The sequence below is a fragment of the Klebsiella sp. PCX genome (genome assembly GCF_021869705.1).
Taxonomy (GTDB): domain Bacteria; phylum Pseudomonadota; class Gammaproteobacteria; order Enterobacterales; family Enterobacteriaceae; genus Klebsiella; species Klebsiella quasipneumoniae.
The window spans coordinates 3,487,081-3,544,212 of record NZ_CP091527.1 but is presented as its reverse complement, the minus strand read 5'-3'; the positions used below and the strand labels follow the sequence as shown (position 1 = coordinate 3,544,212).

49 protein-coding genes and 1 riboswitch (2 of these 50 cut by a window edge) are annotated in these 57,132 nt (G+C 59.9%); of the genes, 32 read left to right on the top strand and 17 right to left on the bottom strand.

From position 1 onward, the window contains the following. The 4 genes from GQR96_RS16845 to ascB all read left to right on the top strand — a co-directional run. Positions 1 to 1,311: the 3' portion of a carbohydrate porin gene (locus GQR96_RS16845; RefSeq protein ID WP_064150962.1), read on the top strand. It extends 54 nt beyond the left edge of the window; 1,311 of the gene's 1,365 nt are visible here — the last part of the coding sequence; its start codon lies beyond the left edge, outside the window; the stop codon is at positions 1,309 to 1,311. 155 nt (positions 1,312 to 1,466) lie between these two features. Beyond that, entirely contained in the window at positions 1,467 to 2,300 is an 834-nt protein-coding gene (gene bglG, locus GQR96_RS16840; protein WP_069734079.1) for a transcriptional antiterminator BglG, read from the top strand. Between the two features lie 28 nt (positions 2,301 to 2,328). After that, complete coding sequence (gene bglF, locus GQR96_RS16835) at positions 2,329 to 4,299, top strand: PTS beta-glucoside transporter subunit IIABC (RefSeq protein ID WP_074384519.1); 1,971 nt, start codon at positions 2,329 to 2,331, stop codon at positions 4,297 to 4,299. Positions 4,300 to 4,314: 15 nt separating this feature from the next. After that, positions 4,315 to 5,709 (top strand): glycoside hydrolase family 1 protein, encoded by a 1,395-nt coding sequence (gene ascB, locus GQR96_RS16830; RefSeq protein ID WP_004201610.1) that lies wholly within the window; start codon positions 4,315 to 4,317, stop codon positions 5,707 to 5,709. A gap of 33 nt (positions 5,710 to 5,742) precedes the next feature. Here ascB and GQR96_RS16825 read toward each other — a convergent pair whose 3' ends face one another. Then, positions 5,743 to 6,477 carry a class I SAM-dependent methyltransferase gene (locus GQR96_RS16825; RefSeq protein ID WP_069734080.1) on the bottom strand — a complete coding sequence of 245 codons (735 nt, stop codon included), beginning with the start codon at positions 6,475 to 6,477 and terminating at the stop codon, positions 5,743 to 5,745. Positions 6,478 to 6,605: 128 nt separating this feature from the next. Between GQR96_RS16825 and mdtQ the strand changes: the two genes are divergently transcribed. Next, positions 6,606 to 8,045 (top strand): multidrug resistance outer membrane protein MdtQ, encoded by a 1,440-nt coding sequence (mdtQ, locus tag GQR96_RS16820; RefSeq protein ID WP_069734081.1) that lies wholly within the window; start codon positions 6,606 to 6,608, stop codon positions 8,043 to 8,045. Positions 8,046 to 8,078: 33 nt separating this feature from the next. Here the strand turns inward: mdtQ and GQR96_RS16815 are convergent, their stop codons facing one another. Beyond that, the gene (locus tag GQR96_RS16815; protein ID WP_023318737.1) at positions 8,079 to 8,648 is read right to left on the bottom strand and encodes a DedA family protein; all 570 of its coding nucleotides are present in this window, start codon (positions 8,646 to 8,648) and stop codon (positions 8,079 to 8,081) included. A gap of 153 nt (positions 8,649 to 8,801) precedes the next feature. Between GQR96_RS16815 and GQR96_RS16810 the strand changes: the two genes are divergently transcribed. Next, positions 8,802 to 9,389, top strand: a complete 588-nt coding sequence (locus GQR96_RS16810; RefSeq protein ID WP_004201605.1) for a Yip1 family protein — start codon at positions 8,802 to 8,804, stop codon at positions 9,387 to 9,389. Positions 9,390 to 9,577: 188 nt separating this feature from the next. Beyond that, positions 9,578 to 10,528, top strand: a complete 951-nt coding sequence (gene pbpG / locus GQR96_RS16805; protein ID WP_074194143.1) for a D-alanyl-D-alanine endopeptidase — start codon at positions 9,578 to 9,580, stop codon at positions 10,526 to 10,528. 230 nt (positions 10,529 to 10,758) lie between these two features. On the opposite strand, the gene GQR96_RS16800 is transcribed toward pbpG, so the two are convergent. Together GQR96_RS16800 and dld are read right to left on the bottom strand one after the other, a co-directional pair. Beyond that, on the bottom strand, positions 10,759 to 11,313 hold the full coding sequence (locus GQR96_RS16800; protein ID WP_002912829.1) for a GNAT family N-acetyltransferase: 555 nt from the start codon (positions 11,311 to 11,313) through the stop codon (positions 10,759 to 10,761). Positions 11,314 to 11,398: 85 nt separating this feature from the next. Next, a complete protein-coding gene (dld, locus tag GQR96_RS16795; RefSeq protein WP_069135498.1) occupies positions 11,399 to 13,144 on the bottom strand; it encodes a D-lactate dehydrogenase in 1,746 nt (581 codons plus the stop codon). A 194-nt stretch (positions 13,145 to 13,338) separates the two neighbouring features. Here dld and bglX point away from each other — a divergent pair, with 194 nt between their 5' ends. From bglX to GQR96_RS16770, 5 genes are all read left to right on the top strand, one after another. Beyond that, positions 13,339 to 15,636, top strand: a complete 2,298-nt coding sequence (gene bglX, locus GQR96_RS16790; protein ID WP_069734082.1) for a beta-glucosidase BglX — start codon at positions 13,339 to 13,341, stop codon at positions 15,634 to 15,636. A 136-nt stretch (positions 15,637 to 15,772) separates the two neighbouring features. Then, complete coding sequence (locus tag GQR96_RS16785) at positions 15,773 to 16,690, top strand: glycine betaine ABC transporter substrate-binding protein OsmF (RefSeq protein WP_049092377.1); 918 nt, start codon at positions 15,773 to 15,775, stop codon at positions 16,688 to 16,690. A gap of 7 nt (positions 16,691 to 16,697) precedes the next feature. Further along, the gene (locus tag GQR96_RS16780) at positions 16,698 to 17,855 is read left to right on the top strand and encodes an ABC transporter permease (RefSeq protein WP_069135500.1); all 1,158 of its coding nucleotides are present in this window, start codon (positions 16,698 to 16,700) and stop codon (positions 17,853 to 17,855) included. Then, the gene (locus tag GQR96_RS16775; RefSeq protein ID WP_069135501.1) at positions 17,848 to 18,795 is read left to right on the top strand and encodes an ABC transporter ATP-binding protein; all 948 of its coding nucleotides are present in this window, start codon (positions 17,848 to 17,850) and stop codon (positions 18,793 to 18,795) included. The genes GQR96_RS16780 and GQR96_RS16775 overlap by 8 nt, the downstream gene beginning before the upstream one ends. Further along, positions 18,779 to 19,516, top strand: a complete 738-nt coding sequence (locus GQR96_RS16770; protein ID WP_069135502.1) for an ABC transporter permease — start codon at positions 18,779 to 18,781, stop codon at positions 19,514 to 19,516. The genes GQR96_RS16775 and GQR96_RS16770 overlap by 17 nt, the downstream gene beginning before the upstream one ends. Here the strand turns inward: GQR96_RS16770 and GQR96_RS16765 are convergent. After that, positions 19,491 to 19,604: a protein YohO gene (locus GQR96_RS16765; protein ID WP_002912762.1), complete on the bottom strand. Its 114-nt coding sequence runs from the start codon at positions 19,602 to 19,604 to the stop codon at positions 19,491 to 19,493. The two genes, GQR96_RS16770 and GQR96_RS16765, sit on opposite strands and share 26 nt — an antisense overlap. Before the next feature lie 229 nt (positions 19,605 to 19,833). On the opposite strand from GQR96_RS16765, the gene GQR96_RS16760 reads away from it, so the two are divergent. Genes GQR96_RS16760 through GQR96_RS16750 form a run of 3 tightly spaced genes read left to right on the top strand, consistent with a single transcriptional unit; the run spans position 19,834 to position 22,753 of the window. After that, complete coding sequence (locus GQR96_RS16760; protein WP_004201596.1) at positions 19,834 to 21,522, top strand: sensor histidine kinase; 1,689 nt, start codon at positions 19,834 to 19,836, stop codon at positions 21,520 to 21,522. Next, complete coding sequence (btsR, locus tag GQR96_RS16755) at positions 21,516 to 22,235, top strand: two-component system response regulator BtsR (protein ID WP_004144215.1); 720 nt, start codon at positions 21,516 to 21,518, stop codon at positions 22,233 to 22,235. The genes GQR96_RS16760 and btsR overlap by 7 nt, the downstream gene beginning before the upstream one ends. 47 nt (positions 22,236 to 22,282) lie before the next feature. Next, on the top strand, positions 22,283 to 22,753 hold the full coding sequence (locus GQR96_RS16750; RefSeq protein WP_017899341.1) for a YehS family protein: 471 nt from the start codon (positions 22,283 to 22,285) through the stop codon (positions 22,751 to 22,753). Positions 22,754 to 22,862: 109 nt separating this feature from the next. Here GQR96_RS16750 and metG read toward each other — a convergent pair whose 3' ends face one another. Further along, entirely contained in the window at positions 22,863 to 24,896 is a 2,034-nt protein-coding gene (metG, locus tag GQR96_RS16745; protein ID WP_032431250.1) for a methionine--tRNA ligase, read from the bottom strand. A gap of 153 nt (positions 24,897 to 25,049) precedes the next feature. Here metG and apbC point away from each other — a divergent pair, with 153 nt between their 5' ends. Then, the gene (gene apbC / locus GQR96_RS16740) at positions 25,050 to 26,159 is read left to right on the top strand and encodes an iron-sulfur cluster carrier protein ApbC (RefSeq protein ID WP_062914156.1); all 1,110 of its coding nucleotides are present in this window, start codon (positions 25,050 to 25,052) and stop codon (positions 26,157 to 26,159) included. On the opposite strand, the gene GQR96_RS16735 is transcribed toward apbC, so the two are convergent. After that, complete coding sequence (locus GQR96_RS16735) at positions 26,156 to 26,617, bottom strand: GNAT family N-acetyltransferase (RefSeq protein WP_017899343.1); 462 nt, start codon at positions 26,615 to 26,617, stop codon at positions 26,156 to 26,158. The two genes, apbC and GQR96_RS16735, sit on opposite strands and share 4 nt — an antisense overlap. Then, positions 26,592 to 26,909: an RcnB family protein gene (locus GQR96_RS16730; RefSeq protein ID WP_017899344.1), complete on the bottom strand. Its 318-nt coding sequence runs from the start codon at positions 26,907 to 26,909 to the stop codon at positions 26,592 to 26,594. The genes GQR96_RS16735 and GQR96_RS16730 overlap by 26 nt, the downstream gene beginning before the upstream one ends. A gap of 183 nt (positions 26,910 to 27,092) precedes the next feature. On the opposite strand from GQR96_RS16730, the gene GQR96_RS16725 reads away from it, so the two are divergent. Next, positions 27,093 to 27,992: a LysR family transcriptional regulator gene (locus GQR96_RS16725; RefSeq protein WP_004201589.1), complete on the top strand. Its 900-nt coding sequence runs from the start codon at positions 27,093 to 27,095 to the stop codon at positions 27,990 to 27,992. Here GQR96_RS16725 and GQR96_RS16720 read toward each other — a convergent pair. Both GQR96_RS16720 and GQR96_RS16715 read right to left on the bottom strand, forming a co-directional pair. After that, complete coding sequence (locus GQR96_RS16720; RefSeq protein ID WP_023318729.1) at positions 27,982 to 29,325, bottom strand: NCS2 family permease; 1,344 nt, start codon at positions 29,323 to 29,325, stop codon at positions 27,982 to 27,984. The two genes, GQR96_RS16725 and GQR96_RS16720, sit on opposite strands and share 11 nt — an antisense overlap. Positions 29,326 to 29,327: 2 nt before the next feature. Continuing rightward, complete coding sequence (locus GQR96_RS16715; RefSeq protein WP_004201587.1) at positions 29,328 to 31,139, bottom strand: adenine deaminase; 1,812 nt, start codon at positions 31,137 to 31,139, stop codon at positions 29,328 to 29,330. A gap of 120 nt (positions 31,140 to 31,259) precedes the next feature. Here GQR96_RS16715 and GQR96_RS16710 point away from each other — a divergent pair, with 120 nt between their 5' ends. Beyond that, complete coding sequence (locus GQR96_RS16710; RefSeq protein ID WP_025999155.1) at positions 31,260 to 32,174, top strand: LysR family transcriptional regulator; 915 nt, start codon at positions 31,260 to 31,262, stop codon at positions 32,172 to 32,174. Here the strand turns inward: GQR96_RS16710 and GQR96_RS16705 are convergent. Both GQR96_RS16705 and GQR96_RS16700 read right to left on the bottom strand, forming a co-directional pair. Next, positions 32,171 to 32,593, bottom strand: coding sequence for a universal stress protein (locus tag GQR96_RS16705; RefSeq protein ID WP_032456392.1), 423 nt, complete (start codon positions 32,591 to 32,593; stop codon positions 32,171 to 32,173). The two genes, GQR96_RS16710 and GQR96_RS16705, sit on opposite strands and share 4 nt — an antisense overlap. 140 nt (positions 32,594 to 32,733) lie before the next feature. After that, positions 32,734 to 34,710 (bottom strand): alkyl/aryl-sulfatase, encoded by a 1,977-nt coding sequence (locus GQR96_RS16700; protein WP_069135503.1) that lies wholly within the window; start codon positions 34,708 to 34,710, stop codon positions 32,734 to 32,736. A 203-nt stretch (positions 34,711 to 34,913) separates the two neighbouring features. Here GQR96_RS16700 and GQR96_RS16695 point away from each other — a divergent pair, with 203 nt between their 5' ends. Then, a complete protein-coding gene (locus GQR96_RS16695) occupies positions 34,914 to 35,549 on the top strand; it encodes a helix-turn-helix domain-containing protein (protein ID WP_049116333.1) in 636 nt (211 codons plus the stop codon). A 67-nt stretch (positions 35,550 to 35,616) separates the two neighbouring features. On the opposite strand, the gene GQR96_RS16690 is transcribed toward GQR96_RS16695, so the two are convergent. Further along, complete coding sequence (locus tag GQR96_RS16690; RefSeq protein ID WP_069135504.1) at positions 35,617 to 37,593, bottom strand: alkyl/aryl-sulfatase; 1,977 nt, start codon at positions 37,591 to 37,593, stop codon at positions 35,617 to 35,619. 230 nt (positions 37,594 to 37,823) lie between these two features. Then, positions 37,824 to 37,921, top strand: a riboswitch (TPP riboswitch). 34 nt (positions 37,922 to 37,955) lie between these two features. Between GQR96_RS16690 and thiM the strand changes: the two genes are divergently transcribed. From thiM to fbaB, 3 genes are all read left to right on the top strand, one after another. Continuing rightward, positions 37,956 to 38,729: a hydroxyethylthiazole kinase gene (gene thiM, locus GQR96_RS16685; RefSeq protein WP_069135505.1), complete on the top strand. Its 774-nt coding sequence runs from the start codon at positions 37,956 to 37,958 to the stop codon at positions 38,727 to 38,729. Further along, positions 38,726 to 39,526 (top strand): bifunctional hydroxymethylpyrimidine kinase/phosphomethylpyrimidine kinase, encoded by an 801-nt coding sequence (thiD, locus tag GQR96_RS16680; RefSeq protein WP_009307429.1) that lies wholly within the window; start codon positions 38,726 to 38,728, stop codon positions 39,524 to 39,526. Before thiM ends, thiD begins: the two co-directional genes overlap by 4 nt. Positions 39,527 to 39,673: 147 nt before the next feature. Then, entirely contained in the window at positions 39,674 to 40,726 is a 1,053-nt protein-coding gene (fbaB, locus tag GQR96_RS16675) for a class I fructose-bisphosphate aldolase (RefSeq protein WP_004201578.1), read from the top strand. Positions 40,727 to 40,786: 60 nt separating this feature from the next. Here fbaB and GQR96_RS16670 read toward each other — a convergent pair whose 3' ends face one another. The 3 genes from GQR96_RS16670 to GQR96_RS16660 all read right to left on the bottom strand — a co-directional run bounded on the left by GQR96_RS16670 (position 40,787) and on the right by GQR96_RS16660 (position 44,535). Next, positions 40,787 to 42,070, bottom strand: a complete 1,284-nt coding sequence (locus tag GQR96_RS16670) for an RbtT/DalT/CsbX family MFS transporter (protein WP_004201577.1) — start codon at positions 42,068 to 42,070, stop codon at positions 40,787 to 40,789. A gap of 80 nt (positions 42,071 to 42,150) precedes the next feature. Further along, the gene (locus tag GQR96_RS16665) at positions 42,151 to 43,758 is read right to left on the bottom strand and encodes an FGGY-family carbohydrate kinase (protein ID WP_069135506.1); all 1,608 of its coding nucleotides are present in this window, start codon (positions 43,756 to 43,758) and stop codon (positions 42,151 to 42,153) included. A 27-nt stretch (positions 43,759 to 43,785) separates the two neighbouring features. Then, positions 43,786 to 44,535 carry an SDR family oxidoreductase gene (locus GQR96_RS16660; RefSeq protein ID WP_023318720.1) on the bottom strand — a complete coding sequence of 250 codons (750 nt, stop codon included), beginning with the start codon at positions 44,533 to 44,535 and terminating at the stop codon, positions 43,786 to 43,788. 255 nt (positions 44,536 to 44,790) lie between these two features. Between GQR96_RS16660 and GQR96_RS16655 the strand changes: the two genes are divergently transcribed. Next, complete coding sequence (locus tag GQR96_RS16655; RefSeq protein WP_004201573.1) at positions 44,791 to 45,792, top strand: LacI family DNA-binding transcriptional regulator; 1,002 nt, start codon at positions 44,791 to 44,793, stop codon at positions 45,790 to 45,792. 21 nt (positions 45,793 to 45,813) lie between these two features. Here the strand turns inward: GQR96_RS16655 and GQR96_RS16650 are convergent, their stop codons facing one another. Then, positions 45,814 to 46,755: a sugar-binding transcriptional regulator gene (locus GQR96_RS16650; protein ID WP_017899351.1), complete on the bottom strand. Its 942-nt coding sequence runs from the start codon at positions 46,753 to 46,755 to the stop codon at positions 45,814 to 45,816. A 206-nt stretch (positions 46,756 to 46,961) separates the two neighbouring features. On the opposite strand from GQR96_RS16650, the gene dalD reads away from it, so the two are divergent. From dalD to GQR96_RS16605, 9 genes are all read left to right on the top strand, one after another. Then, entirely contained in the window at positions 46,962 to 48,329 is a 1,368-nt protein-coding gene (gene dalD, locus GQR96_RS16645) for a D-arabinitol 4-dehydrogenase (RefSeq protein ID WP_049116328.1), read from the top strand. Between the two features lie 9 nt (positions 48,330 to 48,338). Further along, positions 48,339 to 49,802: a xylulokinase gene (gene xylB, locus GQR96_RS16640; RefSeq protein ID WP_069734086.1), complete on the top strand. Its 1,464-nt coding sequence runs from the start codon at positions 48,339 to 48,341 to the stop codon at positions 49,800 to 49,802. Positions 49,803 to 49,871: 69 nt separating this feature from the next. Continuing rightward, the gene (gene dalT / locus GQR96_RS16635) at positions 49,872 to 51,149 is read left to right on the top strand and encodes a D-arabinitol transporter (protein WP_069734087.1); all 1,278 of its coding nucleotides are present in this window, start codon (positions 49,872 to 49,874) and stop codon (positions 51,147 to 51,149) included. A gap of 49 nt (positions 51,150 to 51,198) precedes the next feature. Then, positions 51,199 to 51,861 carry an HAD family hydrolase gene (locus tag GQR96_RS16630; RefSeq protein ID WP_004201567.1) on the top strand — a complete coding sequence of 221 codons (663 nt, stop codon included), beginning with the start codon at positions 51,199 to 51,201 and terminating at the stop codon, positions 51,859 to 51,861. Between the two features lie 297 nt (positions 51,862 to 52,158). After that, entirely contained in the window at positions 52,159 to 53,313 is a 1,155-nt protein-coding gene (locus tag GQR96_RS16625; RefSeq protein ID WP_004214749.1) for a mandelate racemase family protein, read from the top strand. Between the two features lie 119 nt (positions 53,314 to 53,432). Beyond that, positions 53,433 to 55,055: an ABC transporter substrate-binding protein gene (locus tag GQR96_RS16620; RefSeq protein WP_004180553.1), complete on the top strand. Its 1,623-nt coding sequence runs from the start codon at positions 53,433 to 53,435 to the stop codon at positions 55,053 to 55,055. Beyond that, entirely contained in the window at positions 55,052 to 56,089 is a 1,038-nt protein-coding gene (locus GQR96_RS16615; protein ID WP_032456380.1) for an ABC transporter permease, read from the top strand. The genes GQR96_RS16620 and GQR96_RS16615 overlap by 4 nt, the downstream gene beginning before the upstream one ends. Continuing rightward, positions 56,086 to 56,991, top strand: coding sequence for an ABC transporter permease (locus GQR96_RS16610; protein WP_069135509.1), 906 nt, complete (start codon positions 56,086 to 56,088; stop codon positions 56,989 to 56,991). Before GQR96_RS16615 ends, GQR96_RS16610 begins: the two co-directional genes overlap by 4 nt. Then, on the top strand, positions 56,963 to 57,132 hold the 5' portion of the coding sequence (locus tag GQR96_RS16605) for an ABC transporter ATP-binding protein (RefSeq protein WP_004175147.1). Its footprint extends 694 nt past the window's final position; only the first 170 of its 864 coding nucleotides appear in the window; the start codon lies at positions 56,963 to 56,965; its stop codon lies beyond the right edge, outside the window. The genes GQR96_RS16610 and GQR96_RS16605 overlap by 29 nt, the downstream gene beginning before the upstream one ends.

Below are 57,132 nucleotides of genomic sequence, written 5' to 3'. Positions count from 1 at the left end.
GCGCCCGCCGTGAACGCGGCGCAAACCCCGGCGTGGAACGGCAGCGTGCTGGGGTTTGAAGCCGGACAGCCAGGGCTGCTGGGCGATATGCTGGGCATTCGTCCCATCCTTGAAGAGAACGGCTTTCATTATAATCTTGGCTATCTTAACGAGATGGCCTACAACGCCGGCGGCGGCTATAACCATGATAAACATCTGGCCTATATTGACCAGGTGTCATTGACCTTTACCCAGGATCTGGAGCGCTGGACCGGCATACCGGACGCGCGGCTTGAGGGTAATATCGTCAATCGCAACCATGATGATAACCTCACCACGAAACGGCTGCAGGATCCGCGGGTCAGCTTTAACGATCTGTCGCAGGAGAGCTGGGGCGGCGGGTCGATCACCCGTCTCGGCTGGCTGACCTTCGCCCGCAGCTTTGACGACCGTCGCCTGACCTGGCGTATCGGCATGATGAACAAGGTGCAAACCTTCGACCAAATCATTCCCTGCGATTTCCAGCTGCTGACCCAGTGCGGCGGCAAATCGGCCAACTCGCTGACGTGGAATAACTGGAACATCCACACCTGGGGCACCACCCTCGAGTACAAGCTGACGCCGACGGTCACCCTCAAAGGCGGGGTGATGGAGCAGAACCCGCAGGCCGCCTCGCGCAGCCACGCCTGGAGCTGGTCGACGAAGGGCAGCAAAGGCATTTTACTGCCAATGGAGATCGAAACCCGCCCGCTGATTAATGGCCTTCCGGGGGCCTATAACCTCGGTGTGGTCTGGACTAACGCGCCGCAAAGCGACCTCTATAGCGGCAAATCTGGCGGCGCCGGGGCGACGGACCCGCAAGGCTACGCCGAGCACGACAGCACCTGGTTTATGTACGCTGGCCTGAACCAGCAGATTACCCGCCATGCCGACGATCCGCTGCGGGGAATGAGCGTCTCGCTGAGCGGCAGCCTCAGCGACCAGCGCAGCAACTATATCCACTCCGCCGTCGCCGCCTCACTGCGCTACCGCGGGCTGTTTGACGCCCGTCCGGAGGACTGGATCGGCTTCGGCCTGACGTGGATCGACATGAGCAGCCACTACGCGCGCAATCAGCGCTATATGAACCAGCTCAGCGGCGCCACCGACTATAACGATCCGGCCTGGCTGCCGGTGGCAGGCCACTCGCTGAATGGCGAACTCTATTATCGCTTCCGCCCGGTCTCCTGGCTGGAGCTGCAACCGGGCCTGCAGTACTGGCACCGTCCGGGCGGCGTTGCGCAGACCCAGGACGCGTGGGTGGTGGAGTGGAAAACCGTCGTGACCTTCTGATAGTCGCGATCTTTATCACGTTTTTTCACTTGTCAGGTTGAGCGCGCAGCAGAAGTTGTTACAGTGCTGCCGTTGGATTGCAACTGCTGCGGCAGGCAAAACCTGATTACCTGGCGTTTCGTCGGGGGTCAGGTTTTTTTGTTTCTGGGGTCAATATGCAAATCGCCAAAGTACTCAATAACAATGTGGTGGTGGTTCTTGACGATCACCAGCGCGAACAGGTGGTGATGGGGCGAGGGCTGGCCTTTCAGAAACGCCCGGGCGACGCGCTGGACGACAGTAAAATTGAAAAAGTTTTCGCCTTACAAAGCGATGAGCTGGTCGGCCGCTTAGGCGAGCTGCTCAGTCAAATACCGTTAGAAGTGATGACCACCTGCGATCGCATTATCGACCTGGCACGCGGGCGGTTGGGCAAGTTACAGGAAAGTTTGTACATCACGTTAACGGATCACTGTCACTTTGCTATCGAGCGGCAAAAAAAGGGCATCGCGCTGCGTAACGTACTGCTGTGGGAGATCAAGCGGCTCTATCCGAAGGAGTTCGCGCTGGGCCAGGAGGCAAGGGCCATCATTGCCAAAAGGCTAGGCGTGGCGCTGGCGGAGGATGAAGCCGGATTTATCGCCCTGCATCTGGTGACGGCGCAGCTCAACAGCGAAATGCCGGAGGTCATGCACGTGACCAGGGTGATGCAGGAGATCCTGCAGCTGGTGAAGTATCAGCTGCAGCTGAACTACGACGAGGAGTCGCTGAGCTATCAGCGTTTCGTCACCCACCTGAAGTTTTTCGCTCAGCGGATGCTGACCCGCACGGTGGTGGAAGATGACGACGTCTCGCTGCACAGCGCGGTGAAAGACAACTACGCCAAAGCGTGGAAGTGTGCGGAAACGGTGGCGACGCATCTGCAAAAGCAGTATCAGCGGGTGCTGACCACCGAAGAAATTATGTTTCTTGCCATTCATATTGAACGGGTAAGAAAAGAGGGACGCTAAGTCTCCCGACAAACTGGATTGTTACTGCATGATGCAGGCAAAACCTGAGCGCGACGCCTACCGGCGTGGTTCTCGGGTTTTTTTATTTTTACTACTCAGTCGCCGGTTGTCTGCGGGCAGCGGCAGTAAGGAAAAGAGCATGGAATATAAAGCACTCGCGCAGGATATTCTCAACCGCGTCGGCGGCAAAGAGAACATTGTGAGTCTGGTTCACTGTGCGACACGTCTGCGTTTTAAACTGAAAGATAACGGCAAAGCCGATGCCGAAGGGCTGAAGGCGAATCCGGGCGTCATTATGGTGGTGGAGAGCGGCGGCCAGTTTCAGGTGGTGATTGGCAACCACGTCCACGACGTCTGGCAGGCGGTGCGCCAGGAGGCTGGGCTGAGCGATGACAGCGAGCCGACGGCGGAAAGCGTTGAAAAAGGGTCGCTGCTGGGGCAGATCATCGATGTCGTGTCGGGGATATTCACGCCGTTTATCGGCGTGCTGGCAGCCTCTGGTATCCTCAAAGGAATGCTGGCGCTGGCGGTCGTCTGCGGTTGGCTGACCCCGCAACAGGGAACCTATAAAATCTGGTTTGCCGCCAGCGACGCGCTGTTCTTTTTCTTCCCGCTGTTTCTCGGTTACACCGCCGGTAAAAAATTTGGCGGTAACCCGTTTGTCTCAATGGTGATCGGTGGAGCGTTAACCCACCCGCTGATGATTCAGGCCTTTGAGGCCAGCCAGGCGCCGGGCGCGGCGGTGGAGCACTTTCTCGGCATCCCGGTGACCTTTATCAATTACAGCTCATCGGTGATCCCGATTATTCTCGCTTCATGGGTCTGCTGCTGGCTGGAGCGCAAGAGCAACGCGCTGCTGCCGTCATCGATGAAAAACTTTTTTACCCCGGCGATTTGTCTCGCCGTTGTGGTTCCGCTGACGTTTCTGCTGATTGGTCCTCTGGCGACCTGGCTCAGTCATCTGTTGGCCCAGGGGTATCAGATTATCTACGCGGTGGCGCCGTGGCTGGCGGGAGCGGCGATGGGCGCGCTGTGGCAGGTTTGTGTGATCTTCGGCCTGCATTGGGGGCTGATTCCGCTGATGATTAACAATCTGACGGTGCTTGGCCATGATTCCATGCTGCCCATGCTGTTGCCGGCCGTGATGGGACAGGTCGGCGCGGTGCTGGGTATTTTGCTGAAAACCCGCGACGCCCGCCAGAAAGTGCTGGCCGGCTCTGCGTTTTCAGCGGGCATCTTCGGCATTACCGAGCCGGCTATCTATGGCTTAACATTGCCGCTGCGCCGGCCGTTTATCTTCGGCTGCGTGGCGGGCGCCATTGGCGGCGCGATTGTGGGCTTCAGTAACGCTCACGTCTATTCATTCGGTTTCGGGAACATTTTTACTGTCGCACAAATGATCCCGCCCCAAGGGCTTGATAGCACCGTTTGGGGCGGCGTAGTGGGTATCTTCGCGGCGTTGATTATCTCCTGTGGTTTAACTTTCTTCGCCGGCCTGCCGCGCGCCAGCGCCGCGCCGGGCGCCGTGGCGGTAGCGCCGGTCTCGGCAAATGACATCCTGGCGCCGATGAGCGGCAGCGTCATCGCCCTCGATCAGGTGCCGGACAGCACCTTCGCCAGCGGCCTGTTGGGAAAAGGAGTCGCCATTATTCCGGCGGTGGGCAAAGTCATCGCCCCATTCCCGGGCGAAGTGGCTTCCCTGTTTCAGACTAAACACGCCATCGGCCTGCAGAGCGATAGCGGCATCGAGCTGCTGATCCACGTTGGCATCGACACGGTCAAACTCGACGGCGTGCCGTTTACCGCGCATGTGAAAGAGGGCGACAGGGTACAGGCCGGCGATCTACTGATTGAGTTCGATCGTCAGGCGATTCTGGACGCCGGTTACGACCTGGCGACCCCGATTATTATCAGCAACAGCGATGACTATCGTGAGATCGACACGGTGGCGCCCAGCGCCGTCGAAGCCGGTCAGCCGTTGTTGTCAGTCAGCCATTAATCACAGGAGAGAGAGATGAAAACATTCCCGACAGATTTTTTATGGGGCGGCGCGACCGCGGCGAATCAGGTGGAAGGGGCGTACCTGGAAGATGGCAAAGGGTTATCCACCTCCGATGTGCAGCCGCACGGCGTCTTCGGCGAAGTGGTCGAGCGCGTACCCGGCGACAGCGGCATAAAGGATGTGGCGATCGATTTTTACCATCGCTACCCGGAAGATATCGCCCTGTTCGCTGAGATGGGCTTTAACTGCCTGCGGGTCTCCATCGCCTGGACGCGCATCTACCCCAACGGCGACGACGCCGAGCCGAACGAAGCCGGACTCGCCTTCTACGACAAATTGTTCGACGAGATGGCGAAGCACAACATCACTCCGCTGGTGACGCTGTCGCATTATGAAATGCCATGGGCGCTGGTGAAAAATTACGGCGGCTGGGGCAGCCGGCAGGTGATTGGCTTCTTTGAGCGCTACGCCAGGACGGTGTTCAGCCGTTATAAAAACAAAGTCAAACTGTGGCTGACCTTTAACGAAATCAATATGTCGCTGCATGCCCCGATGACCGGCGTCGGCTTGCCGGCCGGCAGCAGTAAAGGCGAGGTGTATCAGGCCATTCATCACCAGCTGGTGGCCAGCGCTCTGGCGGTCAAAGCCTGTCATGAGCTGGTGCCCGAGGGCAAAATCGGCAATATGCTGCTCGGCGGGCTGATGTATCCCCTGAGCTGCAAACCGGAAGATGTGTTTGCGACGCTGCAGGAGAACCGCAGCTGGCAGTTCTTCGGCGACGTGCAGGCGCGCGGGGCGTACCCGGGCTATATGCAGCGCTTTTTCCGCGACAACGGCATCACGCTCGACATCACCGAGGCCGATCGCGAAACGCTGAAAACCACCGTCGATTTTATCTCCTTCAGCTACTACATGACCGGGTGCGTCACCGCCGATGAGGCGCTGAACCAGCAGGCGCGCGGCAATATTCTCAGCATGGTGCCGAACCCGCACCTGGCGAGCTCGGAGTGGGGCTGGCAGATAGACCCCCTCGGCCTGCGTACGCTGCTGAACGTGCTGTGGGATCGCTATCAGAAGCCGCTGTTTATCGTGGAAAACGGTCTGGGCGCCAAAGATAAGGTGGAAGCCGACGGCAGCATTAATGATGACTACCGCATCAGCTACCTGAACGACCACCTGGTGCAGGCGCGGGAAGCCATTGACGATGGCGTTGAGCTGATGGGCTTTACCAGCTGGGGGCCGATTGACCTGGTGAGCGCCTCGAAGGCGGAGCTGTCGAAGCGCTACGGCTTTATCTATGTTGACCGCCATGATGACGGCACCGGCACCCTGGCACGCAGTAAGAAGAAGAGCTTTGACTGGTATAAAGAGGTGATTGCCAGCCGCGGCGCCAGCCTGAAAGCGTAATGCTTCCCCGCCCGGCCATCGCCGGGCGAGGGATCAGCCCGGTTTACACGCGCGCAGTAAAAAGATCATCGGACGCTCTTTCTCTTCATCCAGGGCGGGCTGTTGAGCAATCTGTTCGGCGCTCGGACCCCACTCATCCAGCTGCTCCAGCACAAAACCAGCGGCGATAAGCGCGTTTACCCAGCTTGAGAGTTTGCGGTGCTGTTTAATGACGCCCTCGGCAAACCAGTTGCTTACGCGCTCGCCCTCCTGCTGATAGTGGCTGACCGGCCAGCTTTTTTGCCCCTGCTCATTTACCTGCCATCCCTGCTGCAGCGGCGCGGTATAGATGGGATGTTCCGCGGAAAAGACCAGGATGCCGCCAGGGACCAGCGCCTGCTGCAGGACGGTGAAGAGCGGGGCGATGTCTGGTAAGTAATGGAGCGCCAGTGAGCTGTAAACCAGATCGCAGCTGTTGGCGGGCAACGTCAGGGTTTGCAGATCGGCGCAGCGGTAGTCAATCTCATCCCCGCGGGTCATCTCTCGCGCCTGCGCCAGCATACGTCGGGAGATATCAAAACCAATTATCTGGCTGGCTCCCTGCTGCTGCGCCCAGCGGCAAAACCAGCCGTAGCCACAACCGAGATCCACCACCCGCAAACCGGTTACTGGCGGCAGCATTGCCTGCAGCGATGGCCACTCTGGTGCACCCTCCAGTCCCTTCACCGAGCGATCGAGGGTCGCATAGCCGGCAAAGAACTGCGGGTCGTCATAAATATTCTGACTCATATTCATCCCTTGAATTGATAAGGTTGTTTATTTTTAGCTAACTAATAATTTAGTCACACGCTTTACTAAACGCGTTTAATTCAATTAATTTATGATAACCAACCTGATTATGTTATCTGACCTGTTAAATGAAATTGATATTAAAAAATAGCGTGCTGGCGGCGTTGCCCCTGGCCATCGCGCTGGCTGGCTGCGCGCCTTCTCATGAGGTCGCTAATCCGCCGCAGCAGCAAATTCCGGCTTCCCACGTTTCCATGGATCTTCCCGCCGCCGTCAAAAATGGCTGGCCACACACCGACTGGTGGAAAGACTACCACGATGCCCAACTGGATAATCTGATTCAGCGCGCACTCGCCAACGCGCCGGACATGCAGATTGCCGAACAGCGCATCAGGCTTGCTGAAGCGCAGGCGCGAATGTCGCAGGCGAATCTTGGCCCGCAGATGGATTTCTCCGCCGATATCGAACGGCAGAAAATGTCCGCTGAAGGCCTGATGGGGCCGTTCGCCACCGATACCGACGGCAATACCGGCCCGTGGTACACCAATGGCACCTTCGGCCTGACTGCCGGCTGGGATCTCGATCTGTGGGGCAAAAACCGCGCGCTGGTGAAAGCGCGCATCGGCGAGCTGAAAGCCCAGGTGGCCGAGCAGGCACAGACCCGCGAGCTGCTCTCCGGCAGCGTGGCGCGCCTGTACTGGCAGTGGCAGACGGAAGCGGCGATCAAAGCGGTGCTGCAGCAGGTGAAAAACGAGCAAAATAATATCGTGACGGTCGACAAGGCCCTGTATCAGCGCGGGATCACCAACTCCGCCGAAGGGGCGGAGAACGATATTAACGTCAGCAAAACCGACCAGCAGCTGGCGGACGTGGCGGGCACGATGAAAGAGATTGAAGCGCGGCTGATGGCCCTGACCAACAGCCAGAGCCAGTCGCTGAACCTCAAACCCGCCAGCCTGCCGACGGTCAGCGCGCAGCTGCCGGATACCCTCGGCTATGAGCTGCTGGCGCGCCGCCCGGATCTGCAGGTCGCTCACTGGTATATCGAGGCGTCGCTGAGCGAAGTGGACGCGGCGAAGGCGGCGTTTTATCCGGACATCAACCTGATGGCGTTCCTGCAGCAGGATGCCCTGCACTTAAGCGATCTTTTCCGCCATTCGGCGCAGCAGATGGGCGTCACCGCCGGACTGACGCTGCCGATCTTCGACAGCGGTCGTCTCAATGCTAATCTGGATATCGCCAGCGCGCAGAACAGCCTGTCCATCGCCCAATACAACAAAGCGGTGGTGGACGCCGTCAACCAGGTGGCGAAAACCGCCAGCCAGGTCGAGACGCTGATGGCCAAAAGCCAACAGCAGCAGCAGGTTGAAAAAGACGCCCAGCGGGTGGTGGATCTGGCGCAGGCCCGAATGGCGGCGGGGATCCTGCCCGGCTCCAGGGTGAGCCTGGCGAAACTCCCGGCGCTGCAGGAGCGTATCACCGCCTTGCGCCTGCACGGCCAGTGGATTGACGCCAGCATTCAGCTGACCTCGGCCCTTGGCGGCGGCTACCATCAGACGGTGAAGTAACCGCCAACCACGGTGCGCCCGCGGGCGCGCCGCTCAGTCTTTCTTCTTACTCTCGCGCCGCCTGAGCCACCAGTGGGCGGCCACGACCACCAGCACCGCGAGGATCAGCCAGATCCAATGCTTCAGATGGGCGTCCAGATGGTGCAGCCACGGGCCGACCACCTCGCCGCCAAGATAGCCTATGGTGGTAAACAGCAGGGCCCACACCAGCGCTCCGACAATATTCAGCGGCAGGAAAATGCGCGGCGGCAGGCGGCTGGCGCCGATCAGCAGGGGGCCGATCACCCGGAAGCCGTACATAAAGCGGGTGCCGATGACAAACAGCCACGGCCGGTGCTGGATCATGCGCTGCGCTTTCCGGATCCGCGCCTTCTGGCTGGCGAAACGGCGCAGAATGCGCCCGCCGAAGCGGCGACCAAGCAGATAGAGCAGCTGATCGCCAATCATCCCGCCGAGGGCGACGGCGATCACCACCAGGGGAAACTTCAGTAGCCCCTGATGCGCTGCGACGCCGCCCAGCAGGGTAATGGTCTCACCTTCCGCCATGCTGCCGACGATCAGCGCCGCGTAGCCATACTGGGAAATCAGGTGATTGATATCCATAAACAGCTTTTCTCCTTACCTCATCACCTCTTAATCATACACCCTGCTGACCAAAACGCGGCGAAGCAGATTTTTTGCGCTGTACACAAAATAATCTACAGGGTGAATTATACTTGGATCAGTGCAGTACGAAGCCGTGACAAGGGGGACGCTATGAACCATGTCTGGGGGCTCTTCGCTCATCCCAACCGGGAGATGAGCGTGATTAAGAGCGAGAATGAAACCATTTCTCATCACTATACGCACCATGTGCTGCTGATGGCGGCGGTTCCGGTGGTTTGCGCCTTTATCGGCACCACGCAGTTGGGCTGGAACTTCGGCGACGGCACTATTATTAAACTGTCGATGTTGACCGGGCTGGCGCTGGCGGTGCTGTTTTATGCCGTGATGCTCGCCGGGGTGGCGATCATGGGGCGGGTCATCTGGTGGATGGCCAGGCAATATCCACAGCAGCCTTCCCTGAAACGCTGCATGGTATTTGCCGGCTATGTGGCCACACCGCTGTTCCTGAGCGGGATTGTGGCGCTCTATCCGCTGGTCTGGCTATGCGCGCTGATCGGTACCATTGCCCTGTTCTATACTGGCTATCTGCTCTATCTCGGGATCCCGACCTTCCTGAGCATTAACCGGGAAGAGGGGCTCAGTTTCGCCAGCTCAACCCTGGCCATCGGGGTGCTGGTGCTGGAAGTCCTGCTGGCGATCACCGTGGTGCTGTGGGGGTATGGCTACCGACTCTTCTGATCGGACGTAACGGGTCAATATGCATTGCCGGCAAATATGTATTTTATGTCGGCAATGCAGCATTTCTTCACGATTCTTATTAGGCACAGGGCCTTACAGCGCGGTATGATGGCGTTTGCCAGCGAAGTTGCCCACTTAACCTCGCGGCGTACGTTGCATAACGTGCAAAAATACTTTTCAGAATGCCCATGATGCCGAAATTTCGAGTCTCTTTGCTCAGCCTGACCTTGCTGCTGGCTGTGCCTTTTGCGCCCCAGGCGTTAGCAAAAACCCCGATGGCGGTGACCGCCTCGCAGCCGGACATCGCTTCCGGCAGCGCCATGATCGTCGATCTGGCCACCAAAAAAATCATCTACGCCAGCCAGCCGGATCTGGTGCGCCCGATGGCGTCGATCACCAAGGTGATGACCGCCATGGTGGTGCTCGATGCCCATCTGCCGCTGGATGAGATGCTGACGGTGGATATCAGCCATACCCCGGAAATGAAGGGGATTTACTCGCGCGTGCGTCTCAACAGCCAAATCAGCCGCCGCGATATGCTGCTGCTGGCGCTGATGTCTTCCGAGAACCGTGCGGCCGCCAGCCTGGCGCATCACTATCCGGGCGGCTACGACGCCTTTATTCGCGCGATGAACGCCAAAGCGCAGGCGCTGGGGATGACCCATACCCGCTACGTGGAGCCCACCGGACTGTCAGTGCATAACGTCTCCACCGCCCGCGATCTGACCAAACTGCTGATCGCCAGCGAGCAGTACCCGCTGATCGGCCAGCTGAGCACCACCAAAGAAGAGACCGCCACCTTTGCCCATCCGGCCTACAGCCTGCCGTTCCGCAACACTAACCATCTGGTGTATCGCGACAACTGGAACATCCAGCTGACCAAAACCGGCTTCACCAACGCCGCCGGCCACTGCCTGATTATGCGCACGGTGATCAACCAACGCCCGGTGGCGCTGGTGGTGATGGATGCCTTCGGCAAATATACCCACTTTGCCGACGCCAGCCGTTTGCGCACGTGGATCGAGACCGGGAAGGTGATGCCGGTGCCGGCTTCGGCGCTGAGCTATAAGAAGCAGCGCGAAGCGCAGATGGCGGAGGCGATGCTGAAAGGCGGCGCCCAGACCGCGCAGAACGATTAATCTGCACATCCCCCGGATGACGGCGCATTGCGCCTTATCCGGGCTACGTGATTTGGCACCCGGTTCGCCCCCTTCGTAGGCCCGGCAAGCGCAGCGCCGCCGGGTAATCAGGCTGAGTGCCGGTGTTTGTGCCGGATGGCGGCTGACGTCTTATCCGGCCTGGGGAACCGCGCTGAACGGTAGCCCGGCTGAGGCGTTTACGCCGCGAGCCGGGGATTTGACGCCGAATATTACTCCGGGAGCGTCCAGTCGCCGTCACCCAGCGCGCGCTGCATAATCAACGTATCCCGCCAGTCGCCCATCTTATAGCCGACGCTGCGCAGCTGACCCGCCACGGTAAAACCGAACTTTTTATGGATCGCCAGCGAGCCGGCATTGTTATGGCCATCGCCGATGATCGCCAGCATCTGCCGCCACGGGCCTTTCTCGCATTCGGCGATCAGCCGCGACAGCAGCGCGCTGCCGATGCCGCGCCCGCCCATTCCGGATTCCACGTAGATCGATTCCTCGAGGGTATAGCGATAGGCCGGGCGCGGGCGATAGAAAGTGGCGTAGCAGTAGCCGACGATAGCCCCGCGCCACAGCGCGACCAGCCAGGGCAGCCCGTTATCGCGCACGGTCTGGATCCGTTTACGCATTTCGTCAACGGTGGGGGGGATCTCTTCGAAGGAGGCGCGGCCATTAAGCACGTGCCAGACATACAGCGCGGCGATGGCGTGCGCATCGTCGGGCAGCGCTTCACGAATTTCTAAATCACTGTCGAGTAACGGGGCCTCTGCGGGCATGGCGGCGCTCCTGAATCTGCCGGAGAGACATTCTCCGGCGTGCAGCGTAATACAGAAGCGCCAGGCTGAATAGCCCTGCCGCCGATTATTGCGGATCCGCCGGGGAGACCGGCGCCGGGGCCGCTTCACCCCAATATTTCTGCTTACTGGTTTTACCAATCCCCGGGTTCATGCTGTTGGTCGGATCGTTCTGGCGATAGAACTGCTGCAGGCTCTCCGGCGCTTCATACAGATGACCCACGTTATGCTCCGCCGGGTACTGGGCGCCGCGCGCTTTCAGCAACTCCAGCATCTGCTCCTTCAGCGCATGGGCATCGACTCCTTTCTTGACGATGTAATCCTGATGGAACACATGACACATAAAGTGGCCATAGTAGAGCTTGTGCACCAGCTGGCTGTCGATCTCCGGCGGCAGATGTTCGAACCACTCGGTATCGTTGCGGCGCAGGGCGATATCCAGCGCCAGAATATCTTCGACTTCGTCGGCATGCACCGCCTGATAGCGGATCGCCGCGCCGGCGGCGGCAAAGCGATGGAGAAACGCCTTACTGCCTTCCTCCGGCGTACAGGCGAAGAAATCTCCCTCGGCCTGCTGGAAGTATTCCGTCAGACAGCGCTGTGCTTCTTCGATGCCGTCGCCGGCCATCTTCAGCAGCAGATGGTGTTCATATTTGTCGCGCCAGGTTTTCATCCGCTCCGGTAAATGCGCCGGGAAGACGTGGCCGAGCTTCTGCATAAAGCGGTCGGTAAAGTGCGGTTTAAACAGCGACACTTTCTCCAGCATCGCGTCGGTTCGCCCCTTCATGGTGAAGAAGAACGGCATTTTGTCGGTGCCGAGCTTGTCGATCATCAGGAAGGTGTCTTTGCCATACTTCTCGGCGATATCGTAAATATCGCGGTGCATATATTCCCCGGCCACCGGCAGATGCTGGAACTCGGCGAGGATATGGCGGCGGATCTCGGTCAATACCTGCGGCTGGTTGGTGCCAATGTAAAACACCTGCTGGCGCTTTTCCGCCGGGAAGGTATCGAGACGCACGGCGAAAACCGCCAGCTTGCCGGCGCAGCCGGAGGATTCGAACAGGCGGTCCGGGTCAGCGTTGTAGCGTGCCGGGGTGTCGGCATCGACATCGCGCACGCGGGTAACATAGTCGTGATCGTGGGCGTGGCGGCCATCGTGCAGCACATCGCTATCGCTGATCCGCTCGTCGTCGAGTCGGCTGAGGATCTGCTCCGGCGTACTGCCGAGATCGATGCCCAGATGGTTGACCAGCTTCAGCTTGCCGTCGGCGTCAATCTGTGCGAACAGCGACATCTCGGTGTAGGCCGGCCCGCGCTGCACCAGGGAACCGCCGGAGTTGTTGCAGATCCCGCCGATCACCGACGCGCCGATGCACGATGAGCCGATCACGGAGTGCGGCTCGCGCCCCAGCGGTTTCAGCGCTTTTTCCAGTGAGTAGAGCGTGGTGCCGGGCCAGGCCAGCACCTGCTCGCCTTTGTCCAGCAGATGCAGTTTATCCAGGCGCAGGGTGCTGATAATCACGATCTCGCGATCGTAATCATTGCCGTTGGGGGTGGAGCCTTCGGTCAGGCCGGTGTTGGCCGCCTGCATCAGAATGATTTTATCGGCGTCGACGCAGGCGTTGAGCACGCGCCAGAGTTCCAAAAGGGTGCCGGGAAAGACAACCGCCAGCGCCTCGCCCTGACCGGAGCGGAAGCCTTTGCGGTAGCGCTGGGTTTTTGCCGGGTCGGTCAGCAGATGCGAAGGGCCAACCAGGCGCGCGAGGTCAGCCAGAAACGTTTTATTGGTGTTAGTGGGTGCAGATGACATGTTCCACTCCTTGTGGTGGTGCGCGAAATATCGAGGATAAGCATAGCGCTTTGTATGACAATTTGATGCATGAATGTTTCGCAAAAATCAGAGAAGAACCTTAGCATTCTGCGGGCGCGTTGTTTATATATATGGCAAACTGCGGTTTTTATTATGTTTTACCGAGTCCCCGTCTGAGAAAAAGCGAGATAACAATGAAATGGCTCTGCACTGTAGGCGTCGCCGTGAGTCTGGCGCTGCAACCCGCGCTGGCGGATGAACTGTTTGGTAACCACCCCCTGACCCCGCAGGCGCGGGATGCCTTTGTCACCGACCTGCTGAAAAAAATGACCGTAGACGAGAAAATCGGCCAGCTGCGTCTGATAAGCGTCGGCCCGGATAACCCCAAAGAGGCGATCCGTGAAATGATCAAAAACGGTCAGGTGGGGGCGATTTTTAATACCGTTACCCGCCCGGATATCCGCGTTATGCAGGATCAGGTGATGCAGCTTAGCCGCCTGAAAATCCCGCTGTTCTTTGCCTACGATGTGCTGCACGGCCAGCGCACCGTCTTCCCGATAAGCCTCGGCCTGGCCTCGTCGTTTAACCTTGACGCGGTGAAGACCGTGGGCCGGGTGTCAGCTTATGAAGCCGCCGATGACGGGCTGAACATGACCTGGGCGCCGATGGTCGACGTCTCCCGCGACCCGCGCTGGGGACGCGCTTCCGAAGGGTTCGGGGAAGACACCTATCTGACCACGATGATGGGTCAGGCGATGGTGGAGTCGATGCAGGGCAAGAGCCCGGCGGACCGCTATTCGGTGATGACCAGCGTCAAGCACTTCGCCGCCTACGGCGCGGTGGAGGGCGGGAAAGAGTACAACACGGTCGACATGAGCCCGCAGCGCCTGTTCAACGACTATATGCCGCCGTATAAAGCCGGTCTCGATGCCGGCAGCGGCGCGGTGATGGTGGCCCTGAACTCGCTGAACGGCACCCCGGCGACCGCCGATTCCTGGCTGCTGAAAGATGTCCTGCGCGACCAGTGGGGCTTTAAAGGCATCACAGTTTCCGACCACGGCGCTATCAAAGAGCTGATCAAGCACGGCGTGGCCTCCGACCCGGAAGACGCGGTGCGCGTGGCGCTCAAGTCCGGCATCAACATGAGCATGAGCGACGAGTATTACAGCAAGTACCTGCCGGGGCTGGTGAAGTCCGGCAAGGTGACCATGGCCGAGCTGGATGACGCCACCCGTCACGTGCTTAACGTCAAATATGATATGGGGCTGTTCAACGATCCGTACAGCCACCTGGGGCCAAAAGATTCTGACCCGCAGGACACCAACGCGGAAAGCCGTCTGCATCGTAAAGAGGCGCGGGAAGTCGCCCGCGAGAGCCTGGTGCTGCTGAAAAACCGGCTTGATACGCTGCCGCTGAAAAAATCCGGCACTATCGCGGTGGTGGGCGCGCTGGCGGACAGCAAACGCGACATGATGGGCAGCTGGTCGGCGGCGGGCGTGGCCGACCAGTCGGTGACCGTCCTGACCGGCATCAAAGAAGCGCTGGGCGATAACGCCAAAGTGATTTACGCCAAAGGGGCGAACGTTACCGACGACAAAGGCATTGTCGATTTCCTCAACCTGTATGAGAACGCGGTGCAGGTTGACCCGCGCTCGCCGCAGGAAATGATCGACGAAGCCGTCGCGGCGGCGAAGCAATCCGACGTGGTGGTTGCCGTAGTGGGCGAGGCGCAGGGCATGGCCCATGAGGCCTCCAGCCGGACCGACATCACCCTGCCGCAGAGCCAGCGCAACCTGATTGCCGCCCTCAAGGCCACCGGTAAACCCCTGGTGCTGGTGCTGATGAACGGCCGTCCGCTGGCGCTGGTGAAAGAGGATCAGCAAGCCGATGCGCTGCTGGAGACCTGGTTTGCCGGCACCGAAGGCGGGCATGCCATCGCCGACGTGCTGTTTGGCGACTATAACCCGTCGGGCAAGCTGCCGATGTCCTTCCCGCGCTCGGTGGGGCAGATCCCAACCTACTACAGCCACCTGAATACCGGTCGTCCGTATAATCCGGAGAAGCCGAACAAGTACACCTCGCGTTACTTCGATGAAGCCAACGGCCCGCTGTACCCGTTTGGCTACGGCCTGAGCTATACCACCTTTAGCGTCTCCGATGTCACCATGTCGTCGGCCACCCTGCCGCGCGACGGCAGCGTGACCGCCAGCGTGCAGGTGACCAATACCGGAAAACGCGAAGGGGCGACGGTCATTCAGCTGTATCTGCAGGACGTCACTGCCTCCATGAGCCGGCCGGTGAAAATGCTGCGCGGCTTTAAAAAGGTCAACCTCAAGCCGGGCGAAACGCAAACCGTCAGCTTCCCGATCGACGTCGACGCGCTGAAGTTCTGGAACCAGCAGATGAAATACGTCGCTGAGCCGGGCAAATTCAATGTCTTTATCGGCGTGGACTCCGCCCGCGTGAAGCAGAGCGAGTTTGAGCTGTTGTAAGACATAGCCCTTAAGCCCAACGTCATACTTAAAAGGCCGATTAATCGGCCTTTTCTTTTTCGTATCGCTGGCAAATGGACTACGCTTTTCTCTTAAGCTTCTGTAAGCGAAGCGCAAAAGAACTGAGGGATGCGGGATGAAGATGGCGACGAAATGGTCCGGCGCGCTGGCGCTGGCCGCCCTGATAAGTATGCCGCTGCAGGCGGCGGAGCCGGTGAAGGTCGGCTCGAAAATTGATACCGAAGGGGCGCTGCTCGGTAATATGATCCAGCAGGTGCTGGAAAGCCACGGCGTCAAAACGATTAACAAAATCCAGCTCGGCACCACGCCGGTGGTGCGCGGGGCGATTGTCGCCGGCGAGCTGGATATCTACCCGGAATATACCGGCAATGGCGCTTTTTTCTTTAAAGATGAAAACGACCCGGCGTGGAAGAATGCCCAGCAGGGCTATGAGAAGGTGAAGCGCCTGGATCAGGAGAAACATCAGCTGGTATGGCTTACCCCGGCGCCGGCTAACAACACCTGGACTATCGCCGTGCGTCAGGAGCTGGCGGAGAAAAATCACCTGACTTCGCTGGCCGACCTCAGCCGCTATCTGCAGCAGGGCGGCGAATTTAAGCTGGCGGCCTCGGCGGAGTTTATTGAACGCCCGGACGCGCTGCCGGCGTTTGAAAAAGCGTATGACTTTAAACTCAACCAGAATCAGCTGCTGTCGCTGGCCGGGGGCGATACGGCGGTGACCATCAAAGCGGCGGCGCAGCAGACCTCCGGCGTCAACGCGGCGATGGCCTACGGCACCGACGGCCCGGTGGCGGCCCTGGGATTACAGACGCTGAGCGACCCGCAGGGCGTGCAGCCGATTTACGCCCCAACGCCGGTGGTGCGCGAGACGGTGCTGAAAGCCTACCCGCAGATCGCCGACTGGCTGAAGCCGGTCTTCGCCAGCCTCGATGAAAAGACTCTGCAGCAGCTGAACGCCCGCATCGCGGTGGAAGGCCAGGATGCGAAGCGCGTGGCGGCAGATTATCTGCAGCAGAAAGGCCTGCTGAAGTAAGCCACCGGTGACCATTCGCTGTACTCACCGCGTCGGCCTGCTGCTGACAGGCCTGCTGCTGGTTACGCTGGCGCTGCCGTTTATCACTTACGCGCCGAATCGCTTACTCTCCGGGGAAGGGCGCGGGCTGTGGCAGGTGATGCCCTGGCTCGCCGGCGTTCAGCTGGCGGCAGCCCTCGCCGGGATCCTGCTCTGCTGGCTGCCGGGCAGGGTCGCGCCGCTTCTCCATCTGCTGCTGGCCGAACTGCTCTTCCCGCTGCTTATCTGGGGCAGCGGCCAGGCGGCGCTTGAGCTCTCCCGGCAAGGCTCGCCGCTGGCGCGCACCTCGCCCGGCAGCGGCCTGTGGCTGTCGCTGGCGCTCTGCCTGCTGCTGGCCAGCGAGGCCATTCGTCATCTTACCGCCCGGCCGCTATGGCGCTGGCTGCTCAATGCGCAAGTCTGGCTTCTGCCCATCATCCTGCTCGCCGCCGGGGCGCTCGATCAGCTCTCGCTGCTGAAAGAGTATGCCAACCGCCAGGAGGTGTTTGACGACGCTCTGCGCCAGCATCTGCTTCTGCTGTTTGGCACCCTGCTGCCGGGTCTGCTGATCGGCCTGCCGCTGGGGGTATGGCTCTGGCGGCGTCCGCGCTGGCAGGCGCCGGCCTTCACTGTGCTCAATGTGATCCAGACTATCCCGTCGGTGGCGCTGTTCGGCCTGCTGATTGCCCCGCTTGCCGGTGTGGCGCGCTATTTTCCGGCGCTGGGCGAGCTGGGCGTCTCCGGGACCGGCGTGGCGCCGGCCCTGATTGCCCTGACATTGTATGCGCTGCTGCCGCTGGTGCGCGGGGTGGTGACCGGCCTGCAGCAGGTGCCGCAGGATGCGCTGGAGAGCGCGACGGCGATGGGCATGAGCGCCGGGCAGCGCTTTCGTCAGGTGCAGCTTCCGCTGGCGATGCCGGTGCTGCTGCGCAGCCTGCGGGTGGTCAGCGTGCAAACCGTCGGCATGGCGGTGGTGGCGGCGCTGATCGGCGCCGGCGGCTTTGGCGCGCTGGTATTTCAGGGGCTGCTGAGCAGCGCGCTGGATCTGGTGCTGCTGGGCGTGGTGCCGACCATTGCCCTGGCGGTGGTGGTGGATGCCCTGTTCGCGCTGTGGGGCGCCTGGCTAAAAGGAGAGGCCAATGATTGAATTTCAAGGGGTCAGCAAAGCGTTTGCCGGCCACCCGGCGGTGAAGGACCTGACCCTGGAGCTGCGCGAAGGCGCCTTTTCGGTGCTGGTGGGAACCTCCGGCTCGGGCAAGTCGACGACGCTGAAAATGATCAACCGCCTGCTGGAGCCGGACCGGGGCATGATTCGCTTTGCCGGCGAAGACATCCGCCAGCAGCCGCTCCTGACCCTGCGGCGACGGATGGGCTATGCCATCCAGTCTATCGGCCTGTTTCCCCACTGGACGGTGGCGCAGAATATCGCCACCGTGCCGCAGCTGCAAAAATGGCCGCGGGCGAGGATCGCCGACCGGGTCGACGAGCTGATGGCGCTGCTGGGGCTGGAGGCGACGCTGCGCGACCGCTATCCCCATCAGCTTTCCGGCGGCCAACAGCAGCGGGTCGGGGTGGCGCGGGCGCTGGCGGCAGACCCGGAGGTGCTGCTGATGGATGAACCCTTCGGCGCCCTCGACCCGGTGACCCGCGAGGCGCTGCAGCAGGAGATGCTGCGCATTCACCGCCTGCTGGGGCGAACCATTGTCCTGGTGACCCATGATATTGACGAAGCGCTGCGCCTGGCGGACCACCTGGTGCTGATGGATGGTGGCGAGGTGATCCAGCAGGGGGCGCCGCTGGCGATGCTCCTGCGGCCAGAGAATAGCTTTGTGCAGACCTTTTTTGGCCGCAGCGAGCTGGGCGTGCGCCTGCTGTCGCTGCGTGAGGTGCGGGACTATCTACGCCCCGACGAGCGGCTGGCGGGCGAGGGGCTGACCGTCACCATGACCCTGCGGGAAGCGCTATCGCAGTTTGTCGCCCGGCGCTGCGAGGCGCTGCCGGTGGTGGATGCCGAGGGGCAGCCCTGCGGCACGCTGCATTTTGCCGATCTGCTGCGCCAGGAGGCGAGCCATGAAGGCGCTTCGTGAGCCGTTGTGGTGGCTTATCGCGCTGTTCATCGGCCTGCTGATGGGGCTACCCTACAGCGCGCCGCTGTTCAGCCGGCTGTTTCCGGAGCTGCCGCGGCCGGTTTACCAGCAGGAGAGCTTCTGGGCGCTCACTCTCGATCACGGCTGGCTGGTAGTGGTATCCAGCCTCGCGGCAATCGCCGTCGGGCTGGGGGCAGGGGTGGCGGTTACCCGGCCCGCGGGCAGCGCGTTTCGTCCGCTGGCGGAGACCATCGCCGCTATCGGGCAGACCTTTCCGCCGGTGGCGGTGCTGGCGATGGCGGTACCGGTGCTGGGCTTTGGCTGGCTGCCGGCGCTGATCGCCCTCGCGCTGTATGGCATACTGCCGGTGCTGCAGGGGACGCTGGCCGGGCTGGGCTCGATACCGTCGGGCGTGTCAGATGTGGCAGAAGGGATGGGAATGACCGGCTGGCAGCGTCTGTATAAGGTGGAGCTGCCGCTGGCGGCCCCGGTGATCCTGGCGGGGATCCGCACCTCGGTCATCGTCAATATTGGTACCGCGACGATAGCCTCGACGGTGGGGACCAATACGCTTGGGACGCCGATCATCATCGGCCTGAGCGGGTTTAATACCGCCTATATTGTGCAGGGGGCGCTACTGGTGGCGCTGGCGGCGATCATTGTCGACCGCGCGTTTGAGCGTCTGACCCGCTGGATCAGCCGACACCGCCACGCACAATAAAGGAATAGCCGGCCAGCATTACGCCGCTGATCCCGCCGATGGCCATAAGTAAGAAGAGAGTGACGACCGCGATTTTCGCTGGCTTCATAATAGGCTCCTGATGTTAACAGGGGGATTATACGGTGAAGCGCAGGTGTTAATGAAACATTAATTGCGGTTTAGCGCGCCGCGCCGGGCTTTTTGCCGCTTTGGCTGAGCAACGCGCCGCAAAAAAGTGTGATCCTGCCCGTCATTTTTCATTTTTATGCAGGGCTTCAAAGAAAGTTTTCTCCAGTCAGGGTATGGTACGCGCTTTCTGAAATGTGTGGTTTGCGGGTATGTACGAGTTTGATCTGGTGTTGCTGCTGCTTCAGCAGATGTGCGTATTTTTGGTCATCGCGTGGTTGATGAGCAAAACCCGACTGTTTATCCCCCTGATGCAAGTCACCGTTCGCCTGCCGCACAAGCTGCTGTGCTACGTCACCTTCTCCATTTTCTGCATTATGGGGACCTATTTTGGTCTGCATATCGAAGACTCTATCGCCAACACCCGCGCCATCGGCGCCGTGATGGGCGGCCTGCTCGGCGGCCCGGTGGTCGGCGGGCTGGTGGGGCTGACCGGCGGCCTGCACCGCTACTCGCTGGGGGGGATGACCGCGTTAAGCTGTATGGTCTCCACCATCGTCGAGGGGCTACTGGGCGGTCTGGTGCACAGCGTGCTGGTCAAACGCGGCCGGCCGGACAAAGTCTTTAGCCCGCTCACCGCCGGGGCGATCACCTTCGTGGCCGAGCTGGTGCAGATGATGATCATTCTGCTGATTGCCCGCCCGTTCCAGGACGCCCTGCATCTGGTGCAGAGCATTGCTGCGCCGATGATGGTGACCAATACCGTCGGTGCGGCGCTGTTTATGCGCATTCTGCTGGACAAGCGGGCGATGTTCGAGAAGTACACCTCCGCTTTTTCCGCCACGGCGCTGAAGGTGGCGGCGTCCACCGAGGGGATCCTGCGTCAGGGGTTCAACGAAGAGAACAGCATGAAGGTGGCCCAGGTGCTTATCCAGGAGCTGGATATCGGCGCGGTGGCGATCACCGATCGCGACAAGCTGCTGGCGTTCACCGGCATCGGCGACGACCACCATCTGCCGGGCAAACCTATCTCCTCGTCGTATACGCAACGGGCGATTGAGACCGGGGAGGTGGTGTATGCCGACGGCAACGAGGTGCCCTACCGCTGCTCGATTCATCCGCACTGTAAGCTGGGATCGACGCTGGTGATCCCCTTACGCGGTGAGAACCAGCGGGTGATCGGCACCATCAAATTGTATGAGGCGAAAAACCGTCTGTTCAGTTCGATCAACCGCACCCTAGGAGAGGGGATCGCTCAGCTGCTGTCGGCGCAGATCCTCGCCGGGCAGTACGAGCGGCAGAAGGCGCTGCTGACGCAATCCGAAATCAAGCTCCTGCATGCCCAGGTTAACCCGCACTTCCTGTTTAACGCGCTCAACACCCTGAAGGCGGTGATCCGTCGCGACAGCGAGCAGGCCGGCCAGCTAGTGCAGTATCTGTCGACCTTCTTTCGCAAGAACCTGAAGCGGCCGACGGAAATCGTCACCCTCGCCGATGAGATAGAGCATGTTAACGCCTATCTGCAGATTGAGAAGGCCCGCTTTCAGGCTAACCTGCAGATCCAGATGGCGGTGCCGGAAGGGCTGGCGCATCACCAGCTGCCGGCCTTTACCCTCCAGCCGATCGTGGAGAACGCCATTAAGCATGGCACATCGCAGCATCTAGGCGTCGGCGAAATTACCATTCGCGCCAGCCAGGACGATCGCTGGCTGCAGCTGGATATCGAAGATAACGCCGGGCTGTACCAGGCCAACCCTCAGGCCAGCGGGCTGGGGATGAATCTGGTGGACAGGCGGCTGCGGGCGCGTTTTGGCGCCGACTGCGGCATCAGCGTCACCTGCGAGCCGGAGCGCTTTACCCGTGTCACCCTACGTCTGCCCCTGGAGGAGAATGCATGCTGAGAGTATTGATCGTCGATGATGAGCCGCTGGCGCGGGAAAACCTGCGTATATTGCTGGAGACACAGCGCGATATCGAGATCGTCGGCGAGTGCGGCAACGCGGTGGAGGCGATTGGCGCGGTACATAAGCTGCGTCCCGACGTGTTGTTTCTCGACATCCAGATGCCGCGCATCAGCGGTCTGGAGATGGTCGGGATGCTCGACCCGGAGCACCGCCCCTATATTGTGTTTCTCACCGCCTTTGATGAATACGCGGTGAAAGCCTTTGAGGAGCACGCTTTTGACTATCTGCTCAAGCCGATTGAAGCTGCGCGGCTGGAGAAAACCCTCGCCCGCCTGCGCCAGGAGCGTAATCTGCAGGATGTGTCGCTGCTGGATGATGCTCAGCAGACGCTGAAATACATACCCTGTACCGGTCACAGCCGTATCTGGCTGCTGCAGATGGAGGATGTAGCCTTCGTCAGCAGCCGGATGAGCGGCATCTACGTGACCGACCGCGAGGGCAAGGAAGGGTTTACCGAGCTGACCCTGCGCACCCTTGAGAGCCGCACGCCGCTGCTGCGCTGCCATCGCCAGTATCTGGTGAATATGGCGCACCTGAAGGAGATTCGCCTGGAGGAGAATGGTCAGGCGGAGCTGCTAATGCGCGCCGGGCAAACGGTGCCGGTGAGCCGACGCTATTTAAAAAGCCTGAAAGAGGCGATTGGCCTGTAAAGCTGCTACACTGCGCCCCATTGCATCATCGACAGTAAAAGGCACTCATGCTCAGTAATGATATTCTTCGTAGCCTGCGCTACACCCTGAAAGTCAATAATAACGATATGGTGCGCATTCTTGCGCTATCCGCTATGGAATCCACCTCCGCCAGCTTCGACACCTGGACCACGAAAGAGGATGAAGAGGGCTTTGTCCGCTGCCCGGACATTATCCTGTCGGGTTTCCTCAACGGCCTTATCTATGACAAGCGCGGCAAAGACGATTCGGCGCCGGAGTTAGCGCTGGAGCGTCGGGTGAATAACAACACGGTGCTGAAAAAGCTGCGGATCGCCTTCTCGCTGAAAACGGACGATATTGTGGCGATCATGAGCGAGCAGAAATACCGCGTGTCGGTGCCGGAAGTGACCGCCATGATGCGATCGCCTGACCACAAAAACTACCGCGAGTGCGGCGACCAGTTTCTGCGCAATTTCCTGCGCGGGCTGACCCAGCGGGTGCATCACCCGAAACCGTGATTTTTGCCGGGTGGCGGTTTCGCCTTACCCGGTCTACATAACCCGTAGGCCCGTGCAAGCGCAGCGCCGCCGGGCAAAAAAAAGCCGGATGGTTAATCCGGCTTTTTTATTATTTCACCTGCTGACCCGGCTTGGCGCCGTCGTCAGGGCTTAACAGGAAGATATCCTTCCCGCCAGGGCCGGCGGCCATCACCATCCCTTCCGAGATACCGAAGCGCATTTTGCGCGGCGCCAGGTTGGCGACCATCACCGTCAGGCGGCCAATCAGCGGCTGCGGATCCGGATAAGCGGAGCGGATGCCGGAGAAGACGTTACGCTTCTCGCCGCCCAGATCCAGCGTCAGGCGCAGCAGCTTGTCGGAGCCTTCAACAAATTCCGCGTTCTCAATCAGCGCCACGCGCAGATCGACTTTGGCGAAATCGTCAAAGGTGATGGTGTCCTGAATCGGATCGTCCGCCAGCGGGCCGGTCACTGGCGCAGCTGCGGCTTTCACCTCTTCTTTTGACGCTTCAACCAGGGCTTCCACCTGTTTCATCTCGATGCGGTTGTACAGCGCCTTAAACGGATTGACCTTATGCGCCAGCAGCGGCTGCTGAATGGCGTCCCAGCTCAGCTCGCTGTTGAGGAACGCTTCCGCACGCGCGGCCAGCTGCGGCAGGACCGGTTTCAGCCAGGTCATCAGCACGCGGAACATGTTCAGACCCATGGTGCAGATGGCCTGCAGGTCGGCGTCGCGGCCTTCCTGTTTCGCCACCACCCACGGCGCCTGCTCATCGACATAGCGGTTGGCCACGTCGGCGAGCGCCATGATTTCGCGGATGGCCTTACCGAACTCGCGGCTGTCCCACGCTTCGCCGATGCTTTCCGCCGCGTCGGTGAAGGTTTTGTACAGCGCCGGGTCGGCCAGCTCAGCGGCCAGCACGCCGTCAAAACGCTTGCTGATAAAGCCGGCGTTGCGCGAGGCGAGGTTAACCACCTTGTTGACGATGTCGGCATTCACGCGCTGGATAAAGTCTTCCAGGTTAAGGTCGATGTCATCGATGCGCGAAGAGAGCTTGGCGGTGTAGTAGTAGCGCAGGCTGTCGGCATCAAAGTGTTTCAGCCAGGTGCTGGCCTTGATGAAGGTGCCGCGCGACTTGGACATCTTCGCGCCGTTGACCGTCACGTAGCCGTGCACGAACAGGTTAGTCGGCTTACGGAAGTTGCTGCCTTCCAGCATCGCCGGCCAGAACAGGCTGTGGAAGTAGACGATGTCCTTGCCGATAAAGTGATACAGCTCGGCCGTGGAGTCTTTCTTCCAGTATTCGTCGAAGCTGGTGGTGTCGCCGCGCTTGTCGCACAGGTTCTTGAAGGAGCCCATGTAGCCGATCGGCGCGTCCAGCCAGACGTAGAAGTATTTGCCCGGCGCGTTCGGAATTTCGAAGCCGAAGTACGGCGCATCGCGGGAGATGTCCCACTGCTGCAGGCCGGACTCAAACCACTCCTGCATTTTGTTCGCCACCTGCTCCTGCAGCGCGCCGCTGCGGGTCCACGCCTGCAGCATTTCGCTGAATGACGGCAGGTCGAAGAAGAAATGTTCGGAGTCACGCATCACCGGCGTGGCGCCGGAGACCACCGATTTCGGGTCGATAAGCTCGGTAGGGCTGTAGGTCGCGCCGCACACTTCGCAGTTATCGCCGTACTGGTCTGGAGATTTACACTTCGGACAGGTGCCTTTCACAAAACGGTCCGGCAGGAACATGCCTTTTTCCGGATCGTAGAGCTGAGAGATGGTACGGTTTTTGATAAAGCCGTTCTCTTTCAGACGAGTGTAGATCAGCTCCGACAGCTCGCGGTTCTCATCGCTGTGCGTCGAGTGATAGTTGTCGTAGCTGATGTCGAAGCCGGCAAAATCGGTCTGATGCTCCTGACTCATCTCGCCAATCATCTGCTCCGGAGTGATACCGAGCTGTTGCGCCTTGAGCATAATCGGCGTGCCGTGGGCGTCGTCGGCGCAGATGAAGTTGACTTCATGGCCGCGCATTCGCTGGTAACGGACCCAGACATCAGCCTGGATGTGCTCCAGCATGTGGCCGAGGTGGATGGAGCCGTTGGCGTACGGCAGGGCGCACGTTACCAGAATTTTCTTCGCGACTTGAGTCATAGTGAGCATTACATCTTCTGTTGTAAAAAGGGCTTCCGATATTACCAAAAGGGCTGTGGGTGCGCCATAAATGGCTGCCCATATATGGATAATCCTTACCTGTGATAAACTCTGTGATTACTGAAAGCATCTCAAAACAACAAAGGAGTCGGGATGAATTCGCAATCCCAGGCCAAATCCCCCGAGCGCCTACGTGCGATGGTCGCCGGGACGCTGGCCAATTTCCAGCACCCAACCCTGAAGCATAACCTCACCACCCTCAAGGCGCTGCACCATGTCGCCTGGCTGGATGATACCATTCATATTGAGCTGCAGATGCCGTTCGTCTGGAGCAGCGCCTTCGAAGCGCTGAAAGAGCAGTGCAGCGCCGAGCTGCTGCGCATCACTGGCGCGAAGGCTATCGACTGGAAGCTGACCCACAGCATCGCCACCCTCAAGCGCGTGAAAAACCAGCCCGGGATCAACGGCGTGAAGAACATTATCGCCATCAGCTCCGGGAAAGGCGGCGTCGGTAAATCCTCCACGGCGGTAAACCTGGCGCTGGCACTCGCCGCGGAAGGGGCGAAGGTGGGCATTCTGGATGCCGATATCTACGGCCCGTCGATTCCGACCATGCTTGGCGCGGAGGACAGCCGCCCGACCTCGCCGGACGGCACCCATATGGCGCCGATCATGAAGTACGGGCTGGCCACCAATTCCATCGGCTACCTGGTGACTGACGACAACGCCATGGTCTGGCGCGGCCCGATGGCCAGCAAGGCGCTGATGCAGATGCTGCAGGAGACCCTGTGGCCGGATCTGGATTACCTGGTGCTGGATATGCCGCCGGGCACTGGCGACATTCAGCTGACGCTGGCGCAGAACATTCCGGTGACCGGCGCGGTGGTGGTCACCACGCCGCAGGACATCGCGCTGATCGACGCCAAAAAGGGCATCGTGATGTTCGAGAAAGTGGAAGTGCCAGTGCTGGGGATCGTGGAAAACATGAGCATGCATATCTGCAGCAACTGCGGGCACCACGAGCCGATCTTCGGCACCGGCGGCGCGCAAAAACTGGCCGAGAAATACCACACCCAGCTGCTGGGCCAGCTGCCGCTGCATATTACGCTGCGGGAAGATCTGGATAACGGCACGCCGACGGTGGTGGCGCGTCCGGACAGCGAATTTACCGACATTTACCGCCAGCTGGCGGGCCGGGTGGCGGCCCAGATGTACTGGCAGGGAGAAGTGATCCCGGGTGAGATTGCCTTCCGCGCCGTTTAAGGCCGCGGCGAGCGCATCAGCCAGTATCCGCCCTCGGGCGAGGCGCCCTGTGCTTCGATGGTCCAGCCGTGACGCTGGTAGAAGCGCAGGGCGTTTTTATTTTCCATCAGGCACTTCAGCGTCCCGCTGGCGGTAAAGGTCCGTTCGACCTGCGCCAGCAGCGCGCTGCCGATATGTTTGCCCTGCCAGTCCGGGTCGACGAACAGATGGTGAAGGAAATTATCGGCGGTCCATACGGCGGCAAAGCCCACCGGCAGGCCGTCGCATTCCGCGACCCACAGCTGTTCATCCGCGGTGGCGGCATCGAAATCTTCCAGCCGCCACGTCGTGGAGGGAAGCCAGGTCCACGATACACTGCGCGCCCGCAGGAAGAGCTGGCGCAGCGCCGGAGAGTCCGCTGGTTCGCCGGGGCGGATGCGGATATTGAGCGGATCAGCGATGATAGAAGATCTCGCCATCGTACACCTTGAGGATTTTGCCTTCGGTGTCGGTGATCAGCACGTAGTTACCGCCCATATAGGTCCAGTGGCTGCCGGCGTCCGGCGCGGGAAGATTACGCTGCTGCCAGCCTTTGATGTTGTATTCCGGGGTAAGGTACATCGCCGGAACGGTGTCGCCAATGTGAAACTGGGTGAAGTCGGCGGTGAACTCTTTCAGCGCATACTGCTCGATCCCCGCGGCAGAAGCCGTCCAGCTGGCGCCAGCGGTGGCAAGGAGTACGCCCAGAAGCATCATTTTTGTTTTACGCATAATTTCCTCAATATTACCTGGACTCAAAATAGCAGCCTCGTATCATTCCTGATGCGTTGCTGAAATGGCAAGCACTGGATTTTTAAAAAGTGTAAGCAAAACACGGCGCAAGTCCTGCGCTGCTTGCGTTGCAGCGACGGTGATGCGTATTTTGGGAGCAATCTGAAGCAGGGGAGAATCGGCATGTTCAGGCTGGAAGATCTGACCTTATTTGTCCGCGCCGCGGCACTGGGCAGTTTTAGCGACGCCGCGCGCGAGGCGGGGCAGCAGCCGGCGCAGGTGAGCGCGGCGATTAAACGTCTGGAGACGATCCTCAATATTCGCCTGTTCGCCCGCTCGACCCGCAGCCTGCGCCTGACGCCGGAGGGGGAGACCTGGCTGCCGTATGCCACCCAGATGCTCGATACCCTCGAGGCCGGCCTGCAGAAGATCCAGACCCCGGATGATGAAATTCGCGGCATGCTGCAGATTGCCGTGCCGTCAGACCTCGGGCGTAACCTGCTCCTGACCTTGTTCCGCGACTTTCGGCAACGCCATCCGGCGCTGCGCCTGCGGCTGCTCTTTTCCGACCAACTGACCGACGTGTTTAAAGATCCGGTGGACGTCGCGTTTCGCTATGGCAATAACGATGACGCCTCGTTTATTTCGCTGCCGGTGGCGCCGGAAAATCGTCGGGTGCTGGTGGCCTCCCCAGAGTGGATCGCCCGCCACGGCGAGCCGCAGACCCTTCAGGAGCTCGGCCAGCACAATGCGTTGATCTACATTTTGCGCGGCCGCCCGTTCGACCGCTGGTCACTGAGCCTCGACGGAGAAGTTCAGCAGCAGAAGGTCTCCGGCACGGTGATGAGCGACGACGCGGAGGTGATCCGGCGGCTGGCGGTGGCCGGGGAGGGCATTGCCTATAAATCGATGCTCGACGTCAGCGACGATCTGCGGGCGGGCCGCCTGCGGCGCCTGCTGCCGCGTTACCAGGGGGATATGGTGCCGTTGAACCTGATTTGTCCGCACCGCAAGCAGCTCTCTGCCGCGGTGCGTTTGTTATATGAAGAGGTGAAAGCACATTGTGAAGGGCTTAATGTCTAACTAAGGTCGCGAAGTAGTAGACCAGAGGGACGGCCAGCACCCACAGGCCAATCGGGATTTCCCGCCACTTGCCGGCGATGGCCTTGATCACAATGTAAAACAGCAGCCCGCCGGCGATACCGGTGCCGAAGCTGTTGGCGATGAGGGTGATCATCACCATCATCAGTACCGGCAGGCCGTCGGTGAAGTTGCCGAGATCCACTTTGCGCAGGCCGCTGAACATGTTCAGGCCGATCAGGATCAGCGCCGGGGCGGTGGCCTCCTTCGGGATCATCAGCGCCACCGGCGTGAACAGCAGCATCAGCAGGAACATCACCGCCGCCGACAGCGCGGTGAGGCCGGTTTTGCCGCCGGCTTCCGCTGCCGCCGAGGACTCGATCAGCGCCGTTGCCGCCGGAATCCCCACCCACGGGCCGAGCGCCGCAGCAATCGAATCGACCATAAACGGGCGATTAATCTGCGGCATGTTGCCTTCTTCATCCAGCAGACCTGCCTCGCCGCCCACCGCCAGCGTCGTCCCCATGGTGGAGAAAAACTCAGAAGCGAAAAAGACGAACAGGAACGGCAGGAAGGCGATGTTTAACGCCCCCAGCAGGTCAACCTGTCCCAGCACCGGCGCCAGCGAGTGGGGGACATCGATAAAATGCGTCGGCAGTTTGGTCACGCCGAACGGGATCCCCACCAGGGTAGCGCACAGAATGGCCCACAAAATGGCGCCCGGCACCTTACGCGCCTGCAGGGCTATCGCCAGGAACAGGCCGCACAGCGCCACCAGCGCGCCGGGGGCGAGAAAGTCGCCGAGCATCAGGGCGTTGGTTTTGGCATTGGCGAGCACCAGCCCGGCGTTGCGAAAGCCGAGAACGGCGACAAACAGGCCGATGGAGGCCGTCAGCCCCAGCTTGATCGACTGCGGCACCGAGCGGGTGACCACTTCGCGCAGGCCAAAGCGGGTCAGCAGGAAGAAGAGAACCCCTGACCAGCAGGCGATCCCGAGGCCTGTCTGCCAGCCAATCCCCTCGCTACCGGCCAGCGTAACCCCTACCAGCACCGAGCCGCCAATGCCCGGGCCGACGATAAACGGCAGGTTGGCGTAAAACGCCATCAGCAGCGAACCGACGACGAAGACCAGAATGGTGCCGGTGGTGGCGGCGCCTTTGTCCATCCCGCCGATCGCCAGCAGTCCCGGGATGACCACCAGTAAATAGGCGGCGGCGAGGAAACCGGTGATCCCGGCCAGGCATTCAGTGCGTAGCGTGCCGCCGCGCGAGCGCAGCGCAAAGCGGCGCTCCAGCCAGTTATCGCGGGCGGAAGAGTGAAGTGTGTTATCGGCCATGCTCAGGCTCCCTGAGGATTATTGTTGTGAGGCGTTGGCGCCGGGGTCTCCCGGCAGGCTATCAACGGGTCGACTATCTGGCGGCTGCCGCCGTCGGTGAGACCCAAATCGGTTAAATGCGGCCCGGCGTTACAGGCAAGACAGGTGCCTTCAATAGCCTTGAAGACCCGGTACGGCGGCTCCCAGTCAGCGACTCTGCTGCTCAGATCGCGCAGCTCGCGGAACTGACGCGCCAGCTCGGCGGCCGGCAGATCCGACAGCATGCCGGCAATCGGCATCGCCACATGGGCGAGGATCTCGCCCTGTTGCGCCAGCGCCATCCCGCCGCCGGAGGCGATAAGCTGGTTGGCCGCCAGCGCCATATCCTCAGCATCGCGCCCGAGCACCACCAGATTGTGTGAGTCGTGGGAGTAGCTGGTGGCGATGGCGCCGCGCAGCTCGCCCCAGCCTTCAAGCAGGGCGATTTGCGGCGTCGCCTGATGGCGGCCGTGGCGGTGCTTGACCCAGATCAGGCTGAAGCCGGCGGGCAGCTGGACCTGGCCGTCGCGGATCTGCACCTCGACCTCACCCCACTGGGTGAAGCGCGCGCCGCGGATATGGCGCAGGCGGGCGACGCCGTGGCGAATGCCCTTGATGCGCAGGATAAAGTCATCGGCGGCGAGGGGGGCTATCTGTAAGGTATCGCGCGGCGGCGTTACGCCCGGCGCCGGGGCGATCGGCTTCAGCAGGCGGCCGGCCTGGGCCAGCCGTTCCCCGCCAACATAGACTTCGCGGGCCGCCAGTTTTTCCAGGGAGTCAAACACCACCAGATCGGCGCGCCGCCCGGCGGCAATCAGCCCGAGATCGTGGCGCTGCAGACGAATAGCGGCGTTGAGGGTGGCGAAACGCAGCGCGTCGACCGCCGGTAAACCGTGCTCGATCAGCAGGTTGAGCAGGGCGATGATCCCGCCTTTCTCCAGCAGCATATCCGGCGGCACGTCATCGGTGCAGACGGTGATCTGCGAGGAGAGGTGCGGCAGCGTTTTCAACGCCGCGACGATATCCGGCAGCAGATAGGGGTGCGAGCCGCGGATCTCGATCGTCAGACCGGCGCGCAGTTTTTCCAGCGCGTCGTCCGCCGAGGTCAGTTCATGATCGGAGGTGACGCCGGCGGCGAGGTAGGCCTGCAGGTCGGCGCCGCTCAGGCCGCGGGCGTGGCCTTCAATCAGTTTGCCGCTGTTAAGACCGGCCTGGACAATCTCCTGCATCCGCTCGCTGCCGTGCAGCACGCCGTGCATATCCATCACTTCTGCCACGCCGCGCACTTCCGGCCAGCCGAGCATGGTCTCCATTTCCGCGCCGGCGAAATCGGCGCCGGACATTTCGAGGCCGGGGGTGGAGGGCACGCTCGACGGCGCGGCGACCATCACCTGCAGCGGCAGGTGGCGGCTGGCGTCTACCGCGTAGCGCACGCCCTCGACGCCGAGCACATTGGCCAGCTCATGCGGATCCCAGAACACCGCGGTGGTGCCCTGGGTGAGGACGATTTCGGCGTAGCGCTCGGGTGGCAGATGCGAGCTTTCGAGGTGCACGTGGGTGTCCATCAGGCCGGGCGACAGATAGCTACCGGCCAGGGAATGCACTTCATGGGCGTCGGCGCGGCTGCCGCGGGGGTGGACGCTGGCGATCATCTCGCCGACGATACCGACGTCAGCGGGGCGAATTTCGCCCGTGGCCATATCGACGATCTGCGCATCGACCAGCAGCAGATCAAACGGGGATTCGCCGCGCGCGGCCTGTACGGCGCGACGGCGGACTTGAGCATTGCTGGACATAACCACTCCGGCACAAGGATAATGCGGATACTCTAGGGGCACAGCAAACGTTTGCCCAGATGAATAAATTTATCACCCGATAAGCTCGGGTTATTGTGCAGGACCACCGTAGCGAACCCGATAATGAAAGAACCCTGGCAGCGGCTGCCCGCGCTCTCACTTAAACAGCTTCAGTATTTCGTCACCCTGGCCCAGCTGCGCCATTTTACCGATACCGCCAGTCGGCTGGCGATTAGCCAGCCGGCGCTGAGCAGCGCCCTGCGGCAGATTGAAACGGTGCTCGGCGGCAAGCTGGTCAACCGCACCGCTTCGGCGGTCACCCTGACTGAGCTGGGGGCGGCGATTTTACCCCACGCCCAGCGGATCCTCAGCGTGGCGCAGGCGGCCTTTTTCGATATGCAGCAGATCGTCGAGGCGGGCGGCGACGGGACGGTGCGCATCGGCCTGGTGCCGTCGGTCAGTTCGCTGCTGTTTCCTCTGCTGCCGCAGACCCTGGCCCAGGCCTTTCCCCGCCTGCGCATTGAATTTCACGATCAGACCAACGATGCGCTTATCCTGGCGCTGCAGCGTGGCGAGATTGATTTCGGCATCGGGGCGATCGACAGCTCACTGCCCGCGGAATTGCTGGTCTATCCGCTGCGCGACGATCCCTTCGTGGCGGTGCTGCACCGCGACGATCCGCTGGCCGCGCAGGCGCATCTGCCGTGGAAACAGCTGGTGGGGCGGGACATTGCCGTGTTCTCGAAGGGCAATATCCAGCGGCTGGTGGCGGCATTAGTGGAGAGCCATCGCCTGACGCTGACCACCCGCTACCAGGTGGACTATATCGAAACCCTGTATGGCCTGGTACGCTCGCGCTTAGCGGTGGCGATTCTGCCGGAGCTGTACACCACCCATCTGCAGGACCCGGCGCTCAAGGTCGCGCAGCTGCAGCAGCCGGCGTTGACCCGCACGGTGGCCCTGATGCGCGGGCCGCAGGCGCTGCCGCCGCTTATCGAAGACTGTTTTTCCCTGCTACAGGCCGCCTTGCGCTAGGGCAGGTGCTTGATCAGCACGTCTATGGTTAAGTGGTTGATGTACTCCAGCGAGTGTGAGGAGAGGACGCCCAGCAGCCTGTTATGGTGCCCGGCAATAATTAAATCGATCTGCCGCTGTCGAATGCAGGCTTCGACATCTTCAAACCGGCGAGTGGTCACCAGCGAGAGAGTATCCACCGGCAGGGAGACGGTGCAGGCCAGCTCGTTGAGCAGGGCTTTGGCCTGGATCACCTCCTGCGAGACCTGATCGTCGCGCAGGCTGTCGGAAACATAGTTCAGCGCCCGGTAGTCGGTGCTGATGTGGGCGATGGTGATGCGCATGCCGTTCTCTTCTGCCATTCTGGCGGCATGCTCGAGCAGCGGGACGCCGTCCTGACTGCTGTTGATCAGTACCAGCGCATGGTGATAAAGCGCCATAAATACCTCCGCGCATAAAGTTGTCCTCAGCGTATTTTGAGCCGCTGGCGGGGGGATGGCAAACCCTCGGGCGCGTTTGCCTGAAGATAACGCCCCCCCGCGGCCTGACGGGCGGCGGGGGAGCGTTCGGCGCGTTGCGCTTACGGGGTGACGATGTTGAACCAGAAGGCAAAGGTGTCCATGTAGCTCAGCATTTCGTCGAGCTTAGCGCCATTGCCGCTAATGTTAACCTCGCCGTTAGCCTGAGCTTGCTGCAGCGTCTCCTGTTTCAGGATGATCTTATTCAGGGTGTCGCGGCTGAGCGAGATGCTGGCGTCAGCGTTGTCGGCTACCGCATTGGCGGTATGGTTAAGCACGCCGTTTTCCAGCTCCAGTTTGTACTTGCCGCCGTCTTTACCCAGGTCGATGTTAAAGACCGCTTTAGCCGCCCCGGCTTTTTCGCCGTTGAGATGCACCCCGAGGTAATCGAAGAACATTTCCGGCGTCATGGCGCGGACGGTATCCGGGCTGGCGGTGTTCGGCGTCGGCAGTTTCTGCACGCCGTTACGCAGCTCCTGAGCGCCGGTGAGGTAGAAGTTGCGCCAGGTCCCGGCTTCCGCCTGATACCCAAGCTGCTCCAGGGCGTCGGCTTCCAGATGACGCGCCTGCTGATTGTTAGGATCGGCGAAGACGATTTTGCTGGTCACCTGCGCCACCCAGCGGTAGTTCCCCTGCTGGTAGTCGGCTTTGGCTTTCTGCATGATGGCATCGGCGCCGCCCATATATTCCACGAACTTCTTCGCCGCCTGCTCTGGCGGCAGCTCGTCGAGGGTGGCCGGGTTGCCATCGAACCAGCCGAGGTAGAAGACGTAGGTCGCTTTCACATCGTGGCTAACGGAACCGTAGTAGCCGCGGCTGGACCACTGTTTCTCGAGTGAATCCGGCAGCTTGAAGTTGGCGGCGATCTCATCGCGGGTCATGCCCAAATTCGCCATCCGCAGAGTCTGGTCGTTGATATAGCGATACATATCGCGCTGACCTTTCATCAGCTTAACGATATTGTCGTTCCCCCAGGTCGGCCAGTGGTGCTGAGCGATAATCACTTCCGCATCGCTGCCCCAGCGGTCGATGGCGGCGTTGATGTATTTCGACCACGCCAGCGGATCGCGGATTTTGGCGCCGCGCAGCGAGTAAGTGTTGTGCAGGGTATGGGTCACATCCTCTGCCGCCTCGATCATTTTCTTCTCTTTGACATACCACAGCATCTCAGACGGCGCTTCTGAGCCCGGCGCCATCATAAAGTCATAGGTCAGACCGTCGATCACTTCCTGCTGACCGGTATGGGTAATGTAGTTGGTCGGCGGGATCAGCGTGACGGTACCCGCCGAGGTGGTGGTGCCGAGACCGGCGCCAACCTGACCTTTGGCGTCCGGCTTCAGCAGGTTGCCATACATATAGCTGGCGCGGCGGCTCATCGCGGTCCCGGCCATGATATTTTCGGAAACCGCTTCTTCCATAAAGCCGGCCGGGGCGTAAATTTTCACTTTACCGGCTTTGACATCGGCTTCATCCACCACGCCGCGGATACCGCCGTAGTGGTCCACATGGCTGTGGGTAAACAGCACCGCCATCACCGGTTTTTTCGGCCGGTGGGCAAAATAGAGCGCCAGAGCCTCTTTGGCCGGTTCGGCGCTTAGCAGCGGGTCGATGATGGTGATCCCGGTTTTGCCTTCAATAATGGTCATATTGGAAAGATCGAGATTACGGATCTGGTAAACGCCGTCGGTGACTTTGAACAGACCGCCGATATTAAGCAACTGTGACTGTCGCCACAGGCTGGGATTGACGGTGTCCGGCGCCTTTTCTCCCTCTTTGACGAAATGATATTTGGCCGGGTCCCAGATAATATTTCCCTGGTCACCTTTGAGCATCGCCGGCGGCAGGGGCGCGATAAATCCCTGATGGGCGTTGTTAAAATCGGTTTTATCCGCAAACGGCAGTTTGCGGTATAGCGCCTGGTTCGCCTCCCGCGTGGCCGGTGTGGCATCTTGTTGTTGCGCGGCGGCAAAGGCGGTTATCGACAAAGACGATAACATTCCGGCCAGCGCCAGATTTTTGGCTATCTGATTTAATTTCATCACTACCTCTCAGGTAATTTATTACGTGGGAATAAAAGCAATATTTCCCGCTTAAAAAGTGAATGGCTTGCGGTTTATTCTAAAGACTAATATTCCGCTGAATAGTCCCATATGGGACTGGCGCGGCGCCGCCAAAGGATCCTCTCGTCTTTAGCAGGCGAGGACTGCTATACTGTCGCTAACGGCGCAGGCGAGGGTAGAGGATGAATTTCCAGGAAATACATAGTTATTATAAAACGTTAGCCATAGCCGACTTTTTTGCCGATATCCTCGTGGAAGGTGAAGAGGTTATTCTCGCCGCCAGTAAAAAATGGCGTCCGGAGTCAGGATATATTTATTTTTGTACCGAGGGTTCGTTATCAATATTAATGCCGGATAATGGATTGAGTATTGGTAATTCCATTGAGCATATGCCGATTGGCCTGATGGAGCGATATTGCCCGCTGGCGAAATTTGAATATATCGGTAGCGCTCCGGTGACGCTGCGTAAAATTACCTACGCGACCTTCGATCGTCTGTTCATTGATAATCACCCGCAGCGCGTTGAAGCGCTGGCGAAAGTGCTGGTGTTCATGAGTATCTTTACCATCGACCTGCACAATGAACGCCGTCAGGTGACCAGCTATCAGACGATTCGCCCGATGCTGTATCGTTATCTGTATCGGCAGCATACGCATGAGGGTGAAAATGAGGGACTGGCGTTATTTATCATCAGGCGTACCAATCTTTCGCGCACCCATGTTTTTCGCGTGCTGGCGGACTTAAAGGCGGGGGGATATATCACCATGAAACGTGGCAAGCTTATCTCTATCGATCGCCCGCTGCCCGCGGACTATTGAACGACGCTGAGAAGGGTAACAAGGCGGGATCGCCGCCTTGTTACTCAGGATAGCCGTCAGCGAATCATTACGGCGTCACGATGTTAAACCAGAAGTCAAACGGGTCCATATAGCCAAGCATTTCATCGAGTTTAGCCCCGTTACCGCTGATTTTCACCTCGCCCTTATCTTCCGCCTGCTTCAGGGTCTCTTCTTTGAGGATGATTTTATTCAGGGTGGCGCGATCCAGCGTCAGGGTGGCATCCGCCTCTTTGGCTTGCGCATTCGCGGTGTGGTTCAGCACGCCGTTTTCCAGCTCCAGCTTATATTGGCCACCATCACTGCCGAGATCGATATTGAACACCGACTTCGCGTTACCCGCTTTTTCGCCATTGATATGGACCGCCAGATAATCAAAGAACATTTCCGGGGTCATGGCGCGGACGGTGTCCGGGCTGGCGGTGTTCGGGGTCGGGCCTTTTACCACACCGTTACGCAGCTCCTGGGCGCCGGTGAGATAGAAGTTACGCCACGGGCCGGACTCCGCCTGATAGCCTAGCTGCTCCAGGGCATCGGCTTCCAGATTACGCGCCTGCTGGTTGTTAGGATCGGCGAAGACGACTTTGCTCACCACCTGGGCCACCCAGCGGTAGTTACCCTGGTCGTAATCCTCTTTCGCTTTCTTCAGGATGGCATCCGCGCCGCCCATGTACTCGACGAACTTCTTCGCCGCTTCTTCCGGCGGCAGTTCGTCAAGGGTGGCCGGGTTGCCGTCGAACCAGCCGAGATACAGCACGTAGGTGGCCTTCACATCGTGGCTGACCGAGCCGTAGTAGCCGCGGTTAGCCCAGGTATTGGCGAGGCCGTCCGGCAGCTTAAAGTTAGCGGCGATTTCATCGCGGGTCAGGCCTTCGTTAGCCATCCGCAGGGTCTGGTCGTTGATGTAACGATAAAGGTCACGCTGACTCTTCAGCAGGTTAACCACGTTCTCGTTGCCCCAGGTTGGCCAGTGGTGCTGGGCCATTATGATCTCAGCCTTATCGCCCCAGCGAACGATCGCCTGGTTGATATATTTCGACCATGGCAGCGGCTCACGGATCTTCGCCCCGCGCAGCGAGTAGGTGTTATGCAGAGTGTGGGTGACATCCTCTGCGGATTCGATCAATTTCTTCTCTTCGATATACCACAGCATTTCTGACGGCGCTTCGGAGCCCGGCGCCAGCATAAAGTCGTAGGTCAGGCCGTCGATCACCTCTTTCTGGCCGTCCTTGTCAATAATATTGGTTGGCGCAATCAGGGTGACAGTGCCCGCGGAGGTCGTGGTGCCCAGACCGGCGCCCACCTGGCCTTTGGCGTCCGGTTTCAGCAGGTTGCCGTACATATAGCTGGCGCGGCGGCTCATGACGTTCCCAGCCATGATATTTTCCGCCACTGCGGCTTCCATAAAGCCGGACGGCGCGTAGATTTTTACTTTACCCGCTTTGACGTCGGCTTCATCAACCACGCCGCGCACGCCGCCGTAATGGTCAACGTGGCTGTGGGTGTAGATCACCGCGACGACCGGTTTTTTACCCCGGTTTTTATAGTAGAGATCCATGCCGACTTTGGCGGTTTCAGCCGAGACCAGCGGGTCTACGACGGTGATCCCTTCTTTTCCCTCAATGATTGTCATATTGGAGAGATCAAGATTGCGGATCTGGTAGACCCCGTCGGTGACTTCAAACAGGCCGCTGATGTTGATCAGCTGCGACTGGCGCCACAGGCTCGGGTTCACCGTCTCCGGCGCTTTTTCCCCTTCTTTAATGAAGGCGTACTGGCCCGGATCCCAGATGACATTGCCCTGTTCGCCTTTGATGACCTCTGGCGGCAGGGCGGCAATAAAGCCTTTATGCGCATTGGTGAAATCGGTGTTATCGGAGAAGGGGAGTTGGTTGTAGAGGGCATCGTTTGCTTTTTTGGTCGCTTCGGTCGCCTCTTTGGCTGACGTATCTGCCCAGGCAGCAAAAGCGAGACTACTTAACATACCCGCTAACGCTAACCCTTTCACTATCGGGGTTAATTTCATTGGAATCCTCATTAATGGCATGGTTCGTTCGGTTTTACCGATATAACGCAGGTGACTGTTTGTTACGGATTTTTTAAATATAACCATGCATTAACATTCATCCAGTTTTGCTTACAAAAAATGCGCGTTTTACTTCTTTTGTATTACTGACGCTGGCGGGAAAAGAAATCAGCCTGGCTTGTGTTACACCGCCACATTTCGTACTCTGCTTCAGGAAAATGTTGTACCGCTTTTATGACTCGGGGTGCCCTTCTTCGTTGAAGGCTGAGAAATACCCGTACCACCTGATCTGGATAATGCCAGCGTAGGGAAGTCAGAGACCGCAGGGTCATTGCTTCTACCTCGTCTGGCGGGAGCAAACCATGCCTGAGCTGCTGAATCCCGCGCCTGTCGCGCACCTGCGCCATCTGCTGCGCGCCCATTCCCCCCTTGTGCACTGCATGACCAATGACGTGGTGCAGACCTTTACCGCCAATGTTCTGCTGGCCGTCGGCGCCTCGCCGGCGATGGTGATCGATCCCCGCGAAGCGGCGCAATTTGCCGCTATCGCTGATGCTCTGTTAATCAACGTCGGCACCCTGACCGCAGACCGCGCCGTGGCCATGCGCGCCGCAGTGGAGCAGGCCCGCCAGGCCGGCAAGCCCTGGACGCTGGATCCGGTAGCGGTCGGCGCCCTGACCGTGCGCACGGCCTTTTGTCACGAGCTGCTGGCCCTGCAGCCGGCGGCCATTCGCGGCAATGCCTCTGAAATTCTGGCGCTGGCCGGGATGAGCAGCGGCGGGCGCGGGGTGGATACCACCGATACGGCCGCCGCGGCGCTGCCGGCGGCCCAGGCGCTGGCTCGTCAGTTGACCACCGTAGTGGCGGTCACCGGCGAGGTGGATTACGTCACCGACGGCGAGCGGGTGCTCAGCGTGGCGGGCGGCAGTGCGCTGATGACCCGGGTGGTGGGCACCGGCTGTGCGCTGTCGGCGGTGGTGGCGGCGAGCGCGGCGCTGCCGGGCGACCGGCTGGAAAACGTGGCCGCCGCCTGCGGGTTAATGAAGCAGGCCGGGGAAATCGCCGCCCGTCACGGGGGACCCGGGAGCTTTGTTCCGGCGTTTCTCGACGCGCTGTATCAGGAGGTGCGCGCATGAAACGCATCAATGCCCTGACCATCGCCGGCACCGATCCCAGCGGCGGGGCCGGTATCCAGGCCGATCTGAAAACCTTCTCCGCGCTGGGGGCCTATGGCTGCTCGGCGATCACCGCCCTGGTGGCGCAGAATACCCGCGGCGTGCAGTCGGTCTATCGTATTGAACCGGACTTTGTGGCGGCGCAGCTCGATTCGGTATTCAGCGATGTGCGCATCGATACCACCAAAATCGGCATGCTGGCGGAGACCGATATTGTGGAAGCCGTGGCCGAGCGGCTGGCGCGCTACCGGGTGGCCAATGTGGTGCTGGATACCGTCATGCTGGCGAAAAGCGGCGATCCGCTGCTGTCGGCCTCGGCGGTAGAGACCCTGCGTCAACGATTGTTGCCGCAGGTGTCGCTGATCACTCCAAACCTGCCGGAAGCGGCCGCCCTGCTTGACGCCCCCCATGCGCGCAACGAGCGCGAAATGCTGGAGCAGGGGCGGGCGCTGCTGGCGCTGGGCTGCGGCGCAGTATTAATGAAAGGCGGCCATCTCGACGATGCCGAAAGCCCGGACTGGCTCTTCACCCGCGAAGGGGAACAGCGATTTACCGCGCCGCGAGTGCAGACCAAAAACACCCACGGCACCGGCTGCACACTCTCCGCCGCGCTGGCGGCGCTGCGCCCGCGTCACGCCGACTGGGCGGCCACCGTTACCGAGGCCAAGGCCTGGCTGTCGGCGGCCCTGGCCCAGGCCGACTCCCTGGAGGTGGGCCACGGCATCGGACCGGTACACCATTTCCACGCCTGGTGGTAAATGGCAGCGTAACGGGACAGCAGAATCTCCTGAAAAAATGCCCTCCCGGCTGGAAAATAGGCTAAGTCGGTACCAGGCTTAACCTGCCCAAAATAATTGGGTTGGGATAATGCATGCCGGCTCCGGCCGGCCTTACGGGAGATTGCTATGACTGATATTACGCAGTTGCTGGGCAAAGATGCCGAGAGCCTTTTGCAGCACCGTTGTATAACCATTCCGGCCGACCAGCTGTATCTGCCTGGCGCAGATTATGTTGATCGGGTGATGGTGGATAACAACCGGCCACCGGCGGTGCTACGCAATATGCAAACCCTGTACAACACCGGACGTCTGGGGGGGACCGGCTACCTTTCCATTCTGCCGGTCGACCAGGGCGTGGAGCACTCGGCGGGGGCCTCCTTCGCCGCCAACCCGCTGTACTTCGATCCGAAAAATATCGTCGAGCTGGCGATCGAAGCCGGCTGTAACTGCGTGGCGTCGACCTACGGCGTGCTGGCCTCGGTGTCGCGCCGTTACGCGCATCGCATTCCTTTCCTGGTGAAGCTCAACCATAACGAAACGCTGAGCTACCCCACCGAGTACGACCAGACCCTCTACGCCAGCGTTGAGCAGGCGTTCAATATGGGGGCGGTGGCCGTGGGCGCGACGATCTATTTCGGCTCGGAACAATCGCGTCGTCAGATAGAAGAGATTTCCGCTGCCTTTGAGCGGGCGCATGAGCTGGGCCTGGTCACCGTGCTGTGGGCCTATCTGCGCAATTCGGCTTTCAAGAAAGACGGTGTCGACTATCATGTGTCCGCTGACCTGACCGGTCAGGCCAACCACCTGGCGGCCACCATCGGCGCCGATATCGTTAAGCAGAAAATGGCGGAGAATAACGGCGGCTACAAAGCGGTTAACTTCGGCTATACCGACGACCGGGTGTACAGCAAACTGACCAGCGATAACCCTATCGATCTGGTGCGCTACCAGCTGGCCAACTGCTATATGGGCCGCGCCGGGCTGATTAACTCCGGCGGCGCGGCGGGCGGGGAGACCGACCTTGCCGACGCGGTGCGCACGGCGGTGATCAATAAACGCGCCGGCGGCATGGGGCTGATCCTTGGCCGTAAAGCGTTTAAGAAATCGATGGCCGACGGCGTGAAGCTGATCAATGCCGTGCAGGATGTCTACCTCGACGGCAAAGTCACCATCGCCTAAGGCGAAAATCCGGGCGTCACCGCCCGGATTGCTCGTTGTTCCTACCCGATGTCGGGTTTATTAAGACTCCGCCGCGTTGGCGGTAAACGGTTTTGCACTCTGAGCACTGGTAAAGCCAGGCTGTTCAACGCGGATTAACGGGCACAGGAAGAAGGCCAGAATATATAAGGCGGTATAGGCAATCACCACCCCGATGGTGCTGAAATAGGGCAGCAGCACCACGGCGATCGCCGGCGCCAGAAAGTTCGACAGCCCGGCTGACAGGTTATAGACCGAAATCGCCGCGCCTTTATGGTTCGGCTCCAGTGCCGGGAACACCGCCGCCATCGGCACGAATGCGGCGACGAAAATACCCAGGGCAATAGCCGGCACCAGCGCCATCGCAAAGCTGTGGCCAAAGTGCTGAGGGATGTAGTAAAACGCCAGGCTGGAGAACGCCATCCCGATGCAGCCGAACCAGCGAATCACCTTCATCCAGCCCATTTTCTCCGCCACGATCCCCCAGAAAACGTTCGAAAAGATAGTGGTGAAGAAGAAGGCCGCCCACACCTGGAGCCACTCCGAGGTGGTAAAGCCCAGCTCATCAACGAACATCATCGGCATAATCACCGCAAAACCAAACAGCGACAGGGTGTTAATAATGCGCACAATGCTCGAGAACAGGATGCTGCGGTTGGTATAGAGCAGCGTCGCGGCGCGCCCCAGTTCGGCGAGTTTTTCGCGAGTGGTCAGGTTCTGCATATGGCGCGGCGTTTCGGTATGACGCATCGACACCAGCGCAATGATGCCGCCGGTGGCGCAAAAGACCAGCGCCAGCCACAGGGTCCCCATTTCGCCAATGTGGGGAATGGTGAAGCTCGGAATATAGCTGCCGAACACGCCGATGCCCACGGAGTAGACCGCCCAGAACCAGCCCAGCGCAGAGCTGGAACTGTCGCTGCGAACGTTGTGGATAATGGCGACGATAAATGAGTAGAGGAACAGCGGGTAGGCCAGGCCGCGGATGCCATAAAACAGCAGGATCAGCGCATAGTTGGCGCGACCGAGGCCGAAGACGAGGAACAGTACATGGAATACGCACCACAGCACGAAGCCGATCATCATGGCCTTGCGTGGGGTGATGATCTCCGCCACCACGCCGGAGACCCACGCCGACAGGGCGGCGGCCAGACCGTATAGCGTAAAGGCAAAGGAAGCCTGCGCCGGGGTGAATCCGAGTGCTTTGATGTAGTGCGACAGAAAAGCCAGCTCAAAGCCGTCGCCGGTCATAAACACGGCGATGGCGACATATCCCCAGATGAGGTTGAGCGGTAGACCGTACCACTGTTTGTTATTAACGGACATGTTGACCTCGATTTCAGAGTGCAGATGAGTGTCTCCGCTGCACAGCAGCGGAGCATTATTGTTATTAAAAAAGAGGGTTGTTATTCGCGAATCAGCCTGCCGGCCTGTTGTAGCGCCTTATAGGCCTCATACCTGCGCTGATGTAGCGAGCTAAACGCAGTCTCGCTGTGATAGGTGGCATCCACCTGAGTAAATTGCTTCATGGCCTCCGGCAGTGAAGCCGCGATTCCGCCCGCGACGGCGCCGAGGATGGCGGAGCCTAACAGCACCGGCTCGCTGCAGGCGGTGCTCACGACGCTAACGCCGCAGGCGTCGGCCAGCAGCTGCCGCACCAGCGGATGCTGTCCGGCCCCGCCGCTGATGACGATATTTTCACTCTCAATTCCGCAGGCGCGCTGGGCGTCGAGGATCTGTCGCAGGCCATAGCCAATCCCGCATAACCCGGCAACGTACAGCGCGGTCAGGTTATCCAGGTCCCGCTCCATCCCCAGCCCGGCAATCAGCGCTTTCGCGTGGGGGTCGGCAAGCGGCGCGCGGTTACCGAGAAACTCGGGCACCACGTGTAGACCGGCGGCCAGCTTGACCGCCTCAGAAGGCGAGGCAGCCTGCGCCAGTACGCGATCTGCCAGCCAGACCGGCAGAGGGACGCCCGCGGCTTTAGCCTGCTCGCAAGCCGCCGCCGCCGCCGGATGGAAGCTCAGCAGCTGGTCGATTGCTGCGCCGGCGGCGCTTTGTCCGCCTTCAATCAGCCAGTAGCCCGGGACCATCGCCGAACAGTAGGGGCCCCAGACGCCGGGGACGAACACCGCTTCCTCAGTGGTGGTCATGGTGCAGGAAGAAGTGCCGAAGACGTAGGCCATATTGTTGACCGCGCCGTTAAGCACCCCAATGGTGCCGATGCCGCCCGCGTGGGCGTCAATCATCCCCACCGCCACCGGCGTGCCGATCGGCAGGCCCATCTCTTCTGCCGCCGTGGCGCAAAGACCGTCGCCGCAGGGGGTTCCAGGGGCGACAATCCGCTGGCCGATGCGGACAAAATCTTCATCCGCCAGCTCGTCGAGGCCAATCTGGCGGAAGTAGCCGGCATCCCAGCGTTGTTCATGCGCCAGGTAGGTCCATTTACAGGTCACCGTGCAGACCGAGCGGGCGTCATCGCCGGTTGAGCGCCAGGTAAGGTAATCGGCGAGATCGAAGAAGTGGCGCGCCTGCTGATAGATGTGCGGGCGATTCTCCTTCAGCCACAGAATTTTCGGCGTTTCCATCTCCGGCGAGATTTTGCCGCCAACGTACTGCAGTACCGGGTGGCCCGTCGCGTTGATCTTTTCCGCCTGCGCGGTGGCGCGATGATCCATCCAGACAATAATATTGCGGTCCGGATCGTCCGAAGGCCCGACCGCCAGCGGCGCGTCGTTATCGCCAATCACCACCAGCGAGCAGGTGGCATCGAAGCCGAGCCCGGCGATCGACGACGGCGGAACGCCGGCGCTGGCCACCGCGGTTTTAATGCAGTAGCACACCGCCAGCCAGATTTCACGGCTCGACTGCTCAACCCTATTCCCGGCGCTGCGAAACAGGGTAATTTCCCGGGTCGCGTGGGCGAGAAGCTCGCCCCGCAGATTGAAGACTCCGGCGCGCACGCTGCCCGAACCGACATCCACACCAATAATGTTTTGCGTATCGTTTTGCATCACATCCTCTCACAGGCTGGTTACGGGTCAGAGATCCACGCTGTTCGGCAGGATCACAATGTCGCGTACGGTGACGTTTTTCGAACGCGTCACCATAAACAGCACTGACTCCGCCACTTCAATCGGCTGCATCAGACTGCCGTTGGCCAGCGCTTCATCCATTTTGGCTTTTGGCCAGTCGTCCAGCAGCGCGGTCACCACCGGGCCCGGCAGTACGGCGCCGACGCGCACGCCATACTGCGCCACCTGACGACGAGTGGTGTGGACAAACGCCTGCACAGCGAATTTCGACGCGGTATAGACAGGCTCCCAGATCACCGGCACCACGCCCGCGATGGAGCTGGTGAAAATAATATCCCCGGATTGTTGCGCGATCAGATGCGGCAGGACGCTGCGCACGCAGCGGAAGGCGGCGTTGATGTTGAGGTGCAGCACGCGGTCCCAGACGTCCGGGTCGCCCTCGGCCACCGGCCCGCCGATATAGGCGCCGGCGTTGGCGTGGAAGATATCGAGACGCCCGGTAAGCTGCAAAATGCCCTGCAGAAGATTATCGACCTGGTCCGCCTGCATCAGATCCACCTGCAGAGCGAAGGCGTTTTCGCCAAGTTCGGCGACCAGTTTGTTGAGCTTTTCGCCTTCGCGGTCGATTAGCACTACTTTTGCGCCAGCCCCCAGCAGGGTCTTCGCGCACTCGAGGCCGATACCGGACGCCGCGCCAGTGATCGCGGCGACTTTACCGCTGAGGGAAGTATTCATAGAGGAGACAGAGTGGTTCATTTTATAATCCTTTGCCGTGTCTGGTTAAAACTATCGAACCCGAGGGCATCGCGTTCGAGGTTATGGACAAAAACCTGGTAACATATTGAATATCAGCATCATTATTCAGGCTTGCTGGCATGTTAAGGCAGTATGCGCGCGTACTTCCTGGCGTGAAATGGATGCTCAATCGATGAAGCTATGTTGCGCTCGCTTCATCGATTGAGCAAGTGGGGAAATTAACAGCGACATGATTTTGTGACGCAAGTTGGAAAAATGAAGAAGATAACGATTTACGACCTGGCGGAGCTTTCCGGCGTTTCGGCGAGCGCGGTGAGCGCTATCCTCAACGGTAACTGGAAAAAGCGCCGCATCAGCGCAAAGCTTGCCGAGAAGGTGACCCGGATTGCTGAGGAGCAGGGCTATGCGATTAACCGCCAGGCCAGCATGCTGCGCAGTAAAAAATCACACGTCATTGGCATGATTATCCCCAAATACGATAACCGCTACTTCGGTTCCGTCGCCGAACGCTTTGAGGAGATGGCCCGCGAGCGTGGCCTGCTGCCGATTATCACCTGTACGCGCCGAAGCCCGGAGCTGGAGCTCGAAGCGGTAAAAGCGATGCTCTCCTGGCAGGTTGACTGGGTGATCGCGACCGGGGCGACCAATCCGGATAAAATTTCCGCGCTCTGCCAGCAGGCGGGCGTGCCTACGGTCAATCTCGACCTGCCGGGGTCTCTCTCTCCGTCGGTGATTTCGGATAACTACGGCGGTGCGAAAGCGCTGACCCACAAGATCCTCGCTAACAGCGCCCGCCGTCGGGGATCGCTGGCGCCGCTGACCTTCATCGGCGGGCGCAGCAGCGACCATAACACCAGCGAGCGTTTACGCGGTTTCCACGATGCGCATCACGAGCAGGGGCTGAGCGTGCCGCAGGCGAATATTCTGGCTCCCGGCTATTCGAAAGGTCACGTTGAGGAATGCCTGCAGGAGCGGTTTGGCAGCGCGAAGACGCTATTGCAGGGGATATTTGTTAACTCGACGATATCCCTTGAAGGGGTTGTGCGCTGGCTGTCGCAGGTGGGGCTGACCGGCAGCGAGCAGCCGCCGATGGGCTGCTTCGACTGGGATCCGTTTGTCTATCTGCTGGGGCACGATATCGACATGGTGCAGCAGGACGTGCCGGCGATGCTGGACGCTGTTTTTTCGATTATTGACGCCGGCGAAGCCAGCCAGCAGCGGATTGAAATTCCGCCGCGACTGATGAGCAGCAGTTGAGTCGCTGTCTGCTGTTTGCCGTTAGCGCGTCAGCAGCCAGCGAGCGGTATGTTCATCGGTCACCAGGCCGTTGATCCAGCCGCCTTTAAGGGCGGCCAGGATCGCCGGTCGTTTGTATTCTCCACAGGCCGCGGCAATCCGCGGGCAGTGGTTCTGGCGGATATCATAGCTGGTGATCATGCGGTTGATCTCGCTGTCGACCACCTCGCCTTCTGCATCAATAAACCGCCCGAGGATCTCCCCGATGCCGCCGCGGGCGGTCAGCTCATCCATCTGCGCCTGATTGATAAATCCGTCTTTAAAGATCGGGCTTTGCGTGCCCAGCGGACCAATACCGACAAAAATCACGTCCGCCTCCCGGGCGACGCCAGAGACGCTGCGGAATAAGCGATTGGTGCACCACATCTCATACTCATCCGCGGTCTGGGCGTAGCGCGGCGCCGGCCACTGATAGTACTTGGCTTTTATTTTGCTCGTCAGCAGCAGGGGCACGTCATCGTAATAGTTGCACTGCCCGTCGGCGTCCATGGCGCTGATCAGCGCCACGCAGCGGGTATTCAGGCTGTCGAAATCGATGCGCTGCAGCGCTTTTTTCAGGGTCAGGCCCGAGCCCAGACCGATGATTTTCTCTTTATCATCCTGCAGGTAGCGAGCCATCAGCTGATAGCAGCCAAACGATACGCTATCGAGGGTGCTTTCTTCGCTAAAGGCGGGGACCACATTGCACTCAAGAAGCTGATACTTTTCCTGCAACAACTGCGCATAATCGAGGCAGTTCGCCACTGGATGGTGCAGATTAATCGACACAATCCCTTCTTCTTTCGCGGCGGCGATCAGCCGTTGCACCACCGGTCTGGAGGTGCCCAGCTGGCTGGCAATCTCGCTCTGATTCTGGCCGGCGATGTAGTACATCCATGCGGCACGCACCTTCTGATCCAACCGGATATCGTCTTCTTTACTCATGGTCTCCCGCCCTAAGTTGCTGGCCTGGGCACGCAATTGGCCCGGCGAATACCCGCATTCTCGCCGTGGTTGGCATAACTGGCAAGCTTTTGCTCTTGACTGGTCATTTGTAATTTAATTGAGTAATTGTTCTTTTGTGATCTGTGGCTCTTATTTTGGTCAAATGATCAATTACAGTGGCGCCATCAACTCAAGGAGAGCAGAACATGAACAATCAATTCACATGGCTTCACATTGGTCTGGGTTCTTTTCATCGCGCGCATCAGGCGTGGTATCTGCATCGTCTGATGGCTTCCGGGGATAAGCGCTGGCGCATCGCGGCGGGCAATATCCGCAACGACGCCGAGCAGGTGGTGCAGGCGCTGGCGGCGCAGGGAGGACGTTACGTGCTGGAGACCGTCAGCCCGGAAGGGGAGCGCGAATATGAAGAAATCACCTCTATTCAGAAACTGCTGCCGTGGCAGGCAGGGCTGCAGCCGCTGATTAACGAAGGGGCCAATCCGCAAACAAAAGTTATCGCCTTTACCGTGACGGAAGGGGGGTACTACCTGAACACCCGCCATCAGCTGGAAACCAGCAACCCCGATCTGCAGGCCGACCTGAAAGGCGAATGCAAAACCATTTACGGCACCCTCGCACGAATTCTGGAAAAGCGCATGGCGGACAACGCCGGGCCGCTGACCCTGCTCAACTGCGACAACGTGCGGCATAACGGTGAGCGCTTCCACGACGGGATGGTGGAGTTCCTGCAGCTTACCGGCAAACAGGCGGTGATTGACTGGATGGCCGCGAATACCACCTGTCCGAATACCATGGTGGACCGCATCACCCCGCGTCCGGCGGCCGATCTGCCGACCCGTATCAAAGCGCAAACCGGCATTGACGATAAGGCGCCGGTAATGGGCGAGACTTTTATCCAGTGGGTGGTGGAGAACAACTTCCGCGATGCCCGCCCAAATCTGGAAGCGGTCGGCGTGGAGATGGTCGAGTCGGTTATCCCCTATGAAGAGGCGAAAATCCGCATCCTGAACGCGTCCCACAGCTGCATTGCCTGGGCGGGGACCTTAATCGGCCAGCAGTATATTCACGAAAGCACGCTCACCGATGCTATCTACGCCATTGCCGACCGCTACGTCACGGAGGATGTCATTCCTTGCCTCGGCGATAACGGCATTGATCTGCCGACCTACCGCGATGTGGTGCTCAAGCGCTTTACCAACCCGCATATCCAGGACACCAACCAGCGCGTTGCCGCCGATGGTTTCTCAAAAATTCCGGCGATGATCGCGCCAACCTTGCAGGAGTGCTATCAGCGCGGCGTCCGTCCGGAAGCGACCGCCATGCTGCCGGCGCTGTTCTTCGTCTTTATGGAGCAGTGGCACAAGGGAACCCTGCCGTATCAGTACCAGGACGGCATCCTGGATGCGCAGGCGGTGCATGAGATGTTCGAGGCTCAGGATCCGGTGGCTGTCTTCGCCCGTGATAAAGCCCTGTTTGGTGATCTCGCCAACAACGCGGATTTCCTGGCGCTGATGCGCGAGAAAGTCGCCGCCGTTTACACGCTGATTAAATAAGAGGTGGCTATGTATCTGGGTATCGATCTTGGCACATCGGAAGTCAAAGCGCTGGTCATTGATGAGAACAATCAGGTTATCGCCAGCCATAGCGCGCCGCTGAGCATTCAGCGGCCTCATCCGCACTGGTCAGAACAATCGCCGGAGTTATGGTGGGAGGCGACGGAGTACCTGATGGCCACCCTACGGGAAAAATGCGCTCAGCACTGGTCGGCCGTCAAGGCGATAGGCCTCTCAGGACAGATGCACGGTGCGGTGCTGCTGGATGAAAAGGGGGAGACGATCCGTCCGGCCATTCTGTGGAACGACACCCGCTGCGCCGCAGAGTGCGCAGAGCTGGAGGAGATGGCGCCGGAGCTGCATCAGGTGGCGGGCAACCTGGCGATGCCGGGCTTTACCGCGCCGAAGCTGCTGTGGGTGCGTCGTCACGAGCCGCAAAACTTTCAGCGCACCGCCACGGTGCTGCTGCCGAAAGATTATCTGCGCTACCAGATGACCGGGAAGAAAGTCTCCGATATGTCGGACGCCGCCGGAACGCTGTGGCTGGACGTGGCGAAGCGCGACTGGTCCGACTCGCTGCTGGATAAATGCGGCCTGTCGCGCAGCCAGATGCCGATGCTGGTGGAAGGCTGTGAGGTTTCCGCCACCCTTGACCCGCAGGTGGCTGCACGCTGGGGGCTGAACGCCTCGGTGGTGGTGGCCGGGGGCGGCGGCGATAACGCAGTCAGCGCCATTGGCGTCGGCGCGGTCTCGCCGGGGGACGCGTTTATTTCGCTCGGTACCTCCGGGGTGCTGTTTGTGGTGACCGACGCCTATCGTCCGGCGCCGCAGTCGGCGGTCCATGCATTTTGTCACGTTCTGCCGAACCTGTGGCATCAGATGAGCGTGATGCTTAGCGCCGCCAGCTGTTTGCAGTGGTTCTGCCGCCTCACCGGTACCACGGAAGTGGCGCTGCTGGCGGAGATTGCCGAGCTAAGCGAGGAGGATAAAGCCAGCGCGCCGTTCTTCCTGCCTTATCTCTCCGGGGAAAGAACCCCGCATAACGATCCTGACGCCCGCGGCATCTTCTGGGGCATGACCCACTCCAGCCTGCGTGCCCAGCTCGGCTACGCGGTGCTGGAAGGGGTGAGCTTTGGCATCAACGACGGTCTGCAGGCATTGAAAGAGAGCGGGACACCGATCGCGCAGTGCTCGCTGGTGGGCGGGGGCGCCCGCAGTCCGTTCTGGGCCCAGCTGCTGGCCGATATTCTCGCTATGCCGGTGGTGACCCACAAAGGCGGAGAGACCGGCGGCGCACTGGGCGCGGCGCGGCTGGCCTGCCTGGCGACGGGCAAACCCATTGACGCGGTGTGTGAAAAACCGGAAGTCTGGCAGACCTGGCGTGCGGATCCTATTCGCCACCACACCCTGATGCAACGCTACGCGCAGTTTAAAGCCCTGTATTTAAACGATCTGCACTATCGGCAGCACTGATTTTACCACCACAGCCGCTTCGTTGAACGTCGCGGAGCGGCCACCCTGTACCCTGAAAACGAGGTCATTATGTCTATCAATAATAAACAGTGGCTCGGTTTACCCCTGAACCTGCTCTGGGGATACATCGCCATTGCCGTATTTATGACCGGCGACGGTTTCGAATTAGCTTTTCTCTCGCACTATATCAAAGCGCTCGGCTTCTCTCCGGCGGAGGCCTCCTTTGCCTTTACCCTCTACGGCCTGGCCGCCGCGCTGTCGGCGTGGATTTCCGGCGTGGTGGCGGAAATTATCACCCCGCTGAAAACGATGATGATTGGCTTCGTACTGTGGTGCGTGTTCCACGTGCTGTTCCTCGTTTTCGGCCTCGGTCACGCCAACTATGCGCTGATCCTGCTTTTCTACGGCATCCGCGGCTTCGCCTATCCGCTGTTCCTCTACTCGTTTATCGTGGCGATTGTCCATAACGTCAAAAGCGACAACGCCAGCTCGGCCATCGGTTGGTTCTGGGCGGTCTATTCCATCGGCATCGGGGTCTTCGGCAGCTATATTCCGAGTTTCACCATTCCGCATATTGGCGAAATGGGCACCCTGTGGCTGGCGCTGGCCTTCTGCCTTACCGGGGGGGTGATTGCTCTGGCTTCCCTGCGCCATATTCAAACGCCGCAGCATATGCAGAATCTCACCACCCGTGAGAAGTTTGCCGAGCTGGGACGCGCCGCGACGCTGCTCTATACCAACCGCAATATTCTGCTGTCGAGCATGGTCAGGATCATCAATACCCTCTCGCTGTTCGGGTTTGCGGTGATTATGCCGATGATGTTCGTTGATGAGCTGGGCTTCAGCACTTCAGAATGGCTTCAGGTGTGGGCGGTCTTCTTCTTCACCACCATTTTCTCTAACGTGCTGTGGGGCATTTTGGGTGAAAAACTGGGCTGGATGAAGGTGGTGCGCTGGTTCGGCTGCATCGGGATGGCGCTTTCCAGCCTGGCGTTTTACTACATCCCTCAGCACTTTGGCCACAGCTTTGCGATGGCGCTGATCCCGGCCATCGCCCTGGGGATCTTTGTCGCCGCCTTTGTGCCGCTGGCCGCCGTGTTCCCGGCGCTGGAGCCGAAGCACAAAGGCGCGGCGATTTCGGTGTATAACCTGTCGGCGGGGATGTCTAACTTTCTCGCTCCGGCGATTGCCGTGGTGCTGCTGCCGTTCTTCAGCACCATTGGGGTAGTCATCGCCTATACCGCATTGTACGTGGTGGCCTTTTTCCTCTGTGCGTTTATCCGCGTGGAGCAGCCGGGATTTTCCCACAAGGAAGCGACTGCCCGTGAGCAGGTTGAATTCTCTTAAGGTGATGTGGCTGGCATGGGCTCCATGCCAGCCTTAATGAGGTGAACGAATGAGTATGCAGGCGGTTATTTTTGACATGGATGGCGTGATTATTGATTCCGAGGCGCTGTGGCGCCAGGCGCAGATTGACGCCCTCGCGCAGTGGGGAGCAACGGCGAGCGTGGCTGAGTGTGAAACCCTGACCAAGGGCAAGCGTCTCGACGAAATCGCCGACACCTGGTGCCGCTATTTTCAGCTTAACCTTGCCCCATCGCTGCTGGAAGAGGCCATATTGCAGCGCATCACCGGCCTGATTGCCGCCGAAGGCGTGCCGATGCGTGGGGTGCAGGAGGCGTTAGGCTATTTTCGCGCTGCCGGCTATAAAATTGCGCTCGCCACGTCATCATCCCGCCAGGTTATCGCCGCCGTGCTGAACAAGCTCTCGCTCTGGCACTTTTTTGACGCGATCTCCAGCGCGGATGATGAACCACGCGGCAAACCGCACCCGGCGGTGTACCTCACGACGCTGCGGAAGCTCAATCTCAACGCCAGCCAGTGTCTGGTGATTGAGGATAGCTTTACCGGCTTTTGCGCGGCCCAGTCGGCGGGGATTGCCACGATAGTGATTGCAGAAGATAGCCAGCACGCGCGTTTCCAGGCCGCCGCTGGCCGCTATCAAACCTTACCTGAACTGCTGGAAGCGCTTAGCGCGGAGCCAGCGGCGGCGGTTTAAGTCAGCCATTTGTGGGCGCAGACATTCCCGGGATGTAGCTGGTCGGTTAATCTCTTCTCTGCGCTCACGCCCTTTTTTCTCCTGGTCGATCTGCCTCACATTTCGCTCATCTTTTGTGAAAACAGTCACGTCTTGTTGTGCCAATGCCCAAATTTATGGCCTTGCTTAGCGGTGTTTGTCCGAGGCACTACTACGAAGTTGTGCTTAGATTATATATTGAAACGTATTTTCAATAATGTGAAACCGCTTTGCCGGTTTGATTATGTCGATCGGATTTGGCCGTGATAAGGACCGAGCATGAAAATTGAATCTGTGAATGTCACCGTTTTCCAATATCCCACTCGTCGGGTTTCCGACAGCGCCGGGCACTCCCATCCGGGGGGTGAAAGCATGGCCAAAATGGCGATGCTGACCATCACCGCTGATGATGGGGCGCAGGGCTTTTCGTTTGCGCCTCCGGAAGTCGTGCGCCCGTTCGTGGTGAATACTTTTTTTCGCAAAGTGCTGGTGGGACAGGACCCGTTTAACCGTGAGCGTATCTGGCAGGATCTTAACCACTGGCAGCGCGGCAGCGCACATCAGCTAACGGAGCGCGCGCTGTCGTTTGTTGAACAGGCGCTGTGGGACCTGATCGGCCGCAGCCTTAAGATGCCGGTTTATAAGCTGCTCGGCGGCTATCGCGACACTGTCCCGGCTTACGGTAGCACCATGTGCGGCGACGATCTGCCGGGCGGCCTGTCGACCCCGGAAGAGTATGCCGCTTTTGCTGAGAAGCTGGTCGCCCGCGGCTACAAGGCCATCAAGCTGCACACCTGGATGCCGCCAATCTCTTTTGCGCCCAATCCCAAAATGGACATTAAAGCCTGCGCGGCGGTGCGCGAAGCCGTAGGGCCGGATATTGACCTGATGATTGATGGCTATCACTGGTACAGCCGCGCCGAGGCGCTGTGGATCGGCAAAGAGCTGGAAAAACTCAATTTCGCCTGGTTTGAAGAGCCGATGGAGGAGGATTCGATGTCCTCCTATGCGTGGCTGGCGGAAAACCTGTCGATTCCCATCGTCGGGCCGGAGAGCTTCGGCGGCAAGCACCACATGCGCGCCGAATGGGTGAAAGCCGGGGCCTGCGACATTCTGCGCGCCGGCGCTAACGGCGTGGGGGGGATTACACCGACCATGAAGGTGGCGGCGCTGGCGGAATCTTTCGGCATGGATTGCGAAGTCCACGGCAACGGAGCGGCAAGCCTGGCGGTGGTGGGCGCGATCCGCAACTGCCGCTGGTACGAGCGCGGCCTGCTGCATCCGTTCCTCGACTACGATGAACCGGCGGCCTATCTCAACAGCATTGTCGACCCGATGGATGACCAGGGATTTGTGCATTTGTCACAACGTCCGGGTCTCGGTGAAGACATTAATTTTGCGTATATCGAAGCCAATACCGTTAGCCACGACTGATTTAAAAAAATAAATACCCGATGGCGCTGCGCTTATCGAGCCTGCGGCCCGGTAGACCGGATAAGCCGAAAATGCCGCCATCCGGCAACATGTACCCTACAGTACAGGCAAACAGAGATATGAAAAAAACCTCCTTACTGGGAGCGTGTATTCTCGCGCTCGCCATGTCGATGGGGAGCGGGGAGGCGGTGGCGAAAACGCCGCCCGACCAGCTGATCATCGGCATGAATATGAATAACCTGCTCACCCTTGACCCGGCGGCGATGACCGGTAACGAAGTGGTGGGGATCGTGGTCAACCTCTACGACTCGCTGGTGGAGCTTGACCCTGAGCAGCTCACCACCGTCAGGCCCGCGCTGGCGAAATCCTGGGATATCAGCCCCGACGGCAAAACCCTGACCTTTCATCTGCGCGATGACGTTAAGTTTCACTCCGGCAACCCGCTGACCGCCGCCGACGTCGTGTGGTCAATGCGGCGCATCCTGCACCTCAACCTGGCCCAGGCCTCAGTATGGAAATCCTATGGCTTCAGTAAGAAAAATATCGACAGCCAGGTCAGCGCGCCGGACCGCTTCACGGTGCAAATCGTATTACCCAAAGATAACGATCCGCAGCTGGTGATTTACTCGCTGGCGGCGCTGGGCAACCTCGGAGTGCTGGACAGTAAAACGGTGCAAAGCCACCAGCAGGATAACGACTGGGGTAACCGCTGGCTAACCACCCATGAAGCCGGTTCCGGGCCGTTTATCCTCGAAACCTGGCAGGCGAAAGATGTGCTGCGCATGAAGCGCAACCCTGACTACTGGCGCGGCGAGGCGAAAATGAGCCGCGTGGTACTGCGTCATTTCCAGGAGTCGCAAACTCTGCGCCTGATGATCGAAAAAGGCGACCTTGATATTGCCAACAATATGGCGGTTTCCGATATCAACGCCCTGCGCAGCGATCCGCAGCTGACCGTCGATGCGGTGCAGCGCGGCACCATGTACTACGTGGCGATGAGCATGAAAGAGGCGCACTTCGCCAATCCGAAAGTGCGCGAGGCGGTGCGCTATCTGATTGATTACCAGGGTATCAATAAAGCGCTGATGCCGGGCTACGGCGTGCTGCACCAGCGGCCTATCAAAGCGGGAATGCCGTCCACGCTACCCGATCCCGGCTACAGGCTGGATGTGGCGCGGGCGAAAAAGCTGCTGGCGGAAGCGGGATATCCCAACGGCTTTGATACCACGCTGCGGGTACTCTCCGATCAGCCATTTCTTAACATCGCTATCGCCGTGCAGTCGACGCTGATGCAGGCGGGGATTAACGCCAAAATCATCACCGGCACTGGTAACCAGATCTACGGCGCAATGCGCGAGCGTAAATTTGACCTGCTGGTAGGTCGCGGCGGCAGCGGGATGGAGCCGCATCCGCACTCCAGCCTGCGCGCGCTGGTCTATAACCCGGATAACAGCGATAAGGCGCGCCTGACCAACTTCCAGGGCTGGCGTACCGGTTTTTACGACCCGCAACTGAATACGATGATTGACCAGGCCCTGCTGGAACGCGATCCGCAAAAACAGGTGGCTGACTACCAGGCCATCCAGACACGCTACGACCAGCTGGTTCCGGCTTTAATTCCGCTTTCGCAGATGGTTGATTCGGTCGTCGTGCGCAACGAGGTACGGGAGTATCAGCCGCACCCCTCCGCCACCACTTTTCTGCGTGACGTCTATAAAGTTCGCGAAGGAGAGAAAGGATGAGTACCGCAATCCTTGCGCCCGGCTCACGCGGCCGGCGCTTATCAAAACGGCTACTGCAGGTGGTGATTACACTGTTCGGCCTGCTGCTGCTGACCTTTACCATTGGCCGCGTCATGCCCATCGACCCGGTGCTGGCGATTGTCGGCCCGGATGCTGACCAGAGTACCTATCAGCAGGTTTACCAGCAGCTGGGGTTTGATAAATCGCTGACCACCCAGTTTGGCATCTATTTCGTCAACCTGTTGCACGGCGATCTGGGCAACGCGCTGCTGACCGGGAAACCGGTGGTGGACGATATTATCCGCGTCTTCCCGGCCACCATGGAGCTGGCAACGATGGCGATTATTGTCGGCGCGGGTCTTGGTATTCCGCTGGGCGTGTTGGCGGCGGCGCGGCGCAATAGCGTCTCCGATTATGTGGTACGCATTATCAGCCTGGCGGGCTACTCGATGCCGATCTTTTGGGTCGGGATGATGGGGCTGCTGGTGTTCTATGCCTGGCTTGGCTGGGTAGGCGGCGCCGGGAGGGTAGAGCTCGGGCTGGATGGTGTGGTGCCGCGCTGCACCGGGCTGATGACCGTTGATGCGCTGCTGGCCGGCAACGGCCAGGTGTTCTGGAACGCCATTAATCATCTGATTCTTCCCGCCTCGCTGCTGGGTTTTCACTCGCTGGCTTATATCAGCCGTATGACCCGCAGCTTTATGCTGGCCCAGCTGTCGCAGGAGTTCATTATTACCGCCCGGGTGAAAGGGCTGACAGAGCGCCAGGTTATCTGGAACCATGCGTTTCGTAACATCCTCGTGCAACTGCTGACGGTGGTGGCGCTGGCCTACGGCGCGCTGCTGGAAGGCGCGGTGCTGATTGAAACCGTCTTCTCATGGCCGGGGTTTGGCTCCTACCTTACCGGAAGCTTGCTGCTGGGCGATATGAATGCGGTGATGGGCTGCGTGCTGCTGGTGGGGGTGATCTTCGTGATGCTCAACCTGCTCTCCGACATGCTGTATCAATTCTTTGACCCGAGGACAAAATCATGACCGTTTCTCTGGATTCGCCGCTTTCGGGTGGTGCGGGCGAAGGCCGTCAGCGGCTGCAACGCGCGGCGGTGCGGGCCGTCGGGTTTATCGGCAAAATGGCGCGCAATCCGCTCACGGCCATCGGCGGAGGAATTATCTTTATGCTGCTGGTGGTGGCGATTTTCGCGCCGCTGATTGCGCCTTATAACCCGCTGGTACAGGACCTGAATAGTGCGCTGGTCGCGCCGAATGCGCAGCACTGGTTCGGCACCGATGAGTTTGGCCGAGATATCTTTAGTCGCCTGGTGTACGGCTCCCGCATCACGCTCTATATCGTGCTGCTGGTCTCAGTGACCGTCGGTCCGCTCGGACTGCTGCTGGGCGTCAGTGCCGGCTATTTCGGCGGTAAAGTCGATATGGTGCTGATGCGCGTCACCGATATTTTCATCTCCTTCCCGAGTCTGGTCCTGGCGCTGGCGTTTGTCGCCGCTTTAGGACCGGGGCTGGAGCACGTGGTTATCGCCATCACGCTGACCGCCTGGCCGCCGATTGCCCGTCTGGCGCGCGCCGAAACGCTCTCTCTGCGCCAGGCTGATTTTATCTCCGCCGTGCGTCTGCAGGGCGCTTCATCGGCCCGCGTCCTCTGGCGCCATATCGTGCCGCTGTGTCTGCCCTCGGTCATTATCCGTATCACCATGAATATGGCCGGGATCATTCTGACCGCGGCCGGCCTAGGCTTTCTCGGCCTCGGCGCGCAGCCGCCAGAGCCGGAGTGGGGAGCGATGATCTCCAGCGGGCGCACTTATATGATGGAGTGCTGGTGGGTCGTAACCATTCCGGGGCTGGCGATTTTGATCAATAGCTTAGCGTTCAACTTCTTAGGAGATGGCCTACGTGACATCCTCGATCCCCGTAGTGAATAATGCACCGCTGCTCGACGTGCGCGATTTGTGCGTCGACTTTGTTAACGGTAGCGCGGTGACCCACGCCGTGCGCGGCGTCTCCTTCCAGCTGGGGCATGAGAAGCTGGCTATTGTCGGCGAGTCCGGTTCGGGTAAGTCCAC

Coding starts and splice junctions, on each gene's coding strand:
- bglG (WP_069734079.1), top strand. CDS start 1,467: ATGCAAATCGCCAAAGTACTCAATAACAATGTGGTGGTGGTTCTTGAC.
- bglF (WP_074384519.1), top strand. CDS start 2,329: ATGATGCAGGCAAAACCTGAGCGCGACGCCTACCGGCGTGGTTCTCGG.
- ascB (WP_004201610.1), top strand. CDS start 4,315: ATGAAAACATTCCCGACAGATTTTTTATGGGGCGGCGCGACCGCGGCG.
- GQR96_RS16825 (WP_069734080.1), bottom strand. CDS start 6,477: ATGAGTCAGAATATTTATGACGACCCGCAGTTCTTTGCCGGCTATGCG.
- mdtQ (WP_069734081.1), top strand. CDS start 6,606: ATGAAATTGATATTAAAAAATAGCGTGCTGGCGGCGTTGCCCCTGGCC.
- GQR96_RS16815 (WP_023318737.1), bottom strand. CDS start 8,648: ATGGATATCAATCACCTGATTTCCCAGTATGGCTACGCGGCGCTGATC.
- GQR96_RS16810 (WP_004201605.1), top strand. CDS start 8,802: ATGAACCATGTCTGGGGGCTCTTCGCTCATCCCAACCGGGAGATGAGC.
- pbpG (WP_074194143.1), top strand. CDS start 9,578: ATGATGCCGAAATTTCGAGTCTCTTTGCTCAGCCTGACCTTGCTGCTG.
- GQR96_RS16800 (WP_002912829.1), bottom strand. CDS start 11,313: ATGCCCGCAGAGGCCCCGTTACTCGACAGTGATTTAGAAATTCGTGAA.
- dld (WP_069135498.1), bottom strand. CDS start 13,144: ATGTCATCTGCACCCACTAACACCAATAAAACGTTTCTGGCTGACCTC.
- bglX (WP_069734082.1), top strand. CDS start 13,339: ATGAAATGGCTCTGCACTGTAGGCGTCGCCGTGAGTCTGGCGCTGCAA.
- GQR96_RS16785 (WP_049092377.1), top strand. CDS start 15,773: ATGAAGATGGCGACGAAATGGTCCGGCGCGCTGGCGCTGGCCGCCCTG.
- GQR96_RS16775 (WP_069135501.1), top strand. CDS start 17,848: ATGATTGAATTTCAAGGGGTCAGCAAAGCGTTTGCCGGCCACCCGGCG.
- GQR96_RS16770 (WP_069135502.1), top strand. CDS start 18,779: ATGAAGGCGCTTCGTGAGCCGTTGTGGTGGCTTATCGCGCTGTTCATC.
- GQR96_RS16765 (WP_002912762.1), bottom strand. CDS start 19,604: ATGAAGCCAGCGAAAATCGCGGTCGTCACTCTCTTCTTACTTATGGCC.
- GQR96_RS16760 (WP_004201596.1), top strand. CDS start 19,834: ATGTACGAGTTTGATCTGGTGTTGCTGCTGCTTCAGCAGATGTGCGTA.
- btsR (WP_004144215.1), top strand. CDS start 21,516: ATGCTGAGAGTATTGATCGTCGATGATGAGCCGCTGGCGCGGGAAAAC.
- GQR96_RS16750 (WP_017899341.1), top strand. CDS start 22,283: ATGCTCAGTAATGATATTCTTCGTAGCCTGCGCTACACCCTGAAAGTC.
- metG (WP_032431250.1), bottom strand. CDS start 24,896: ATGACTCAAGTCGCGAAGAAAATTCTGGTAACGTGCGCCCTGCCGTAC.
- apbC (WP_062914156.1), top strand. CDS start 25,050: ATGAATTCGCAATCCCAGGCCAAATCCCCCGAGCGCCTACGTGCGATG.
- GQR96_RS16735 (WP_017899343.1), bottom strand. CDS start 26,617: ATGGCGAGATCTTCTATCATCGCTGATCCGCTCAATATCCGCATCCGC.
- GQR96_RS16730 (WP_017899344.1), bottom strand. CDS start 26,909: ATGCGTAAAACAAAAATGATGCTTCTGGGCGTACTCCTTGCCACCGCT.
- GQR96_RS16725 (WP_004201589.1), top strand. CDS start 27,093: ATGTTCAGGCTGGAAGATCTGACCTTATTTGTCCGCGCCGCGGCACTG.
- GQR96_RS16720 (WP_023318729.1), bottom strand. CDS start 29,325: ATGGCCGATAACACACTTCACTCTTCCGCCCGCGATAACTGGCTGGAG.
- GQR96_RS16715 (WP_004201587.1), bottom strand. CDS start 31,139: ATGTCCAGCAATGCTCAAGTCCGCCGTCGCGCCGTACAGGCCGCGCGC.
- GQR96_RS16705 (WP_032456392.1), bottom strand. CDS start 32,593: ATGGCGCTTTATCACCATGCGCTGGTACTGATCAACAGCAGTCAGGAC.
- GQR96_RS16700 (WP_069135503.1), bottom strand. CDS start 34,710: ATGAAATTAAATCAGATAGCCAAAAATCTGGCGCTGGCCGGAATGTTA.
- GQR96_RS16695 (WP_049116333.1), top strand. CDS start 34,914: ATGAATTTCCAGGAAATACATAGTTATTATAAAACGTTAGCCATAGCC.
- GQR96_RS16690 (WP_069135504.1), bottom strand. CDS start 37,593: ATGAAATTAACCCCGATAGTGAAAGGGTTAGCGTTAGCGGGTATGTTA.
- thiM (WP_069135505.1), top strand. CDS start 37,956: ATGCCTGAGCTGCTGAATCCCGCGCCTGTCGCGCACCTGCGCCATCTG.
- thiD (WP_009307429.1), top strand. CDS start 38,726: ATGAAACGCATCAATGCCCTGACCATCGCCGGCACCGATCCCAGCGGC.
- fbaB (WP_004201578.1), top strand. CDS start 39,674: ATGACTGATATTACGCAGTTGCTGGGCAAAGATGCCGAGAGCCTTTTG.
- GQR96_RS16670 (WP_004201577.1), bottom strand. CDS start 42,070: ATGTCCGTTAATAACAAACAGTGGTACGGTCTACCGCTCAACCTCATC.
- GQR96_RS16665 (WP_069135506.1), bottom strand. CDS start 43,758: ATGCAAAACGATACGCAAAACATTATTGGTGTGGATGTCGGTTCGGGC.
- GQR96_RS16660 (WP_023318720.1), bottom strand. CDS start 44,535: ATGAACCACTCTGTCTCCTCTATGAATACTTCCCTCAGCGGTAAAGTC.
- GQR96_RS16655 (WP_004201573.1), top strand. CDS start 44,791: ATGAAGAAGATAACGATTTACGACCTGGCGGAGCTTTCCGGCGTTTCG.
- GQR96_RS16650 (WP_017899351.1), bottom strand. CDS start 46,755: ATGAGTAAAGAAGACGATATCCGGTTGGATCAGAAGGTGCGTGCCGCA.
- dalD (WP_049116328.1), top strand. CDS start 46,962: ATGAACAATCAATTCACATGGCTTCACATTGGTCTGGGTTCTTTTCAT.
- xylB (WP_069734086.1), top strand. CDS start 48,339: ATGTATCTGGGTATCGATCTTGGCACATCGGAAGTCAAAGCGCTGGTC.
- dalT (WP_069734087.1), top strand. CDS start 49,872: ATGTCTATCAATAATAAACAGTGGCTCGGTTTACCCCTGAACCTGCTC.
- GQR96_RS16630 (WP_004201567.1), top strand. CDS start 51,199: ATGAGTATGCAGGCGGTTATTTTTGACATGGATGGCGTGATTATTGAT.
- GQR96_RS16625 (WP_004214749.1), top strand. CDS start 52,159: ATGAAAATTGAATCTGTGAATGTCACCGTTTTCCAATATCCCACTCGT.
- GQR96_RS16620 (WP_004180553.1), top strand. CDS start 53,433: ATGAAAAAAACCTCCTTACTGGGAGCGTGTATTCTCGCGCTCGCCATG.
- GQR96_RS16615 (WP_032456380.1), top strand. CDS start 55,052: ATGAGTACCGCAATCCTTGCGCCCGGCTCACGCGGCCGGCGCTTATCA.
- GQR96_RS16610 (WP_069135509.1), top strand. CDS start 56,086: ATGACCGTTTCTCTGGATTCGCCGCTTTCGGGTGGTGCGGGCGAAGGC.